General features: G+C 71.4%; 51 protein-coding genes (2 of these 51 only partly in view). 21 read left to right on the forward strand and 30 right to left on the reverse strand.

Going from position 1 to position 56,672, the window contains the following annotated elements; all coding sequences use genetic code 11:
• The 5 genes in view from NLX83_RS27165 to NLX83_RS27185 are tightly spaced (at most 40 nt apart) and all read left to right on the forward strand, a layout consistent with a single transcriptional unit that may run on beyond the window.
• Window positions 1–79: the 3' portion of a VOC family protein gene (locus NLX83_RS27165; protein ID WP_254238014.1), read on the forward strand. The gene continues 341 nt to the left of window position 1, outside the view; the window shows 79 of its 420 coding nt (coding positions 342–420); the start codon falls outside the window, past its left edge; it ends in the stop codon at window positions 77–79.
• Window positions 80–98: 19 nt separating this feature from the next.
• The gene (gene pepN / locus NLX83_RS27170; RefSeq protein ID WP_254238015.1) at window positions 99–2,597 is read left to right on the forward strand and encodes an aminopeptidase N; all 2,499 of its coding nucleotides are present in this window, start codon (window positions 99–101) and stop codon (window positions 2,595–2,597) included.
• A gap of 20 nt (window positions 2,598–2,617) precedes the next feature.
• Entirely contained in the window at window positions 2,618–3,364 is a 747-nt protein-coding gene (locus tag NLX83_RS27175) for an NAD(P)-binding domain-containing protein (protein ID WP_254238016.1), read from the forward strand.
• Between the two features lie 14 nt (window positions 3,365–3,378).
• On the forward strand, window positions 3,379–3,993 hold the full coding sequence (locus tag NLX83_RS27180; protein ID WP_254238017.1) for a maleylpyruvate isomerase N-terminal domain-containing protein: 615 nt from the start codon (window positions 3,379–3,381) through the stop codon (window positions 3,991–3,993).
• A gap of 40 nt (window positions 3,994–4,033) precedes the next feature.
• Entirely contained in the window at window positions 4,034–4,891 is an 858-nt protein-coding gene (locus tag NLX83_RS27185) for an NmrA family NAD(P)-binding protein (protein ID WP_254238018.1), read from the forward strand.
• Window positions 4,892–4,903: 12 nt separating this feature from the next.
• Here NLX83_RS27185 and NLX83_RS27190 read toward each other — a convergent pair whose 3' ends face one another.
• The 3 genes from NLX83_RS27190 to NLX83_RS27200 all read right to left on the reverse strand — a co-directional run bounded on the left by NLX83_RS27190 (window position 4,904) and on the right by NLX83_RS27200 (window position 9,563).
• On the reverse strand, window positions 4,904–6,136 hold the full coding sequence (locus tag NLX83_RS27190) for an SWIM zinc finger family protein (protein WP_254238019.1): 1,233 nt from the start codon (window positions 6,134–6,136) through the stop codon (window positions 4,904–4,906).
• On the reverse strand, window positions 6,133–8,682 hold the full coding sequence (locus tag NLX83_RS27195) for a DEAD/DEAH box helicase (RefSeq protein ID WP_254238151.1): 2,550 nt from the start codon (window positions 8,680–8,682) through the stop codon (window positions 6,133–6,135). Before NLX83_RS27195 ends, NLX83_RS27190 begins: the two co-directional genes overlap by 4 nt.
• 269 nt (window positions 8,683–8,951) lie before the next feature.
• Complete coding sequence (locus NLX83_RS27200) at window positions 8,952–9,563, reverse strand: TetR/AcrR family transcriptional regulator C-terminal domain-containing protein (protein WP_254238020.1); 612 nt, start codon at window positions 9,561–9,563, stop codon at window positions 8,952–8,954.
• Between the two features lie 88 nt (window positions 9,564–9,651).
• Between NLX83_RS27200 and NLX83_RS27205 the strand changes: the two genes are divergently transcribed.
• On the forward strand, window positions 9,652–10,968 hold the full coding sequence (locus tag NLX83_RS27205; RefSeq protein WP_254238021.1) for an FAD-dependent monooxygenase: 1,317 nt from the start codon (window positions 9,652–9,654) through the stop codon (window positions 10,966–10,968).
• On the opposite strand, the gene NLX83_RS27210 is transcribed toward NLX83_RS27205, so the two are convergent.
• Window positions 10,958–11,434 carry a hypothetical protein gene (locus NLX83_RS27210; RefSeq protein WP_254238022.1) on the reverse strand — a complete coding sequence of 159 codons (477 nt, stop codon included), beginning with the start codon at window positions 11,432–11,434 and terminating at the stop codon, window positions 10,958–10,960. The two genes, NLX83_RS27205 and NLX83_RS27210, sit on opposite strands and share 11 nt — an antisense overlap.
• Before the next feature lie 197 nt (window positions 11,435–11,631).
• Between NLX83_RS27210 and NLX83_RS27215 the strand changes: the two genes are divergently transcribed.
• Complete coding sequence (locus tag NLX83_RS27215) at window positions 11,632–12,159, forward strand: hypothetical protein (RefSeq protein WP_254238023.1); 528 nt, start codon at window positions 11,632–11,634, stop codon at window positions 12,157–12,159.
• On the opposite strand, the gene NLX83_RS27220 is transcribed toward NLX83_RS27215, so the two are convergent.
• Genes NLX83_RS27220 through NLX83_RS27235 form a run of 4 tightly spaced genes read right to left on the reverse strand, consistent with a single transcriptional unit; the run spans window position 12,143 to window position 17,319 of the window.
• Window positions 12,143–13,282, reverse strand: coding sequence for a Glu/Leu/Phe/Val family dehydrogenase (locus tag NLX83_RS27220; protein ID WP_254238024.1), 1,140 nt, complete (start codon window positions 13,280–13,282; stop codon window positions 12,143–12,145). The two genes, NLX83_RS27215 and NLX83_RS27220, sit on opposite strands and share 17 nt — an antisense overlap.
• A gap of 3 nt (window positions 13,283–13,285) precedes the next feature.
• Window positions 13,286–14,617 carry a hypothetical protein gene (locus NLX83_RS27225; protein ID WP_254238025.1) on the reverse strand — a complete coding sequence of 444 codons (1,332 nt, stop codon included), beginning with the start codon at window positions 14,615–14,617 and terminating at the stop codon, window positions 13,286–13,288.
• Between the two features lie 8 nt (window positions 14,618–14,625).
• Window positions 14,626–15,774, reverse strand: coding sequence for an NAD(P)/FAD-dependent oxidoreductase (locus tag NLX83_RS27230; RefSeq protein WP_254238026.1), 1,149 nt, complete (start codon window positions 15,772–15,774; stop codon window positions 14,626–14,628).
• Window positions 15,775–17,319, reverse strand: coding sequence for an aldehyde dehydrogenase family protein (locus NLX83_RS27235; protein ID WP_254238027.1), 1,545 nt, complete (start codon window positions 17,317–17,319; stop codon window positions 15,775–15,777).
• A 102-nt stretch (window positions 17,320–17,421) separates the two neighbouring features.
• Here NLX83_RS27235 and NLX83_RS27240 point away from each other — a divergent pair, with 102 nt between their 5' ends.
• Entirely contained in the window at window positions 17,422–18,360 is a 939-nt protein-coding gene (locus NLX83_RS27240) for a LysR family transcriptional regulator (RefSeq protein ID WP_254238028.1), read from the forward strand.
• Window positions 18,361–18,458: 98 nt separating this feature from the next.
• Here the strand turns inward: NLX83_RS27240 and NLX83_RS27245 are convergent, their stop codons facing one another.
• Window positions 18,459–18,617, reverse strand: coding sequence for a hypothetical protein (locus tag NLX83_RS27245; protein ID WP_254238029.1), 159 nt, complete (start codon window positions 18,615–18,617; stop codon window positions 18,459–18,461).
• A 341-nt stretch (window positions 18,618–18,958) separates the two neighbouring features.
• The gene (locus tag NLX83_RS27250) at window positions 18,959–19,432 is read right to left on the reverse strand and encodes an Lrp/AsnC family transcriptional regulator (RefSeq protein WP_254238030.1); all 474 of its coding nucleotides are present in this window, start codon (window positions 19,430–19,432) and stop codon (window positions 18,959–18,961) included.
• Window positions 19,433–19,503: 71 nt separating this feature from the next.
• Here NLX83_RS27250 and NLX83_RS27255 point away from each other — a divergent pair, with 71 nt between their 5' ends.
• Window positions 19,504–20,457: a threonine ammonia-lyase gene (locus NLX83_RS27255; RefSeq protein ID WP_254238031.1), complete on the forward strand. Its 954-nt coding sequence runs from the start codon at window positions 19,504–19,506 to the stop codon at window positions 20,455–20,457.
• Between the two features lie 608 nt (window positions 20,458–21,065).
• On the opposite strand, the gene NLX83_RS27260 is transcribed toward NLX83_RS27255, so the two are convergent.
• Both NLX83_RS27260 and NLX83_RS27265 read right to left on the reverse strand, forming a co-directional pair.
• Window positions 21,066–21,824, reverse strand: a complete 759-nt coding sequence (locus NLX83_RS27260) for a hypothetical protein (protein ID WP_254238032.1) — start codon at window positions 21,822–21,824, stop codon at window positions 21,066–21,068.
• Window positions 21,825–21,959: 135 nt separating this feature from the next.
• Window positions 21,960–25,007 carry a UvrD-helicase domain-containing protein gene (locus NLX83_RS27265; RefSeq protein WP_254238033.1) on the reverse strand — a complete coding sequence of 1,016 codons (3,048 nt, stop codon included), beginning with the start codon at window positions 25,005–25,007 and terminating at the stop codon, window positions 21,960–21,962.
• Window positions 25,008–25,064: 57 nt separating this feature from the next.
• On the opposite strand from NLX83_RS27265, the gene NLX83_RS27270 reads away from it, so the two are divergent.
• Complete coding sequence (locus NLX83_RS27270; RefSeq protein ID WP_254238034.1) at window positions 25,065–25,763, forward strand: hypothetical protein; 699 nt, start codon at window positions 25,065–25,067, stop codon at window positions 25,761–25,763.
• A gap of 17 nt (window positions 25,764–25,780) precedes the next feature.
• On the opposite strand, the gene NLX83_RS27275 is transcribed toward NLX83_RS27270, so the two are convergent.
• From NLX83_RS27275 to NLX83_RS27285, 3 genes are all read right to left on the reverse strand, one after another.
• Window positions 25,781–26,392, reverse strand: a complete 612-nt coding sequence (locus NLX83_RS27275) for a TetR/AcrR family transcriptional regulator (RefSeq protein WP_254238035.1) — start codon at window positions 26,390–26,392, stop codon at window positions 25,781–25,783.
• On the reverse strand, window positions 26,389–27,864 hold the full coding sequence (locus NLX83_RS27280) for an FAD-dependent monooxygenase (RefSeq protein WP_254238036.1): 1,476 nt from the start codon (window positions 27,862–27,864) through the stop codon (window positions 26,389–26,391). Before NLX83_RS27280 ends, NLX83_RS27275 begins: the two co-directional genes overlap by 4 nt.
• A 62-nt stretch (window positions 27,865–27,926) precedes the next feature.
• Entirely contained in the window at window positions 27,927–30,227 is a 2,301-nt protein-coding gene (locus NLX83_RS27285) for a PEP/pyruvate-binding domain-containing protein (RefSeq protein WP_254238037.1), read from the reverse strand.
• 140 nt (window positions 30,228–30,367) lie between these two features.
• Here NLX83_RS27285 and NLX83_RS27290 point away from each other — a divergent pair, with 140 nt between their 5' ends.
• The 6 genes from NLX83_RS27290 to NLX83_RS27315 are packed head-to-tail and all read left to right on the forward strand — an operon-like array spanning window position 30,368 to window position 36,212.
• The gene (locus tag NLX83_RS27290) at window positions 30,368–30,919 is read left to right on the forward strand and encodes an RNA polymerase sigma factor (RefSeq protein ID WP_254238038.1); all 552 of its coding nucleotides are present in this window, start codon (window positions 30,368–30,370) and stop codon (window positions 30,917–30,919) included.
• Window positions 30,916–31,761 (forward strand): zf-HC2 domain-containing protein, encoded by an 846-nt coding sequence (locus tag NLX83_RS27295; RefSeq protein ID WP_254238039.1) that lies wholly within the window; start codon window positions 30,916–30,918, stop codon window positions 31,759–31,761. Before NLX83_RS27290 ends, NLX83_RS27295 begins: the two co-directional genes overlap by 4 nt.
• Before the next feature lie 7 nt (window positions 31,762–31,768).
• Window positions 31,769–32,521, forward strand: coding sequence for an ABC transporter ATP-binding protein (locus NLX83_RS27300; protein ID WP_254238040.1), 753 nt, complete (start codon window positions 31,769–31,771; stop codon window positions 32,519–32,521).
• Window positions 32,522–33,739 carry a hypothetical protein gene (locus NLX83_RS27305; protein WP_254238041.1) on the forward strand — a complete coding sequence of 406 codons (1,218 nt, stop codon included), beginning with the start codon at window positions 32,522–32,524 and terminating at the stop codon, window positions 33,737–33,739. It abuts the gene before it with no gap.
• Window positions 33,736–34,962 carry a hypothetical protein gene (locus NLX83_RS27310; RefSeq protein ID WP_254238042.1) on the forward strand — a complete coding sequence of 409 codons (1,227 nt, stop codon included), beginning with the start codon at window positions 33,736–33,738 and terminating at the stop codon, window positions 34,960–34,962. The genes NLX83_RS27305 and NLX83_RS27310 overlap by 4 nt, the downstream gene beginning before the upstream one ends.
• Entirely contained in the window at window positions 34,959–36,212 is a 1,254-nt protein-coding gene (locus tag NLX83_RS27315; protein WP_254238043.1) for an ABC transporter permease, read from the forward strand. Before NLX83_RS27310 ends, NLX83_RS27315 begins: the two co-directional genes overlap by 4 nt.
• A 1-nt stretch (window position 36,213) precedes the next feature.
• Here NLX83_RS27315 and NLX83_RS42000 read toward each other — a convergent pair whose 3' ends face one another.
• The 5 genes from NLX83_RS42000 to NLX83_RS27340 all read right to left on the reverse strand — a co-directional run bounded on the left by NLX83_RS42000 (window position 36,214) and on the right by NLX83_RS27340 (window position 43,018).
• Complete coding sequence (locus NLX83_RS42000) at window positions 36,214–38,958, reverse strand: ATP-binding protein (protein WP_254238044.1); 2,745 nt, start codon at window positions 38,956–38,958, stop codon at window positions 36,214–36,216.
• Window positions 38,955–41,549, reverse strand: a complete 2,595-nt coding sequence (locus NLX83_RS42005; protein WP_254238045.1) for a helix-turn-helix transcriptional regulator — start codon at window positions 41,547–41,549, stop codon at window positions 38,955–38,957. The genes NLX83_RS42000 and NLX83_RS42005 overlap by 4 nt, the downstream gene beginning before the upstream one ends.
• Before the next feature lie 213 nt (window positions 41,550–41,762).
• Window positions 41,763–42,089, reverse strand: coding sequence for a hypothetical protein (locus NLX83_RS27330; protein ID WP_254238046.1), 327 nt, complete (start codon window positions 42,087–42,089; stop codon window positions 41,763–41,765).
• Between the two features lie 117 nt (window positions 42,090–42,206).
• Window positions 42,207–42,716 (reverse strand): DinB family protein, encoded by a 510-nt coding sequence (locus tag NLX83_RS27335; protein ID WP_254238047.1) that lies wholly within the window; start codon window positions 42,714–42,716, stop codon window positions 42,207–42,209.
• 128 nt (window positions 42,717–42,844) lie between these two features.
• Window positions 42,845–43,018, reverse strand: a complete 174-nt coding sequence (locus NLX83_RS27340; RefSeq protein WP_043813024.1) for a CsbD family protein — start codon at window positions 43,016–43,018, stop codon at window positions 42,845–42,847.
• 151 nt (window positions 43,019–43,169) lie between these two features.
• Between NLX83_RS27340 and NLX83_RS27345 the strand changes: the two genes are divergently transcribed.
• A complete protein-coding gene (locus NLX83_RS27345; protein ID WP_254238048.1) occupies window positions 43,170–44,390 on the forward strand; it encodes an exonuclease domain-containing protein in 1,221 nt (406 codons plus the stop codon).
• On the opposite strand, the gene NLX83_RS27350 is transcribed toward NLX83_RS27345, so the two are convergent.
• The 4 genes from NLX83_RS27350 to NLX83_RS27365 form a co-directional block, all read right to left on the reverse strand.
• Entirely contained in the window at window positions 44,381–45,772 is a 1,392-nt protein-coding gene (locus NLX83_RS27350) for an ATP-binding protein (protein WP_254238049.1), read from the reverse strand. The two genes, NLX83_RS27345 and NLX83_RS27350, sit on opposite strands and share 10 nt — an antisense overlap.
• A gap of 108 nt (window positions 45,773–45,880) precedes the next feature.
• Window positions 45,881–46,162 carry a metal-sensitive transcriptional regulator gene (locus tag NLX83_RS27355; RefSeq protein WP_254238050.1) on the reverse strand — a complete coding sequence of 94 codons (282 nt, stop codon included), beginning with the start codon at window positions 46,160–46,162 and terminating at the stop codon, window positions 45,881–45,883.
• Window positions 46,163–46,166: 4 nt separating this feature from the next.
• Window positions 46,167–47,336, reverse strand: a complete 1,170-nt coding sequence (locus tag NLX83_RS27360) for an alpha/beta hydrolase family protein (protein ID WP_254238051.1) — start codon at window positions 47,334–47,336, stop codon at window positions 46,167–46,169.
• A 56-nt stretch (window positions 47,337–47,392) separates the two neighbouring features.
• Window positions 47,393–48,460, reverse strand: a complete 1,068-nt coding sequence (locus tag NLX83_RS27365; RefSeq protein ID WP_254238052.1) for an alkene reductase — start codon at window positions 48,458–48,460, stop codon at window positions 47,393–47,395.
• A 122-nt stretch (window positions 48,461–48,582) separates the two neighbouring features.
• On the opposite strand from NLX83_RS27365, the gene NLX83_RS27370 reads away from it, so the two are divergent.
• The 3 genes from NLX83_RS27370 to NLX83_RS27380 are packed head-to-tail and all read left to right on the forward strand — an operon-like array spanning window position 48,583 to window position 50,870.
• Window positions 48,583–49,032 carry a MarR family winged helix-turn-helix transcriptional regulator gene (locus NLX83_RS27370; RefSeq protein WP_254238053.1) on the forward strand — a complete coding sequence of 150 codons (450 nt, stop codon included), beginning with the start codon at window positions 48,583–48,585 and terminating at the stop codon, window positions 49,030–49,032.
• Between the two features lie 32 nt (window positions 49,033–49,064).
• Window positions 49,065–49,643, forward strand: a complete 579-nt coding sequence (locus tag NLX83_RS27375; RefSeq protein WP_254238054.1) for a TetR/AcrR family transcriptional regulator — start codon at window positions 49,065–49,067, stop codon at window positions 49,641–49,643.
• Window positions 49,644–49,673: 30 nt separating this feature from the next.
• Window positions 49,674–50,870, forward strand: a complete 1,197-nt coding sequence (locus tag NLX83_RS27380; RefSeq protein WP_254238055.1) for an MFS transporter — start codon at window positions 49,674–49,676, stop codon at window positions 50,868–50,870.
• On the opposite strand, the gene NLX83_RS27385 is transcribed toward NLX83_RS27380, so the two are convergent.
• From NLX83_RS27385 to NLX83_RS27410, 6 genes are all read right to left on the reverse strand, one after another.
• Window positions 50,805–52,118, reverse strand: a complete 1,314-nt coding sequence (locus NLX83_RS27385) for a carboxyl transferase domain-containing protein (RefSeq protein ID WP_254238056.1) — start codon at window positions 52,116–52,118, stop codon at window positions 50,805–50,807. The two genes, NLX83_RS27380 and NLX83_RS27385, sit on opposite strands and share 66 nt — an antisense overlap.
• Window positions 52,119–53,558: an acyl-CoA synthetase gene (locus NLX83_RS27390; RefSeq protein ID WP_254238057.1), complete on the reverse strand. Its 1,440-nt coding sequence runs from the start codon at window positions 53,556–53,558 to the stop codon at window positions 52,119–52,121.
• An 11-nt stretch (window positions 53,559–53,569) separates the two neighbouring features.
• Window positions 53,570–54,805 (reverse strand): SLC13 family permease, encoded by a 1,236-nt coding sequence (locus NLX83_RS27395; protein ID WP_254238058.1) that lies wholly within the window; start codon window positions 54,803–54,805, stop codon window positions 53,570–53,572.
• An 89-nt stretch (window positions 54,806–54,894) separates the two neighbouring features.
• Window positions 54,895–55,173, reverse strand: a complete 279-nt coding sequence (locus NLX83_RS27400) for a hypothetical protein (protein WP_254238059.1) — start codon at window positions 55,171–55,173, stop codon at window positions 54,895–54,897.
• Window positions 55,174–55,200: 27 nt separating this feature from the next.
• A complete protein-coding gene (locus NLX83_RS27405) occupies window positions 55,201–55,488 on the reverse strand; it encodes a hypothetical protein (protein ID WP_254238060.1) in 288 nt (95 codons plus the stop codon).
• 137 nt (window positions 55,489–55,625) lie between these two features.
• Window positions 55,626–55,910, reverse strand: a complete 285-nt coding sequence (locus tag NLX83_RS27410; RefSeq protein ID WP_254238061.1) for a hypothetical protein — start codon at window positions 55,908–55,910, stop codon at window positions 55,626–55,628.
• Window positions 55,911–56,063: 153 nt separating this feature from the next.
• Between NLX83_RS27410 and NLX83_RS27415 the strand changes: the two genes are divergently transcribed.
• Window positions 56,064–56,672: the 5' portion of a FadR/GntR family transcriptional regulator gene (locus tag NLX83_RS27415; protein WP_254238062.1), read on the forward strand. It continues 93 nt past the right edge of the window; 609 of the gene's 702 nt are visible here — the first part of the coding sequence; its start codon is at window positions 56,064–56,066; its stop codon lies beyond the right edge, outside the window.

Raw genomic sequence — 56,672 nt, forward strand, 5'->3', positions numbered from 1 at the left:
GCTGGTCGACGTGATCACCCCGATCCCGCCGACCGGTGAGTTCGTCGAGCAGTACACCGAGGAGGCTCTCCCCCGCTGAGGAGATCTAGGGTGCGGGAATGGCTGGAAACCTGACGCGGGACGAAGCGCTGGAGCGCTCCCGCCTGCTCACCGTCGACTCCTACGCGGTCGAGCTGGACCTCACGACCGGTCCGGACCGCTTCACGTCCACGACGGTGGCGCGCTTCCACAGCTCCCAAACCAGCACCGAGGTGTTCGTAGACCTCGCGGACGCGGTCGTGCGCGAGGTGACGCTCAACGGTTCCCCCGTCGACCCGGCGCTCTACGACGCGGCGAAGGGGCGCATCCCGCTGGCGGGACTGGCCGGGGACAACGAGCTGCGGGTGGTGGCGGACTGCGCGTACTCGCGCTCCGGGCAGGGGCTGCACCGCTTCACCGATCCGGCCGATGACCAGGTCTACCTCTACAGCCAGTTCGCCACCGCCGACGCGCATCGGGTGTTCGCCTGCTTCGACCAGCCGGACTTGAAGGCTGCGTTCGCGTTCACCGTCACGGCGCCCGCGCACTGGCAGGTCGTGTGCAACACCGCCGAGACGGCGTGCACGGAGGTCGGTGAGGTGAAGCGGTGGAGCTTCCCCGCCTCGGAGCGGATCTCCACCTACCTCGCCGCCGTGTGCGCCGGGCCCTATCACGTGGTGGCTGACGACTACGAGGGGCGCATTCCGTTGCGGCTGCTGTGCCGGGCGTCGCTGGCCGAGCACCTGGACGCCGAGGCGATCTTCGATGTGACGCGGCGCGGGTTCGGCTTCTACGAGCGCGCGTTCGACATGCGTTACCCCTTCGGCAAGTACGACCAGGTGTTCGTGCCGGAGTTCAACTTCGGGGCGATGGAGAACCCGGGCTGTGTGACCTTCCGGGAGCAGTACGTCTTCCGCTCGAAGGTCACCGACGCCGACTACGAGCGGCGGGCGACGACGATCCTGCACGAGATGGCGCACATGTGGTTCGGCGACCTCGTGACCATGCGGTGGTGGGACGACCTGTGGCTCAACGAGTCCTTCGCGACGTACGCGGCGTCGCTGGCGCTGGTGTCGGCGACGCGGTGGAGCGGTGGGTGGGCCAGTTTCGCCGACCGCTACAAGGGTTATGCGTATCAGGCCGACCAGTTCCCGTCGACGCACCCGATCGTCGCCGACATCGTGGACATCACCTCGATGGAGGTGAACTTCGACGCGATCACCTATCACAAGGGCGCGTCGGTGCTGAAGCAGTTGATCGCCTCGATCGGGCTGGAGGACTTCCTGGCGGGTCTGCGCCTGTACTTCCAGCGGCACGCGTGGGGCAACACGACGTTGGCGGACCTGTTGCGGGCCGTGGAGGAGAAGTCGGGGCGCGACCTGGCGGAGTGGTCGGACCTGTGGCTGCGCACCGCGGGGCCGAACACGCTGCGCCCGGAGTTCACTGTGGACAGCGCGGGCCGGTTCAGCTTCTTCGCCGTGACGCAGTCGGCGCCGTCGGACTATCCGACGTTGCGGCCGCACCGCATCGCGATCGGCTTGTACGACAAGGGGAATCGGCGTCAGCGGGTGGAGCTGGAGGTCACCGGCGCGCGCACCGAGGTGGCTGAGCTGGTCGGTGTGGCACGTCCGGACCTCGTGTTGCTCAACGACGACGACCTGACCTACGCGAAGATCCGGCTGGATCCGGAGTCGCTGGCCGCGATGCTCGCCGGGATCGGTGACTTCACCGATCCGCTGCCGCAGGCCGTGTGCTGGACGATCGCGTGGGACATGACTCGTGACGCGGAGCTGCCCGCGCGGGACTACGTGTCGCTGGTGCTCGCCGGTGTGCCTTCGGTGGACGTGACTATCGCGCGGACCCTGTTGCATCAGGCGCGCGTCGCTGCGGAGCAGTACACGGCTCTTTCGGTGCGCGGGGAGGTCGTGGGCGCGTTGGCGGACGGAGTGCTGCACCTGGCTCGTTCGGCCGAAGCCGGTGGTGAGGAACAGTTGGTGTACATGCAGTCCTTCGCGGCCGTGGCGTGCACTACGCCGCAGTTGGACGTCGTGGCCGGTCTGCTCGACGGGTCGACCGCGCTGCCCGGGTTGGACGTGGACGCCGATCTGCGGTGGTCGCTGTTGTTGCGGCTCGTAGTGCACGGTCGAGCCGGTGTCGCGGAGATCGAGGCCGAGTTGCGGCGTGACGCGACGGCCAGTGGTGAGCGCAGTGCCGCCGCGTGTCGTGCTGCGCTGAGTACGGCGAAGGCGCAGGCGTGGGAGCGCATCGTGTCTGGGGAGTTGTCCAACGAGATCTTGCGGTCGACGCTGGCCGGTTTCCAGGATGTCGCCGATGTGGAGCTGTTGGCGCCCTACGCCGAGAAGTACTTCGCCGCGTTGCACGCGGTCTCCGAGGTGTGGCCGACCGAGTTGACGCGCGTGCTGGCGAAGGACGGATACCCGTCTTCGGCGGTGTCGGAGGAGACGCTGGCCCTCACCGACGCGTATCTGGCCGAGGCGCAGCCGCCGTGGTGGCTGCGACGGCTCGTGCTGGAAAGCGGTGACGAGCTCAAGCGCACACTGCGCGCGCAGAACGCCTAGGAGGAGCGTTGTACGGGTTCGTGGGAGCAGGTGAGCTCACGGCGGCCATCGTGGAGGGGCTCAGCACGGACGTCGCTGAGCCTCCCGCGGTGTTCCTCTCGCCGCGCAGCCACAGTGTCGGGCAGGAGCTGGCGAGCCGGTTTCCGAACGTGCGCGTGTGCCAGAGCAACCAGGACGTGCTCGACAACGCGTTGACGATCGTGCTCGCGGTGCGCCCGCCGATCGTTCAGGAAGTGTTGAAGGACCTGGTGTTTCGGCCGGAGCATGTGGTGCTCAGCGCGCCGTCCGGTGTGCGGCTGGAGCAGCTGTCCGAGTGGGTCGCGCCAGCCGGACAGGTCGTGCGCGTCATTCCGTTGCCTCAAGCGGCGCGGAAGCAGAGCCTGACGGTGACCTACCCGGACAACGCGGTCGCGCGTGAGCTGTTCGACCGCGTGGGTGGTGTCCTGGTGCCGAGCGACGAATCGACGTTGGAGGTGTTCAGCGCGGCCACGGCCACCTTCGCCGCGCATCTGGACTACCTCACGACGATCGCGGACTGGTTGGCCGAACACGGTGTGGCAGCGGAGGCCGCGACCGCCTACATGACGCACGTCTTCGGTCAGCTGGGGCAGTCCTTGGCACAGCACACGGGTCCGCTCGCGGAGCTGACCGGCAAGCACATGACGCCGGGTGGGCTCAACGAGCAGTTCATGACCGATCTGCGGCGCGACGGCGTGCCGGACCTGGTGCGCCGTGCCCTGGACCGAGTGCTGGCGAGGCTGCGTTGATCAGGGAGAACTTCGTGGCCGCTGCGCGCTCGGCGGCGGATCTTCTGCGTGAGCCCGCGGTGGCCGCGGCGTGGGCTCGGCCGAGCGCGTTGCCGGAGTTCAGCGTCGGCGGTCTCGCCGGGCACCTCGCGTTCCAGGTGCTGGCCATCCCCGCGATCCTGGCCGCGCCGATCCCCGATGAGCCCGTGGTGCCGTTGCTGGAGCACTACGCGCGGGTGCGGTGGATCGGCGCCGACTTGGATGACCAGATCAGCGTCCGCATCCGCGACGGAGGCGATCAGGAAGCGGCCGAAGGACACGCGGCTCTGTCCGAGCGTTTGGACGCGGTGATCGCCGAGCTGCCGGACAGCCTCGCGGCGGCGGCGAACCGGCCGGTGCGGATCTCCCTGTGGGGCCCGTGGTCGCTGCTACTCGACGACATGCTGATCACGCGCATGATGGAGCTCGCCGTGCACTCCGATGATCTCGCCGTGAGCGTGGGGCTCCCGACGCCGGAACTCCCCCACGGTGTCATCGAGCCGGTGACCGATCTGCTCACGCGATTGGCCGTGCGCCGCCACGGGCAGACGGCCGTGCTGCGGGCGTTGAGCCGTTCCGAGCGTGCGCCGGGGAACATCGCCGCGTTCTGAGCTTGACCTCAACCTGAGTTGAGTTTCTAGCGTGGTCGGCATGAGCGAACACGACAGCGTGCTGGTGATCGGATCGACCGGGAACGTCGGCGGGAACGTGGTGGCCGAGCTGCTGCGACGAGGGGTGAACGTGCGCGCGTTCGTCCGAGACTCCGGCGCCGCCGACGTGCCGGACGGGGTCGAACTCGCGGTCGGGGACCTCCACGACGTCGCCAGCCTGACCGAGGCCGTCGCCGGGACCAGCGCGGTGTTCCTGATGTGGCCGTTCCTGTCCACCGACGGCATCGAGGACGTCGTCGCGGCGGTCGGGGCGCGGCGGCTGGTCTACCTCTCCTCCTACGGCGTGGACGAAACCGTTGAGCGGCAAGGAGATCCGATCCACCAGATGCACGCCGACATCGAGCGCGCGATCACCGCGTCGACGGCGGAGTGGACGATGCTGCGCGCGGGCACCTTCGCCGCGAACGCGCTCGGCTGGGCCGCGGAGATCCGGGCGGGCGACACGGTCAGCGAGGCGTTCGGGTCGGCGGCGCGCGCGGTGGTGCATGAGCGCGACCTCGCCGCGGTCGCCGCGAAGGTCCTCACCGAGGACGGGCACGCCGGCGCGCGGTACGTGCTGACCGGGCCGGAGCCGGTGACCCACGTCGAGCAGGTGCGGATCATCGGCGAGGTGCTCGGCCGCGACGTGCGTTTCCGCGAACTGACGCCGGAGGCCGCGCGGCAGCGGATGCTCGACCACGGCTGGCCGGTGGAGTTCGCTGACGGGCTGCTGGGCGCCTGGGACGGCTTCGAGCGGCAGCCGGTGCGCATCTCCCCCACGGTCACCGAGCTGACCGGCAGCGCGCCGAGGTCCTTCCGCGACTGGGTGCGCGACCACGCCGCCGACTTCGCCGCCTGAGCAGCTCCTGAGCTAGCAGTCGGGGACGCGCTTGCGGGGGCGCTTGATCTTCAGGGGCGGGGGCACGGCGAAGGCCATGGCCGGGTCGCGATCGGGCGGCCCGGCCGCGACCCAGTCCCCCTTGCCCATGGTGAACGGGTACCACCGGCCGTCGCGGCCCAGGCGCAGCTGGATGCGGGGCTCGGTGAAGGTGAACCAGTTCGTCGGCCCCTCGCGGTCGGTCTCGGCGGTGAACTCCCCCAGCTCGGCCGCCTCCAGCGCGATCCGCGCCCTGGCCAGCTCCAGCTCCGACGGCGCCCACTTGTCGTGCGCGATCGCGTAGCCCTCCCGGCCGCCGTAGAACCACGCCATCGCGGCGTCGCGCAGCGGCGGGATCTTGCGCGCGATCTCCACGTTGAAGTTCTGCGCGATGACCCGGGCCAGGTCCTCGTTCATGTCCAGCCGCGGCTCCGGCTCGGCGTTGGCGCTGTCGGCGAGCAGGTGCCGTGCGTGCCACACCGCGTTGGCGTAGAGCTGCGGGAGCAGCTCCGGCGGCAGGCCCGGCGGCGACGAGACGTCCAGCCTGGGCGCGGGCTCCCGCGGCACCTCGACCGGGATGTCCGGCAGCGGACCGGGGGTTCGGGCGTAGGCGTCGGCGATCGAACTGCCCCTGGCGGCCGGGCGGCGCACGTGGGCGACGGTGCGGAACTGCAGCTCCAGCAGCAGCTCCTCCTCGTCCTTGCCCAGCAGCAGGAACAGCAGGAACGGGTCGGCGTCCAGCAGCCACGCCGCCTGGTAGACCAGCGCCGCCGCGTGCCTGCACCCCAGCGAGTGCCAGTCGTCGCAGTCGCACTCGGTGTCCACGCCACCGGTGGTCGGGAACAGCGGCACCCCGATCCCCGCGGCGGAGGTGGCCAGGTCCTGCGGCATCTCGTGGTCCAGCAGCGCGGCGAGGTACCCGGAGCGGTTGGCGAACTCCTCCAGCAGCCAGCCCCACTCGCGGTCCTCGAACGGCGTGATCGCGACGTAGGTCTCGTAGAAGTCGTGGCCCTCGCGCACCTCGGCGCTGATCCGCCCCGGGCTGAGCGTGATCGGGCCGACCGTGCCGGTGTAGGCGATCTTGCGACCGGCTTTGAGCTGCTCGGCGTCCAGCCCGGACTTCTCCTCCAGCACCCGCGTCCACTCGCGGCCCCACCAGGTCTGCGCGACCGGGCCCAGGCGCCGCTGCATCCGGCCGAAGGCGGGGAACCCGCGTGCCCGCCTCACCGCGGGCTCCTCAGCTCGACCAGGTTCGCCAGCTCCGCGTCGCCCAGCTCGGTCAGCCCGGCCTCGCCGCCGCCCAGCACCTTGTCGGCCAGCACCTTGTCGGCCAGGTCGCGCTTGTCGCGCAGCATCTCGGCGATGCGGTCCTCGATGGTGCCCTCGGTGACGAAGCGGTGCACCTGCACCGGCCGGGTCTGGCCGATCCGGTAGGCGCGGTCGGTCGCCTGCTCCTCCACCGCCGGGTTCCACCACCGGTCGTAGTGCACGACGTGGTCGGCGCGGGTCAGGTTGAGCCCGGTGCCCGCGGCCTTGAGTGACAGCAGGAACACCGGCGACTTTCCCTCCTGGAAACGCTGGACCAGCTCTTCGCGGGCGGCCACCGGAGTGCCGCCGTGCAGCAGCTGCGCGGACACCCCGCGCGCGCCGAGGTGGGCCTGGAGCAACCGCGCCATCGCCACGTACTGGGTGAACACCAGCACCGCCCCGTCCTCGGCGAGGATCGTCTCCAGCAGCTCGTCGAGCAGTTCGAGCTTGCCCGAGCGCCCCGGCAGCCGGGAGCCGTCCTCGGCAAGGAAGTGCGCCGGGTGGTTGCAGATCTGCTTCAGCGAGGTCAGCAGCTTGATGATCAGCCCGCGCCGGGTCATCCCGTCCGTGGCGGCGATCTCCGCCATGGTCTCGCGCACCACCGCCTCGTAGAGCGCGGCCTGCTCGGTGGTCAGCGACACCGGGTGATCGGTCTCGGTCTTCGGCGGCAGTTCCGGCGCGATGCCCGGATCGGACTTGCGGCGCCGCAACAGGAACGGCCGGATCAGCTGGGCGAAGCGATCGGCGGTCGCCTGGTCCCGCTCGGCCTCGATCGGCTTGGCCCACCGGCTCCGGAACGCCGTCAGTCCGCCCAGCAGGCCAGGGGTCGTCCAGTCCAGCACCGACCACAGCTCGGCCAGGTTGTTCTCCACCGGCGTGCCGGTCAACGCCACCCGCGCGGCGGCCGGGATGGACCGCAACGCCTTCGCCGTGCCGGAGTTGTGGTTCTTCACGTGCTGCGCCTCATCGGCCACCAGCAGATCCCACGAGTGCTCGGCGAGCAGCTCCGCGTCCAGCCGCATCGTCCCGTAGGTGGTGAGCACGAAACCGCTGTCCGCGCCGTCGAGGGTGCGGTTGCCGCCGTGGAAGCGCCGCACCGGGGTGCCCGGGGCGAAGCGCTCGATCTCGCGTTCCCAGTTGCCCAGCAACGACGCCGGGCACACCACCAACGTCGGCGCCCCCGCCTTGCGGTGCAGGTGCAACGCGATGACCGTGATCGTCTTGCCCAGGCCCATGTCGTCGGCCAGGCAGCCGCCGAGGCCCAGCGAGGTCATCCTGGCCAGCCACCGCAGGCCCCGCAGCTGGTAGTCGCGCAGCGTCGCGGCCAGCTCCGGCGGCTGCTCGCACAGCTCCTCGCCCGGCTGGGCGATCCGGTCCCGCAGCTCCTCCAGCCACCCGGAGGCGGCGACCTGCACCACCTCGCCGTCGACCTCGGCCGTCCCGGTCAGCGCAGCGCTGAGCGCGTCCATGGGCTTGAGCGACTTCAGCGCGCGGTCGCGGGCCTTCGCGGCGAGTGCGGGATCGACCAGCACCCACTGGTCCCGCAACCGCACCACCGGGCGGTGGGACTCGGCGAGCCGGTCCATCTCCTCGCTGGTCAACGGGGTGCCCCCGAGCGCGAGCCGCCAGTTGAACTTCAGCGACCTCCCGCGCGCGAAGAACCCGGCCACGTCCGAGGGCTGCCGCTTGGCCTCACCGACCACGGCGTGCGCGGTGAGATCGCGGACGAAGTCCTTCGGCCAGTGCACATCCACACCCGCCGCGGACAGCCGCGTCGCCCCGGACCCGAGCAGGTCCACGACCTCGTCATCGCCGAGCGCCAGCTCGTCCGGGACCGCGGCGTTGAGCAGGGACTCCAGCGGCGACCACGCCCGCGCCGCCCGGCGTACCGCGAGCATCACGTCGATGTGCGCGCGCGAGCCGAACGGGTGATCGGGATCGGCCCACACCCGCGCGGCGTCGGCGACCAGGGCCGAGTCGCCCAGGCTGTGCACCTGCACCACCACCTGGAAACGCCCCCGGTCGAGGTCGCCGCCGGTGACCTCCACGCGCAACGAGATCCGCAGCCCGGCGTCCAGCCCCGCCGCGTTCTCCTCCGCCCACGGCTTCAACCGCGCGAGCTTGCGCGGCGGGAGCCCCACGCCGCCGGAGAACTCGGGCCTGCCGATGGCGAATCCGGCCGCCTCGGTGCGGGGAAGACCGTCGGCGACCGCGTCCAGGAAACCGCGCAGCAGCGGTTCCGGCGAGGGCAGGTCACCGGAGTCGTTGGGCGTGGCGCGCGCCTCGGCGGGCATCGCGTCGGTCAGCTGGCGCAGCCGCGTGAAGTCGTCCTGGGAGAGCTGGCCGATCCGCCAGGCGTCGTTGTCCTCCTCGGTCACCCACGGCAGCACCCGGCCGCGCGCCACGAGCTGCAACGCCAGCACCGTCGCGGTCCCCCAGAACCGGGTGGCCGCGTGCGCCGACATCGCCGAGCGGGCCCGGGTGAGCGCGGGAACGGCCTCGCCGACGTGGAGCCAGGTGGCCGGGACGGTGTCGATGTCGCCGGTGGGAAGCCCCACGGTGAGCGTGCAGCGCTCGCCGATCTCCGGTGGCTCCGCGCCGTCCGGGCACCAGAACACCATCCGGCTCATCCGCGGCGGGTCGACCGGCTGGAACACGACCGCGCACCGGCTCAGCTCGCCGACCTGCGCGGCCGTCAGGTTCACCCACTTGTGGCTGGCTGTCCGGGACACCGTCACGCGTTCGCCTTCCGCATTCCGTTCACGATGAGCCGCAGGCCCCGCTCGAAGCGCTCGTCCGCGTCACCGAAGAGCCCCTCACCGGCCGCGTGGGCCAGCGGCAGTTCGTCCGCGTCGATGCGCTCCGCCCGTGCTTGCGGCCGGTAGCGCGGATCGCCCGCCGTTGCCTGTTCCTCCACCGCGTGACCGGTGGCGTAGCAGTGCACGGTCATCAACCCGGCAACGCCCTCGGCGAGGCTGAAGCCCGCGTCGGTGAGCAGTCGCAGGGCCCTGTCCTGTCCCTTGTAGACATCGTCACGGGTGAGGTAGGTGCCGCTGAAGACCTTCGCCCCGTCACGATGGCTCAACAGCGCCCCGCGCAGCGCGCGACCGTAGTTGACCAGCAGGTCGGTCCAGTCCTGACCGTACTCCGCCGACCCGAGCGCCTCCGCCAGCACCGTGCTGGCCATCTCGTCGACCAGTTCCTGCTTGTTCTTGAAGTGCCAGTACAGGGCGGGCGCCTGGACGTTGAGCTCGGTGGCGATGCGGCGCAGCGTCAGGTTGTCGACGCCCACCTCGTTGAGCACCCGCAGCGCAGTGCGCACGACGGTGTCGCGATCCAGGGCCATCGGTGTCCTCGCAGGTCGGGGCTTGACAGCTTAACAGCATTCAGGTAGTCCTTAACGGCGTTAGATTTAACGACGTTAAGGAGTGTTCGTGATCCTGATCGCCGGAGCCGGGCCCACCGGCCTCACCCTCGCCGTCGACCTGGCCCGCCGCGGTGTCCCCGTGCGCGTCGTCGACAAGGCCGACCGGCACTTCGTGGGTTCCCGGGGCAAGGGGCTGCAACCCCGCACGCTGGAAGTCCTCGCCGATCTCGGCGTGCTCGACGCGGTCCGCGCCGCGGGCGCGCCCTACCCGCTGCTGCGCATGCACGGCCCGAACGGCCACGACGACCGCCCGATGTTCGAGCCCGGTGAAGCCGAACCGTGGATGCTCGGCCAGGGCGAGTTCGAGGCGATCCTGCGCGCGAAGCTCGCCGAGCACGGCGTGCGGGTCGAACTCGGCGCGGAGCTGACGGAGTTCACCCAGGACGGCGACGGCGTCACCGCCGTGGTCGGCGGAACGGAGATCCGCGCGGACTACCTGATCGGCGCGGACGGCGGCCGCAGCTTCGTGCGCAAGCGGCTCGGCGTCGCCTTCGTCGGCCACCCCGTCGACCAGCTCACGATGGTCATCGCCGACGTCACCTCACGCGGCCTGGACCGCGACCGCTGGCACCTCTGGCCCCAGGCCCGGCCGACCATGATCGGCATGTGCCCGCTGCCCGGCGGCACCGACCGCTTCCAGCTGATGATGGGCATCACCGCCGAACCCTCGGAAACCAGCTCGGAAATCAGCGAGGACTACCTGCGCGCGGCCCTGCACGAACGCACCGGCCGCACCGACGTCACCCTCACCGACCCGACGTGGACGTCGATCTACCGCTCCAACGCGCGCATGGTCGACCGCTACCGGATCGGCCGGGTCCTGCTCGCGGGCGACGCCGCGCACGTCCACCCGCCCACCGGCGGCCAGGGCCTCAACACCGGAGTGCAGGACGCCTACAACCTCGGCTGGAAGCTCGCCGCGGTCCTCAACGGAGCACCGGGGGCGCTGCTGGACACCTACGAGGAGGAACGCCTGCCGATCGCCGCTGACGTGCTCGGGCTCAGCACCGAACTGCTCGGCAAGAACATCCGGCGGGAGGACGGGGGCTTCAAGCGCGGCAAGGAAACCCAGCAACTGCACCTGACCTACCGAGGCAGTTCCCTTGCCCGGGGCGAGCACGGCGGCGACCGGGTCCCGGGAGTCTTCGGCCCCGGCTTCACCCTGCTCGCCCTGGGTTCGCAGTGCCCGGCGGACGCGGTGGCCGCACCGGAGCTGCGCGAGCACTACGGCTGCGACTTCGTCCTGGTCCGCCCGGACGGCCACGTCGGGGTGAGCACCGACGACCTCGCCGACGTCCAGAACTACCTGGCTATTACGTCTTGATCGTCTTGGTGGTCCCGTCGCACCGGACGTCCGCCACGCCCCGGTCGTCGAAGACGAACTCGAACTTCACGTGCAGCGTCCTGCCGCTCGGCATCTTCTGCTTGTCCTCGGCGGGGTAGTGGAACCACTCCCCGCGGCCCGTCTCACCGTTCTCGTACTTCAGGACCGTGTTCCCGCTCGCGTCCTTCACCGAGAACCTGACGTCGCTCTTGTTGCCGACCGTGTTGGACAGCGTCCACTTGACCCGGCGAAGGTGGACCGAGCCCTTGGCGCCCCGCTCGAAGGCCGCCTCGATCGCGCCCGTGTGCTTCTTGTCCGGCTTGGTCTCGGTCTGCGTCTTGGAGCAGCTCCCCTTCAGCACGACGGAAGATCCGGCGCTGGCGGGAAGTGCGGTGGTCGCCGTCAGCGCGACGGCGCCGACCACGACGGCGAGTACGTGCGAACGACGATCGGTGCGGTGTGACACCGTGACTCCCTTTGTGAATGGTGCCCGGCTCTTTACCGGTCAACCGCGCGCAGGTTAATACGGGAAATCCCAGACGAGAAAAGCGCTTCGCCCCCGATCGAACATTCATCATTTTCAGCTAATCGTCGAAGGGGCGGGCACGTAAGGCTGCCCTTTCGCACATTGGCAGCACCATGCGACCAGGACAGCCTGAACGCATGAAGATCAAGGCACTCGCCCTCGCCGCCACGATGCTGTTGCTGGCCGGAACGGCACACGCCGGAGTACGGCAGTACCAGGACGGCTTCGAGAACTCCCCCGCCACGAAATGGCGCACGGTCGGCCATGCCGGGTACGACATCAACACCGGCAACGCCAGGACCGGCCAGAACAACGCGTGGCTGCACGTCGGCGGCGGTGCGGGCGCCCGAGCCCATCTCTACACCGAGGTGCAGACCGGCGTCGACGGGCCGAGCACGTGCACCGTGCAGATCTACGCGCACCCGCTCAACGACCGCAGCAAGGAGGTCGACGAGATCGCCATCTACGACAACACCAACACGGTCAGCCGCCGGGTCCAGCCCTCCCTGCGCCCCGGCAGCGGCTACGAGCCGATCACCATCGGCGGAATCCAGATCACCGGCCCTCGGACGCTGAAGATCTTCGTCATCCTGCAGGACGACGGCCGGGGCCACGACGGCGAATGGGTCCGCCTGGACGACTTCTCCGTCAGCTGCCAGTACTGAGCCTGCCCCGCAACGCCATGGCGGCGCGCACCCGGTCCTGGGCCAGCTCGCGCGCCGCCTCGTGCGTCGTGCGCTCCCGGCGCGCGGCCTCGGCCAGGACCAGTTCGGTGTTGCCGCGCAGCTTCGCCGCGATCGTCGCGAAGATCTCCGCCGGATCGGGCCGGAACGCCGAATAGCGCGCGTCCATCGCGAACGCGGCCGCCACCACACCGCCGGCGTTGGCCACGAAGTCCGGGACCACCGTGATCCCGCGCTCCGCCAGCACCTTCTGCGCGGCCGGAGTGGTCGGCAGGTTCGCCCCCTCCACCACGAGCCGCGCCTTCACCCGCGCCGCCAGCTCCTCGGAGATCACGTCCTGCACCGCGGCGGGCACCAGGATCTCCGCGTCCAGCAGCAGCTCCTCGCCGGGCCGGAGCCGCGAACCGCCGTACTCGCGCACCACCGCGTCCCCGTGCACGGCGCGCAGCTCCAGCAACCGGGCGACGTCCAAACCGGACGGATCGTGCAGCGCTCCGTCCACTGTGGACACCGCGACGACCGTGGCGCCCAGCTCCGCGAAGCGCTTCGCCGCCGCCCAGCCGACCGCGCCGAAGCCCTGGATCGACACCCGCGCCCCCGCCAGCGGCACGCCGATCACCGCTGAGGCCGCGGACGCCGTCTCCGCCACGCCGAAACCGGTCACGCCCAGCTCGTCGTAAGGCACTCCGCCCAGCTCCGCCGGAGTGCCGACCGCCGCGCCACGATCACCCAGCTCGTCCTGCACGATTGCCGCGTCGCGCTCGGTCAGCCCCATGTCCAGGCCGAGCACGTACTCGCGCGGCACCTCGTTCGACAAGCGCCGCACGAACGCCCTCAGCGCCGCCTCCTTGTCCGGCGACGCCGGATCGAAGCGGATGCCCGCCTTCGCGCCGCCGTAGAACAGGTCGACACCCGCCCACTTCCACGTCATCACCCGTGCGAGCCGCGCCACCTCGGCCACCGACAGCGTCGGGCTCATCCGCGTGCCGCCCTTGCCGACGCCGCGCGCGGTGTTGTCGATGACCAGCACCCCGCGCATGCCCGTGCGCGAGTCGGAGACGACGACGACCTTCTCCGGGCCCCACTCGTCGATCAGCTCGAACACGGCTCACTCACCCGCGTTCACGGGCCGGTAGATCCTCGGATCGGTGGCGCGCATCGTGGTCGAGACGTTGTGCTGGTTGAAGCCCTTGAAGCCGCCGCGCCGGGCCAGGTTCTCCAGGTGCGAGCCCGCGGCGCCGAGCCTGCCGAACTCCTCCGCGGTCTCCTCGCCGATCTGCCCCGCCGCGACCAGCTCGGCCAGCCGCAGCTGGCGCACCGGCCACCGCTCCGCCTCGGTGAACGCCTGCCGCAGGTGCGGGAAGTCGGAGAACGGCTTCATGTGCCCGACGCCGAGCACGCCGAGGTCGTCGCGGAGCCGGTCGAAGTCGAACTGCCCCTCCAGGTGGTGCATGCCCGCCGCGAGGATCGACTCCCCGTGCAGCGCGCACCACAGGCCCACCGTGCCGAGCTTGCCGCCCTCGGCCAGCTGCACGTGGGCGAAGTCCAGGTCGACGTCCTCCGGGTTCAGGTCCACGTCGGCGAAGATCACTCCACCACAGCCGGGGTGCTCCAGGACCTGCGCGCCCCACCCGGCCTCCGCACCCGCGTAGAACCGCTCCCGCACCCCGAACCCCAAGGTCGTGAGCAGGGTGATCACCTGGTCGAAGCACGCCCGGCCGGACCGGAACGTGTGGTGGTCGTTGTTGCCCCAGCCCAGGCCGAGCCGGTCCTGCCGCGAGTGCTGGAGCACCGCGGCGGTGTTGCGCCGCTGCCAGTACTGCCGCTCCAGCTCCAGGAAGTAGCTCGCCGCCAGGTCCGACCCGACCAGCTTCACCACCTGGGCCATCAGCTCGGTCGCCGCGACCACCTCGTCGCGGCCGCCGAACCCACGCGGGCGTTCCGCCAGCAACCGCCACGCCTGCGCGGCGCGCAGCACCTCGCCCGGGTCGAACTCCTGCGGTGTGACACCACAGGCCCACGACCGGCGCTCCACCCCGGCGATCACCACCGCGTCGGTGCCGGAGACCACCGCGCTGCGGAAACCCGACCGCGGGCTGCCCTGCACACCGGCGGCGGAGCCCTGCGCGACCGCGAACACGCCAGCGTCGTCCACCCGCAACGCGACCGCGCGGCGGTCACTGGGCACGATCGCGGGCAGCTGCGCGCCGGGGTGCCGCCACAGGTCGGGCAGCACCTCGACGTAGCCGACCTCGATCAGCTGCTCGTCGGAGACCGGCCCGCCGATGTGGTCGAGCCAGTCCTGCAACCGCGTCGACGTCCGCGCCCCGAGGCTGCGCGCGAGCGCCGAGAGCCGCGGGCTGTTGAGCACCGCCGCGTCCACGAGCTCGTCGACCAGGGCCTCCGCCCGCGGTTGCAGCTCCCACGTGAACTCCGCCATCACCACTCCTACACGCAGTTGAGTTCGGGCCGGTGCGCCGTGTCTGATTCCGAACCGAAGCGCTGGGCGCTCAGGCTCGTCACGTCGATCACCGGGGTTCGCTGGAGGTAGAGATCGCGCACCACCTCGCCGACCGCGGGCCCCTGGAGGAACCCGTGACCGGAGAAGCCGGTGGCGTACAGGAATCGGCCGACCGAGGCGTCCTCGCCGATCAGCGCGTTGTGGTCCGGGGTGACCTCGTAGAGCCCGGCCCACCCCGACGCGACGCCCACATCGAGCAGCCGTGGCGCGCGGCGGCCGATCGCCTCGCTCAGCCCCGGCAGCCACGCGTCGTCGCGGTGCAGGTGGAAGCCGGGCTCCTGGTCGGGGTCGGACATGCCCATCAGCAGGCCGGGGCCCTCGCGGTGGAAGTAGAAGGTGCTCGCGAAGTCGATGGTGAACGCCAGCTCCGGCAGGCCGGGGATCGGCTCGGTGACCAGGATCTGCCGCCGCAGCGGCGTCACCGGCAGGTCCACCCCGGCCATCTCGCCCACCTGCCGCGACCAGGCGCCCGCCGCGCAGATCACCGTGTCCGTGGCGATCGGGCCCTGATCGGTGTGCACCGCGCGCACCTCACCACCGGCGGTGTCGATGCCCGTGACCGCGACGTGCGTGCGCAACCGCGCCCCGAGCCGCCGCGCGGCCGTGGCGTAGCCGAGCACGACCGACTCCGGCGTGCAGTGCCCGTCCTCCGGGGAGAACGCCGCCGCCAGCAGGTCGTCCTGCTCGATCAGCGGGGACAGCCGCCTGGCCTCGGCGACGTCGATCATCCGGCTGGGCACGCCGAGCGCGTTCTGCAAGGCCACGTTGCGCTCGAAGGCGGCCACGTCCTCCGTGCGGGACAACAGGAAGAGGTAGCCCGAGCGGTGCAGGTCGATCTCCTGCCCCGGGCGCCGCGCGAAGCGGGCGAACGCGGCGAGGCTGCGCGCGCCCAGCTCGATGTTGATCTCATCGGAGAACTGGGCGCGGACCCCACCGGCCGCCTTGCAGGTCGAGCCCGACCCCAGCTCGCCGCGCTCCAGCAGCAGGACGTCGCGCACCCCGGCCTCGGCGAGGTGGAAGGCGATGCTCGTGCCCACCACTCCGCCGCCGATGATCACCACACCCGCGGAGTCCACTTAGGACAACCGGAAGTCCAGGTCAGCGGTCACTTCGAGCACGTCCATCTGCGCCTTCTGCAACCGGCCCGAGTAGTCCCAGTTCATCGACTGCCAGCGGGTGAACTGGTCCAGCACCCACACGCCGGACTGGCGCGAGCCGTTGCCGGAGCGCCCGTTGCCGCCGAAGGGCAGGTGCGCCTCGGCGCCGGAGGTGGAGTTGTTGACGCTGACCATGCCCGCGCCGATGCCCTGGCGGAACCGGAACGCCTTCGCCGGGTCGGTGGTGTAGATCGAGCAGGACAGGCCGTAGCCGGGCAGGTTGCCCAGCTCGATCGCCTCGTCCAGCTCGCGGTAGGTCATCACGCCGACCAGCGGGCCGAAGGTCTCCTCCAGGAAGATCCGGTCGTCGGAGCGCACCCCGTCCACGATCACCGGGTGGTAGAACAGCCCAGCCTCGGGATCGCCGACGAAGTCCTTGCGCGGGTTGGCCGAGGTGATCCGGCCCGTGCCGGTGGAGCCCAGCACGCGGTGGTGCTCGCCGATCCACTCCAGGTGCCGCTCGTGGTTGTCGGCGAAGCGCTGGTTGAGCATCGGCCCGAAGAGCACGCCCTGCGCCGGGTCGCCCACGCGCGCCGCCTCGGTCGCCGCGACCAGGCGGTCCAGGAACTCCGCGTGCACCGACTCGTGCACGATCGCCGTGCCCAGCGACGTGCAGCGCTGCCCGGCGGTGCCGAACCCGGAGAACAACGCGCCCTCCACGGCCAGGTCCAGGTCCGCGTCCCCGGTGACCACCATCGGGTTCTTGCCGCCCAGTTCCAGGCACGGGGTCTGGAGGTGGCGGCCGCACAGCTCACCGATGCGCGAGCCGACCTCGCTCGACCCGGTGAACCCGACCTTGTGCACCAGCCCCATCTCCAGCGACCGCTCCAGGCCGCTGAAGGTCTCCGCCCCCTCGGCGAAGACCAGGTTCAGCACACCCTCGGGCAGGCCGCCCCTGGTGAACAGGTCGAACACCGCCTTCGCGCTGGCGGAGGCGTACTCGGCGGGCTTCCACACGACCGCGTTGCCGCACAGCAGCGCGGGCACCAGGTACCAGGAGGGCACCGCGACCGGGAAGTTCCCCGCGGTGATCACCGCCGCCACGCCGACCGGGGCGCGGAAGGTGAACAGCTGCTTGTCCGGCATCTCCGACGGCACGGTCTGCCCGTACAGGCGGCGGCCCTCGCCGAGGAAGAAGTCGCAGGTGTCGACGATCTCCTGCACCTCACCGCGCGCCTCGGCGAGCGGCTTGCCGATCTCGCGGGTCACCAGGCGGGCAAGCGCGTCGGCGTTCGCCGAGACCAGGCGGCCGATGTTGGCGATCACCTGACCACGCACCGGAGCCGGGACCCGTGCCCACTCGCGCTGCGCCGCCTTCGCCGCCTCCGCGGCCCGGACGAAGGTGCCCGAGTCGCTCAGGGAGACCTCGGCGACCAGGTCAGCGGTGTTCGCGGGGCTGGTCGAGCGGTAGACGGTGGTCCCGGTGACGGGGGTGCCCGCGACAACGGAGGCAAGACGAGACACGGATAGTCCTTCCTGGGGGCTCACCCCACCTTGGCGGTGGAGGCTGACGCGGCCAAGAGGGAGCAGACCGCGAGCTGGTGGCCTTGAGCGTAAGTTGTGCTGATGCTCAACCCGTTGCACCTGCGCACGCTGTCCGCCGTGGTCCGCACCGGGTCCTTCGCCGAGGCCGCCCGCGAGCTCGGATACACCCCATCGGCCGTCTCCCAGCAGGTCTCCGCACTCGAACGCGCGATCGGCATCCCGTTGTTCGAGCGCGCCGCGCACAGCGTCCGCACCGCCGACGCCGCCCGGTTCATCGCCGAACGCGGCGCCGAACTGCTGGCCGCGCTGGAGGGGCTGGAGGAGGAGATCGGCGCGTTCACCTCCGGGCGGCTCGGGCGGCTGCGGCTGGGCACCTTCCCGACCGCCGGTGCGCGCGTCGTGCCGCACGCCATCGCCAGCCTGACCCGCGAGCGGCCGGACGCCGAGATCCTGCTCGATGAGAACGAGCCCGACGACTGCCTGCCCGCCGTGCTGCGCGGCGACCTCGACATCGCGCTGGTCTACGCCTACGACCTGGTGCCCCGCACGTGGCCGGACGAGCTGACGGTCACGCCGCTGCTGGAGGAGACCCTGGTCGTCCTGCTGCCCACCGACCACGGCGCGGCCCGTGGCGACCGCGTGCGCCTGGAGTCCTTGCGTGAGGCCACGTGGATCGCCAGCCGCGATGGCTCAGCGGGCTCGACGTGCCTGTTGCGGTTGTGCGCCGCCCACGACTTCGTGCCGCGCATCGCCTACCGCAGCAACGACTACGACGTGGTGCAGGGCTTGGTGTCCGCGGGCGTCGGAGTCGCGTTGGTTCCCGCGTTGGGCCACCAACCGGCCAGCGACCTGCGCGCGCTCCGCCCCACCGGCGACGCCGTCCGGCGCGGCGTCCTCGCACTGCACCGCACGGCGAACACCAACCCCCTGCTGGCTCCCGCGCTCGCCGCCCTGACGGCGGCTTGTGGCGCGGTGGCCGGGGAGTTCCTCACCCCAGTGGGAGCTCAGCCCCAGGAATAGATCGACGACGCCTCGGTCGCCACGCCAGGCGATGGCATGAAAAATGGCCGCTGGGGGCCGATCCTCCCCAGCGGCCGGGTGGTGCGCGGTCGGGCGCGCTAGGTTGCCTTCCCCCGCACCCACCAACGCTTTTTCGCGGTGACGCGGACGCGGCGGCCGGCGCGCAGGGCGCGCTCGCGGCGGTAGGCGACCTCGGCCTTGACCTGTTCCTGGCTCCACATGTCCACTTCGGACCCCTTCGCTCTCGGTGTGCTCACGAGAGTCGCCGTAAGGCATGGGGCCGGACATCGGATGATCACGTGCATCGGGCCTTACGACCCCTTACATACGACCGTTCGGGCCCCCTTACCCGACACGTGAAGGGGGCCCGAACGGTCATGTTGGTGTCACGATCACGCCCCACCAATGGCGCAACGCCAGGAGGGCGCCCCTGCCGCACCCTGCTGCCGTCATCGTGACAACCGGACCGGGAAGTCCACAGTGGACTTTCCGGAACGCTTGTTGTTGAACGTGAAAGCAGCATGCGCCCGGGGCGCCGGGTTACCGAAGCGGAAACACCTGTTCGTTAGCGATTCGTGGCTGGATCACATCTCCGCGATCAGCTCCACCGCGTCGGCACGTCCAACCCGCGCTTGACCACGTCGAAGACCGGCATCGTGTCGTAGCGGCGGACGTTGTCGTCACTGAGGAACAACCGCGCGGCGACCTCCCGGCAGTGCGCGATCCCCGACGCGACGAGCACCAGCGCGTAGTCCCATTTCCCGGCGAGGGAGTAGCACTGCTGCACCTCCGGCAGCCCCCGCACCCGCTCGGTGAACCGCCGGTGGTGCTCGACGGACTCCCGCTCCAGCGCCACCAGCACCAGCGCGAACATCGTCTGCCCCAGCACGTCCGGGTCCAGCACCGCGATCTGCCGCCGCAGCAGCCCGCTCTCCCGGTACCGGGTCAGCCTGCGCTGCACCGCGCTCGGCGACAGTCCGACCGCCTCGCCCAGCTCGTGCAGCGTCCGCGACGCGTCCTCCTGGACCAGGCCGAGGAGCAGGTGGTCGATGTCGTCCAGTTGCGCCCGCACGCAAAAATTGTGCGTGGCAGCGGGCGAACTTTCAATCGCGCCCCGCCCCACCTCGATTAGCGTCCTCGATCATGAGCACCCCGGCGCTGGACCTCGCAGGCATCGAACGCGCGAGCAAGGAGATCGACCCGGTCTTCCGGGACAGCCCCCAGTTCGTCGAGGAGAGCCTCAGCGCGCGGCTCGGCCGCCAGGTGCTGGTCAAGCTGGAGACCGCCAACCCGCTGCGCTGCTTCAAAGGCCGCGGCGCCGACACCTTCGCCGCCCGCGTCTCCCCCGACGTCGAACTGGTCTGCGGCTCCGCGGGCAACTTCGGCCAGGCCCTCGGCTACGTCGGCCGGGCCAGGGGCATCCCGGTGCGCGTGCACGTCGGCGAGGACATCAACCCCGACAAGCTCGCCAGGATGCGGGCCCTCGGCGCGAACGTCGTCGTGTCCGGGCCCGACTGCGACGGCGCCAAGGACCACGCCCGCGCCTACGCCGCCGAGGCGCCCGGCAGGCTCTTCGTCGAGGAGGGCGCCGAGAGCGCGATCGCCGAGGGCAACGGCAGCATCGGCGTGGAACTGCTCGCCGCTGGCGGCTTCGACACCGTCGTGGTGCCCGTCGGCGACGGCGCGTTGATCACCGGCGTCGCGACCTGGATCAAGCACCACTCCCCGCGGACCCGCGTCGTCGGCGTGTGCGCGGCGGGCGCCCCCGCACCCGAGCGCAGCTGGCGCGCCGGTGCCGCCGTCGCGACCGACTCCGTCGACACCATCGCGGACGGCATCGCGCTGCGGCGCCCCGTGATGGACGCCGTCAACCGCATGCGCACGCTCGTCGACGACATGGTCCTGGTGAGCGAGTCGGCCCTGCTCAACGCCATGGGCCTGGCCGCGCACACCGTGGGCGTGCTCCTCGAACCCGCGGGCGCCGCGCCCCTCGCCGCGCTGACCGAGCACGAGATCCCCGGCGACCGCGTCGCGATCATCCTCACCGGCGCCAACCCCCGCCCCGAGCACGTCCGCGCCGCTCTCCTCACCACCTAGCCCGCCCCGTCGTCCCACACCCACCGCCCCCTTCCCAGGGCCCCGTCCCCCTGACACATCCCCGGCCCATCCCCAACACCCCGCTCTCCGCGCACTCCATCGCCCGCTCTCCGCCCGGCACATCTCCCCGTTCTCCGCCCACCCCAACGACCCCCTCCATCGCAGGCGTCACGAACCGGGGTTCTGCGGTCTTCAAGTCCCCCCAACCCCCGCCTGGCAGGTCGCAAACCGCAGCAAACCCAGCTCTCCCCCTGGGGTTTGCTGCGGTTTGCGACATCTGGGACCGGGGTTGGGGGTACTTGAAGACCGGCCAACCTCGCGTCATCGCCTCGAACGTCCGAGTCCGCTCCATCGCCGGATCGCCCGACGGGGGCGCGAGCGGAAGGTGCGATTCCCCGAGCAACCGGCCGAGCTCCGGCAAACCGTCGACGAGCCGTGCCCGTCGGTGATCAGGCAACCCGGACAGGTACAGGCGGACCGCGGTCACGATCGGCGCGGTGGCCAGCTCGGCGTCCCGCCCGACCAGTCGATGACCACCCACGTCTACAGCAAAGTGCCGGTTGCAGCACAGCAGCCAGGGACGCCCGAATCCTTGCCTAAAGTGCAGTTCACCGCATGGCGGTCAGGAGGGCGCGGCGGATGCGGGTGGAGCGGACGGCCTCAGGGGTGGTGCCCGCGGTGGCCGGGGGCAGGGCCGCCGCACACACGCGGGCGGCCTCGTCGGGGACGGCGGCGGCGAACAGGAGCGCGTGCTCGTGCGGAGGCAGCTCGGCGCGCGAGAGGGCCCAGCGGTAGAGCGGCAGCCAGGGCCAGTCGGGGCCGTGGCGCTCGTGCTCGCGGATGCGGATCGTGGCGAGCAGGCAGCGCCACCATTCGAGCCGGTCCTCGCTCGCGGGCAAGCGCTTGGCCAGCCAGGACTCGCGCTCGGCGGGCGTCGCGGAGCGCAGGTGGGTGACGGCCTGCTTGTTCAGGCTCGGGAACTCCTTGGCCGGACGGGGCTGGTGCGGGGCCCAGACGCGGTGGACGCGGTCGTCCTCGACGCGGATCAGGGCAGCTGACTCGGGCTGCCACCACGAGTCGCTGTCCAAGCGCCGCAACGAAAAGCCCCGGACCTCCACGGCCGCGCGCACGGGGCCGAACGGCGGCGGATCAGGTGGCGAGACGCCGAACCACGTCCCGGACCACCGATCCTGCGAGGTCCGGCGCGTCCAGTAGAAGTCCACCGACCCGTACTCGTAGGACAGCGAATTCCGGCCCCGGTTCACCACGAAACCGGAGCCCAGGATCGACTCGACCTCCTCGGGCGTGCAGTAGGCGTCAGCGCCACGCACAGTGCCCGAGATGATCACATCGACCAGGAAGTCCACCAGACCCCGTCCCGCGCTGAGGCCGCCAAGATCTAGGTTGAGGCCGCCCTGCGTTGGGTGTGGGGGCGGTTGGGGTGCATAGGTCCAGTTTACGTGGTGTGTGCGGGGGATGTGGAGGGTTTGCGGGGGGATGGGCTAGAGCAGGCGGAGCTGGGTGGGCTTGCGGCGCGGTGGATTCGCCTCGCCGAATCGCTCCAGTACTGCGGAGTTCAGGTCGGCCAGGAACGGTGACGGCGGCATGGGGCGGGAGGTGCCCTGGCGGACGCGTTGCGCGGCGTGGCTGAGGTAGAGGTGCCGCTGCGCGCGGGTCATGCCGACGAAGAACAGCCGCCGCTCCTCGTTCTCCTCCTCCGGGTCCGGTTCGGCGCCCGGCCACCGCATCGGCAGCAGGCCGTCCTCGCAGCCGACCACGAACACCACCGGGAACTCCAGGCCCTTCGCGGCGTGCAGGGTCAGCAGCGCCACCAGGTCGGCCTTCGGGTCCCACGTGTCGACCTCGGCGCCCAGGGCGATCTCGGTGCGGAAGCGCTCCAGGTCGTCACCGCAGCGCCGCGCCAACGGGGCGAGCAGGTCGATCGCGGCGTGCGTCTCCGGCGTCGCGGCTTGGTGAATCCGCTCAAGAACGCTGCCGGAGGTGCCCTCGAAGTGCAGTTCGCGGACGATCTCGCGGACCCCGGGCCGGTCGGCGAGGCGGTCGTGGGAGCGCTTCTGGAACGGCACGCCCGCCCTGGTCAGCGCCTCCATGATCGCTTTGGCCTGGGCGTCGGTGCGGTAGAGCACGGCGAAGTCGGCGAAGCCCAGGCCCTGGGTGCCGTCGCCGGTGACGCGGCCGCTGTCGAGGGAGTGGAACGACGAGCCGCCGAGCAGCTGGTCGATCGTGCGCGCCACGAACGCGGCCTCGCCGTGCTCGTCGGTCGCGTGGTGCAGGCCGATCAGCGCGGGCTCCGGGTGGTGGCCCGACGCCGTCAGCTCGCGGCCGGGCACGAGCGTGGTCGGGGTGATGGCCTGCACCGCCCCGGCCAGGATGTGCGGGCCGGAGCGGTAGTTGCGGGTCAGCCGCACGGTGCGCGCGCCGGGGTAGTCCTCCTGGAACCGCAGGAAGAACCCGACGTCGGCGCCGCGGAAGCGGTAGATCGCCTGGTCCGGGTCGCCGATCGCGGTCAGGTTGCCGTTCTCCGGGGCGAGCAGCCGCAGCAGCCGGTACTGGGTCTCGTCCACGTCCTGGTACTCGTCGACGGAGATCCACTGGAAGCGCTCGCGGTAGTGCGCGGCAACCTCTGGCGAAGACTCCAGCAGCCGCACCGGCACCGTGATCAGGTCGTCGAAGTCCACCAGGTCCTTCGCGCGCAACGCCTCGGTGTAGCGATCGGAGAGCTCCGCGTCCGACGACAACGACGACAAAGCGCGCTTCGCCGACTCCTCGCCCACCAGTTCGGCCAGCACGGTCAGCTGCGCGGCCTCGTCGGCGATGCCGAAGCGCGAGGTCAGGCCGACGCGAGCGTGCTGCTCGCGCAGAATCCGCACGCCGAGGGCGTGGAAGGTCGCGATCGTCAGCTTCGGCGCGTGCTCCGGGACGAGCGCGGCGAGGCGTTCGGCCATCTCCTCGGCGGCGCGGCGGGTGAACGTGATCGCCAGGCACCGCTGCGCCGGAACGCCGCACGCCGTCACGAGATGGGCGATCTTGTGGGTCAGCGTGCGGGTCTTGCCCGTGCCCGGACCGGCGATGATCAGCGACGGCCCCTCGGTCAGCTCCGCGGCCGCGTGCTGGTCCGGGTCGAGCCCGCCCAGCAGCGTGCCGTCGACCGGAGCCGGACGCGCGGGCTCCTCGACAAGAGGACCCGGGGCGGGCGCCGCGTACACCTTCGGCGCGGGAGCGGGCTCGGGGGCGATGTCCACGTCGAACAGGCTCAACGTGGCCTTGGACTTGGCGCGGTGCAGCTCCCCCGGCTCGAACAGCTTGATCACGCCGTACTCGCCGTCGTAGCCGGAGTCGCGGATCACCTCGCCGCGGCGCAGCCTGCCGATCGCCTCGCCGACCAGGGTCGAGGACGCGGCCAGGTCGTCGAGCGGCACATCGTCCAAAATGGACAGTTCGGGCCCGTGCGCCGCGGTCAGCGCCGCGACCTCGGCCTGCACCTTCTTGCTCTTGGGCCCCACGCCGAGGATCTCGCCCATGATCTCCGGCAGCGGGATCAGGTTGCGGAAGCCCGCCGCGCCCTCGGGACGCGTGCCGTAGGGCCGGTCGGCCAGCTCGGAGATCCGGTTGAGCACGCCCACGGTCAGCGGCTTGCGGCACTCCGGGCAGATCGCGTTGTGCTCTCGGGTCTGTTCCGGCTCCATCCGCACGTCGCACTTGCGGTGCCCGTCGAGGTGGTACTTGCCCTCCTCGGGGAAGAACTCCACGGTGCCGCCGAAGCCGTCGCCGGTCTCCAGGGCGCGGCGGATCGCGAAGTAGTCCATGCCGGTCTCGAAGACCGTGGCCTCGCGGCCGAGCATCGGCGGGGAGTGCGCGTCGGAGTTGCTGACCAGCCGGTACCGGTCGAGCCCGGAGACCTGCCAGTTCATCGCCGGATCGCTGGAGAGGCCGGTCTCCACGGCGAAGATGTGGTCGGCCAGGTCCGCGTAGCAGTCGGCGATCGCGTCGAACCCGGACTTCGAGCCGAGTGCGGCGAACCACGGCGTCCAGATGTGCGCGGGCACCAGGTACCCGCCGGAACCGCTGGAGAGCGTGATCTCCAGCAGGTCGCGGGAGTCCAGGCCGAGGATGGGCCGCCCGTCCGAGCCGAGGTTGCCGATCCGGCCCAGCCGCGCGTTGAACTCCGCGGCCGACTCGAAGTCCGGCATGTAGATGAGGTGGTGCACCTTGCGGGTGCGGTCGCCGCGCTTGTAGATCGTGGAGATCTCCACCGAGAGCATGTAGCGGACCTCGCCGCCGGTGCAGCTCGGCGGCACGGTGCGGCGGATGTCGCGGTCCATCTCCTCGCGCATCCGGAACAGCCCCGGCTCGGCGGGCACCAGGCACTCGCGCAGGTGCTCGAACCACGCGGGATGGGTGAAGTCACCCGTCCCGACGAGGGAGATCCCCTTGAGGCGGGCGTACTTGGTCAGGTGGTGCAGGTCGCAGTTGCGGCTGCACGCCCTGGAGTACTTGGAATGGATGTGCAGATCGGCGTAGAAGCGCACGGGGCGTGATCTTTGCACGGCCCCCTGACAGCCTCGCGCACTGGCAGGATCTGGCCCATGACACAGGAATCCCGGTCCCTGGTCGGCCCGGTGCTGATCAGCTCCCGCACCTTTGGCAACTACCTGGACCAGTTCGCCGTCACCGAGGCGGAGCTGCTGGCCGGGCTGGTGCTGGACTGCCCGGGTGGCGCCAGCGAGTTCGCCGCCGAGCTGCGGGCGCGCGGCGGCCGGGCCGTCAGCGTGGACCCGTCCTACGAGCTCCCCGTCGACACCCTCGCCGAGCGGATCGACGCGGGCCGGACGCAGGCCACCGAGTGGGCCAGGACGCAGCCTGACCGGTTCTTCTTCGACGAGAACGGTGTCTGGGAGCACTCGCCGGTGTGGGAGCGGTCGGCCCGGACGTTCCTCGCCGACTTCGCCCGGGACAAGGCCGAAGGCACCGGCCACTACCGCGCGGCGCTGCTGCCCGAGCTTCCCTTCGCCGACGACAGCTTCGCGCTGGCGGTCTCGGGGTTCCTGCTGTTCACCTACGCCGACCAGTTCGACTACGCGTTCCACCTCGCGGCGGTCCGGGAGCTGCTGCGGGTGGCCACCGAGGTCCGGCTGCACCCGCTCAACGACTCCTCCGGCGCGCCCTACGAGGACCTGGAGCGGTTGCTGGCCGACCTCGACGGCGTCTCCGCGCGGGTGCTCACGGTCCCGGGCACGACCGACCCGGGCGAGAACCAGACCCTGGTGCTAGCACCACAGCTGTAGCGGAGCAGGTGTGGTGCTCACACCGGGAAACCTGCCTGACGGAGGAGTCTGCGCAGGTAATCGGTGATGTCGGCGGGCTTGGGCGGGCCCGGCTCCAGAAGCAGGTACTGGATCACGGCGCCCGACATCATGTCGAGCAGCACGTCGACATCGGTCTCCGGCGGGAGCAGACCGGCGGTCTGGGATTGCAGCAGAGCGGCGCGGGCCCGCAGGCGACGCGGCAGGACGTGGTGGTTCCAGTAGGCCGCCAGCAGCCCGGGGTGATCGGGGCCCGCGCCCAGCAGCCGCGCCGACAGAGCCCGGTACTTCGGGTCGGCCAGCACCTCCCCCCACTGCGGCAGCAGCGTTTCGAGCACGTCCGGCAACGCCTCGGCCGAAGGAGCCGCGGAGGCGTCGGGGATGTCTTCCCGAGCGGCTTCGATCGCCTGTGCGAGCAGGTCTTCCTTGGACTTCCACCGCCGGTAGACGGTCACCTTGGCCACGCCCGCGCGCTTGGCGATCCCTTCCATGCTCGTCTGGTCGACACCGCGTTCGACGAGCATGTCGACGGCGGCGCGCAGGATCGCCGCGTCGGCCTGGGGGTCACGCGGCCGTCCAGGTCCCTCGCGACGTGGTTTCTCCGTGGTCACGCGCCCATCCTGGCGTGCAGCGTGTCGGCGAACCATCGGCGCAGTTCCATCGGGTCGTCGCCGCGCCACGCGAGGTGCCCGTCAGGCCGGATGAGCAGCGGCGATCCGGACAGGTCGTCGGCGAACAAGACGGTGACGTGCTCGCGAGCGGCACCCAGGAGCGCGTCGGCGTCGGTGCCGGGCCGGGCGAGGAGCGCCCACGCCGGGAGCAGTTCGTCGTGCAACCGGGTCGGACTGCCATCAGCGCGGGTGCAGTCGCGGTCGGGGACGCGGTCGCCGGGCCGGGGCGAGCCGCCACGGCCGCCGAGCGGCCCCTTCCGGTAGCTCACCCAGAGCTGCGAGGCGGTGCGGCTGGCTTTCGCCTGCACCGCTGATGAGTTGAGCAGCGGGATGAAGATCCGATCGCGCACGAACCGCGCCGCCGCGCTGTCCCCGACGAGGATCTTGGTGTTGTTCGTGGTGGTGCGCAGCACCTCGGTGGCCAGGGGGCGGCGCTCCGCGGTGTAGGTGTCGAGCAGCTCCTCGTTCGCCAGGCCGCGCACCACCAGCGCGAGCTTCCACGCGAGGTTCTCGGCGTCACCGATGCCGGTGTTCATGCCTTGGCCGCCGATCGGGCTGTGGATGTGCGCGGCGTCCCCGGCGAGCAGGACCCGCCCGCGGCGGTAGTCCGTCGCGAGCCTGCGGTGGATGCGGAACACCGAGGTCCACACCGCCTCACGGATGCGCACGCCGGTCTCCCCGGCACGCTCGGGCAGCAGGCGCTCGAAGTGCGCCACGATGTCGGCGGGGCTCAGGCGCTGGTCAGCCACGGGCACGTCGGCCATGAGGCGCCACAGGTTCTCGCCGCGCATGGGAATCGCCAGCAGCAACCCGTCGCGGTGGTAGAACCCCGCCGACATGGTGCGGTCCCGATCCCAGTCGGCGAGGACGTCGGCCAGGAGGAACTGCTCGACCACCGAAGCGCCGGGGAACTCGATCCCGGCCAGCTCGCGCACCCTGCTGCGGGCGCCGTCGCAGCCCACGAGCCAGCCGACCCGGGCCGGTGTCGCCTCCGCGAACTCGACCGTCACGCCGTCGTCGTCCTGGCTCGCGGCGGTCACCTCCGTGCCCCACTCGACCTCGACTCCAAGCTCACTCAGCCGACGCCGCAGCTGCTCCTCGATCTGGGCCTGGGAGACGAACAGCGCCTGCACGGACTCCGTGGTGTCCGGGGCGAAGCGCATGGTCGCGATCGGCCGTGACCGCACGTGCATCCGCATTCCGACCGGTGCCAGCGACCGTTCCCGGAGATCACCGAGCGCGCCCACGCGTCGGAGCACTTCCACGCCGCGCGCGTGCAGGATGTTCGCCCGAGACGTCACTGCCGGTCCGGCGGCGCGATCGACCACTCGCACCGCCACCCCGTGCGCGGCCAACCCGCACGCCAGCGTCAGCCCCGTCGGTCCCGCGCCCACGACCAGCACCTGCTCCATCGCGTCTCCTCGATTTGAATACGTAACCGTCTACGTATTCAAATCAGGGTCGCCGCGCTGAGTCAAGCAGCGGTGACGGTGCCGGTGGTGCCGTCGACGGTCACCAGGTCACCGTCGTTGAGCACCGACGTGCCGACGCCGGTGCCGAGAACGGCCGGGACGCGGTACTCGCGGGCGATGATCGCGCCGTGCGCCAGCATGCCGCCGACGTCGGTGACCAGGGCGCCGATGCTGGGGAACACCACCGACCACACCGGCGCGGTCACCGGGCAGACCAGCACGTCACCGGGCTGGATGCGGCCGAGCTCTCCTTCGTCCATGATCACGCGCACGCGTCCGGTGTAGCTGCCGGGCGAGCCCGCGACGCCGGAGAGCGGCAGGCCGTCACCACTGCGGGGGCTGCCCTGGGCGGCCCGCTCGGACAGCCACAGCAGCATCTCGCTGACCTGCCGCGCGGCGGGCGGGAGCGCGGCCATCGACGGCGGCGGGCCGGGGTCCTTGCCGTAGCTGTCCGGGCCGGGGTGGGCCAGCATCCACGCGCGCTCCCCCTGACGGCGCCGGACCAGCTCGGACCGGTCCGAGCCGTCGCGCAGCGCCGCGCGGACCTCGGCGGGGAAGAGGTGGAAGACCTCGTCACGGGTCCCGATCTGACCGCGCCCCGCCAGCCGCCGCCCGGCTTCGAGGGCGGCGTAGCGCAGGGCGGCGATCGGGCAGCTGACCGTCCAGAACTCGTTGTCCTCGCGGACCGGGTAGGCCGCCCGCGCCCGTTCCAGCAACCGCAGGAACTCCGCGTGCTCGCCCGAGGGCAACTCCGCCAGCGCCTGCCGCTCGGTCGCCGCCCGTTGATCGTCCACTTCGGACAGCCGTGCCGGGTCGAACTCGTGCTCGACCTGGTCGGCGAGCAGGCGCGTCAGCAGCTCCGGTTCCTCGGCGAGGGTGGGCTCGGAGATCTCGTAGCGCAGCGCGCGCCGCCCGAACCGGTGCCGGTACTCCTCCAGTCGCGCACTGGTGTCGATCCCCTCCCGCGCCAGGGAGGCGATCGCGGCCAGCTCGCGCGCGGGCTCGGTCGAACGCTCCGAGAGACCGCCGAGCAGGTCGTAGACGCGGGCCTCCGGCCACTCCAGCTCGCGTTCGCAGAACCCGACGAGCTCGAACAACGCCATGCCCACCGCGCCGTGCAGGATGAAGTGCGCGTAGGAGCTGTCGTGCATCAACCGCTCGGCGCGGTCGACGTGCGCGATGAAGTCCGCATCGGACAGTCCACTGAGGTCGGTGTCCAGCAGTTCGCCGCAGCGCCCGGAGAACTCCTCCAGCCACTGCTCCCGCCAGCGCGTCACCAGCCGTCCTGGCAGGTCGGTGCCCAGCACGCGCTCGGCCGCCTTCGTCCGCCGCCGCGCCGCCGGGACCAGGCGGACGAGCAGCCACATCAGCCACTTCGGCGGCGGTGGCCCCTGTCTGCCGCCCGCTGGCCTGATCGACATGTAGCTCCAGCCGCCGATGTCGGCGAAGGCGAAGTCCAGCAGCAGGCCCAGTTCGGCGGTCAGGCGCTCGAACGCGGCGTTGCGGGCCTCGGCGACGGTGATGTTGAGCGGCATCGACGGCAGTGGCGCGTGCAGCGACGCCCGGGTCCAGAAGCCCGGCGGGACCTCCACGGGGACCGGCACCGGCGGCGGGGACGGCTCGGGCAGGGAGGTGATCGGCCGGGCCTGGAGCAGCCACACCGTGTCCCCTTCAAGCGCCCACTCCAGGTCCTGAGGCCCCTCCAGCTCGGCGCTCACGCGGCGCGCGAGGTCGGCGACCATGCGCACCTGGCGGGCGGAGAGCACCCCTCGCGGCTCCCCGACCGGGTCCTGCCCGCCGATCACCCACTGCTCGGGCTGCGCGACACCGTCGACGAGCCGGTCCCCGAGGCCGCGCACGGCGTTGACCACGATCTCGTCGCGGGCACCGGTGACCGGGTTCGCGGTGAAGGCCACCCCGGCGGCGTCGGCGGGCACCTGGCGCTGGACGAGCACGGCGATCGCGGCGTCCTCCGGCAGGCCGCGCTCGGCGCGGTAGCGGCGGACCCGCGGGGTGTACGCGGACGCCCGGCACTCCTTGATCGCCGCCTCCAGCTCCGCCGCGCCCGTCACGCCGAGCACCGTGCGGTACTGGCCCGCGTGCGAGCCGTCCGCGCCGTCCTCCTCGACCCCGGAGGAGCGCACGGCGAGCGGGCCCGCGCCGAGCACCGCGATGATCTCCTCGGCCAGCTCAGCGGACGCTTCACCGCCCACTGGGAGCACGACGCCGTCCGGGACGGGCAGGCCCGCTGCGCGCAGCACGGCCAGCGTCCCCGCTTTTCCTCCCACCCGATCGCGGGACATGGCGGGGCAATCGGCGAGCGGAGTGGGACCTTCTTCAACCATGAGCACCACGATCTCCGGTCGGGCCAGGTCACGCCCATCGGTCGGAGTACGTAACCCGCGGAAATCCCGAGCCGCCGTTACGTACGTCCACACCTGACGTGAGGGATCGACACGACGTCACCAAGGCCGACGACGCGGGGTTGCTGCGCCGGATCGTCCGAGGTGACCGCCTGGCGTTCGACGAGCTCTACCGCCGTCACGCCACCTGGATCACGCTCCGGCTGCGCAGGCGCGCCCGGGACGAGGACCTGGTCACCGAGACGTTGCAGGACACCTTCCTCACCGTGTGGCGTTCGGCGGGCTCCTATGCTGGGCGCGGCGAGGTCGCCGGGTGGCTGTGGACGATCGCGAGCAGCAGGCTGATCGACGGAGTGCGCAGGCGCTCCCGCAGCGTGGAGTCGGTCGGCGAGCCCGACGAGTACCTGCTCACCACCCCCTCCGCCGAGGACGAGGCGATGGTGCCGCTCTACGACGCGCGGCTGGCCGCGGCGCTCAAGGGGCTCGCCCCGGAGTTGCGGGACGTGCTCCAGGCGACGGTGCTCGACGGGCTGACCTCCAGGGAGGCCGCCGTGCTGCTGGGCATCCCGGAGGGAACGGTCAAGACCCGGGTCCGCCGGGCACGGGGAACGCTGAGGGAGGCAATGTCATGAGTCGGCAGTGGCACGTTCCCGCGCCGACACTGGTCGCCTACGCCGTCGAGGACCTCTCCGATGTGGACAGCTGGTCCGTCGAGGCGCACCTGGTGGCCTGCGCCGATTGCCGCGCCGCGCTGACCAGGGCGAGCGCGGGCACCCCCGCCGCCGCGACGGTCGGGCTGGTGCACGAGCGGATGGCGCTGGACCTGCCCGCGCAGCGTGCCCCGGCGAGCCGGCTCCGGCAGTTCTTCCTGCTGCTGCGCGGAGCCCCCGGGGCGCGGGCGAGCTGGTTGCTGGCGTTGGGCCTGGTGCTGGTCGCGGCGACGGCGCTGGACGCGACGATCGCGACGGCGGGCCTGGCGGACCGGGGCACGTGGTGGTTCGACCACGGCTCCTACGTCGTGCTGGTGGCGCCGCTGTTGCAGATCGCCGGGGTCGCGCTGTCCTACGGGCCGTGGATCGACCCCTGCCACGAGATGACGGGCAGTTCCCCGCTCGGCGGACTGCGGTTGTTGCTCATCCGGACCGCGTTGGTGCTGGCCGCGGTCGTGCCCGCGACGCTGCTGCTCGGCATGGTCACGGGGCGCGGCACACCGGTTCTGACGCTGCTGCCCGGCCTCGGGCTCACCACGCTCACCCTGGCCCTCGGTTCCGTGGTCCAGCTGCGGCACGCCGCGCTGGCCGTCGGCGGCGCGTGGCTGGCGGTCTCGGTGGCGCCGCTGCTCGTGGACTCGGTGCCGTACCTGTTGGCCTCGCCGCGCCCCGCGGTGTGGGTCCCGGTGATCGTGCTGTCCTCGGCGACGGTGCTGCTGCGCCGCCGCTCGTTCACCTACGCGCCGCAACTGGTCAGGAGCTGAGGTCGACATGCCGCAGGTAGACATGCAGGGCCTGACCTTCGGTTACCGCGGGCGGCCGGTGATCGAGGGGCTGACGCTGAGCTTCGGCACCGGCGTGCACGGGCTGCTCGGGCCGAACGGGGCCGGGAAGACCACGCTGATGCGCATGCTGGCCACGGTGAACCGGCCCAGCTCGGGCACGCTCACCGTGCTCGGCGACCCGCTGCGCAGCGAGCACGGGCTGCGCTCGGTGCGCAGGCGCCTGGGCTACCTGCCGCAGACCTTCGGGTTCTACCCCCGCTTCACCGTGCGCGAGTTCGTCGAGTACTTCGCGTGGCTCAAGGAGGTGCCGCGCGAGCTGGTCAACTCCGACGTGGACCGCGCGATCGAGCGGGTCGGGCTCGGCGACCGCGCGGACGACCGGCTCAAGACGCTCTCCGGCGGCATGCTCCGGCGCGTCGGCATCGCCCAGGCGATCGTCAACGACCCGGAGGTGCTGCTGCTGGACGAGCCGACCGCGGGGCTCGATCCCGAGCAGCGGATGGACTTCCGCGTCCTGCTGCGCGATCTCGGCCAGGACAACTGCGTCATCGTCAGCACCCACCTCATCGAGGACGTGGCCGCCGCGTGCACCGCGGTCACGCTGATCGACCGCGGGCGGCGCGTGTTCCAGGGGACTCCGGACCAGCTCATCGCCGCCGGGGACACCGACGTGGGCGGCGACACGCCGGTCGAGCGCGGCTACACGACCGTCCTGCGCGCCTACCGCGCGACCACCTGAATGCTGCTGACCGAGTACCGCCGGGGAGTCGGCGTGCTGCTCACCCCCGTCATCGCGCTGGTCGTCTGGCTGGGCGTGTTCGGCGCAGGCACACCGTGGCCGGGACCGTGGCTCAAGCTGGCCGAGACCGTTCACCAGGTGAGCGTCGAACCGTTCGTGATCGCCGCCGCCGTGTGGCAGGCCGGCCGCGAACGCCGACGCGGAACGCGGGATCTGCTCAGCGTGACGCCGCGCGCACGGTGGCAGCGGCTGAGCTTGTCCTGGGCCTCGATCGTCCTGGGCGGCGCGCTCGGCGTGCTCCTGCCGTTGCTGGTGGGAACGGTGCTGGTGGCGCTGCACGACGGCTACATGGCGCCCGGTTGGTGGTGGCTGATCGTCAACACCTTCCTCGGCATCGGGTTCCACGCGGCCGTGGGCACGGTCGTCGGCGTGCTCGTGCCCTCGCCCCTGTTGGGATTGGTCGGCGCTGTCGCGGCCTACGTCGCGCTTTTCGGCACGTCACTGCGGGGTGTCCTGCTCCTGGGGCAGACACCGATCGCGGGATGGCCGCCTCCGCCGGACTTCAGGGTGCCCAACAGCGGTCCTCAGGTGCTGATGGCGCTGTGGCTCGTCATGAGCACCGCCGCCCTCATCGCAGTGGTTTCCCAGCACCGCGCTGCCTTCGTGGTGATCCCGGTCGCGTTGGCGCTCGCGGTGGTCCTCCATGCGCGCGCGGAGAACGTGGGCTGGTTCTGGAGGGTCGATCAGCACGCCGACGAGTTGATCTGCCGGGACAACGTGTGCGTGCTCCGGGAAGACCTGCACCAGCTCGATCTCGTGTTCGCGGCGGCGAAACCGGTGCTGGACAAGGTGTCCGGCATTCCCGGCGCCCCGACCACCGCGGTTCCGGGAGAAGGCGCCACGCACCTGTGGGTCGCCAGAAGGGACCTCGACTGGAGCGGCAAGTCGGTCCGCGATCCAGGTGACACCTACTTCAGGCGCACCCTGGTCTGGTCCGTCGTCCACCATCCGGAATCCTGCTCCGCCGCTGCGGACCTGTCACGGGTCGCGGGCGCGTGGTGGTTGGCCGACCCGGGCATGCTTGAGGCCAGCACGGACAGCGCCGCGCTCCTGGACCGGCTGAACCGGCTCGATGTCGTGGCACAACGCAAGTGGTTCGGGGACTTCCTGGCCGCTGTGCGCCGATGTGACGAGCCTGCCCTGATGGCGCTGCGATGATCAGGCCACTGTGGACGGAGTACCGCCGTGGGGCGGGCATCGTGCTCACCCCTGTCGTGGCTGTCCTCTCGTGGGCAGCTCTGTTTCGCACGCGCATGGAGTGGCCCGGCCCGTGGACCACGCTGGCCGAACGCGTCCACGGGACACTGTTCTTCCTCGCCCCGCTCGTTGTGGCCGTCGCGGCGTGGCAGGCGAGCCGCGAACGCCGCCGCGGCACGCGCGAACTGCTGGGCACCACCACCCGTGTCCCGTGGCGGCGGTTGGGCTTGACGTGGGCGTCGATCACGCTGGGGGCGACGGCGGGCCTACTCGTGCCCCTGGTGGTCGGCGGGGTCCTGGTGGTGTGGCACGGCGGTTACGGCGGCGGGAACTGGTGGTGGTCGCTGCTCAACTCCTTGCTCGCCATCGGGTTCTTCGCCGCCTTCGGGATGGCGTTCGGGGCGGCTGTGCCGAGCCCGCTGCTCGGGGTGACCGCCGGTGTGACGGTCTACTTCCTGGTCGCGACGGCGGAGACCCTGGTTGTCGGCTTCGCCACGCTCTTCCCGTTCTTGCCCGCCGACGTGATGTTGCAGTTCCCGGAGTTCCGCGCGGGCCCTCAGGCGTTGCTGGCCACCTGGTTCGTGTCGGCCACCGTGGCGTTGCTGGCGCTGGTGTCCGTGCGCCCGAAACGGCGGGCCGCGGTCCCGGTCGGCGTGGCCGCGGTCGTCGCCGCGATTCCCCTCGGGGACTTCGAGGTCATCGACGAGCGCGCCGACGACCTCGTCTGCCAGGACCGGGTGTGCACGGTGCGCGCGCACGCGCACCTGCTCGACAAGGCAGTTGCGGAGGCGAAACCTTTGCTGGACAAGGTATCCGGTATCCCCGGCGCGCCGACCTCGGCGATGCCGGACTACGCGTGGCAGCACCTGCGCGTGTACGACATGGTCCTCGACTGGTACGGGGAGCGCGTGCGCGGCGAGTACCCGTACCACCGGCTCATGGTCGACTCCGTCGTCAGCGGGCTGGAGTGCGACGGGGACGTCCAGAGGGAGTTCGGCGTGCCGCGGATGGCGGCGGTGGTGTGGTGGACCGGGGATCGCGCGGCGCTCGACGAGGAGCCGCGGGCGGCGGGCCTGGTGGACCGGCTGCTCCGGCTCGACGTCGCGGCGCAGCGCGAGTGGTTCGCCCGGTACCTCAGCGCGATCCGCCGATGCGACCGCTCGGCCGTGCCGGAGATCCCGTGATCAGGCCGCCGTGGACTCGGCTGCTGTGGGTCGAGTACCGGTGCGGGGCGGGGATCGTGCTGACCCCGGTCGCGGCCGTCATCAGCTGGCTGGACATTTTCGGCGCCGACGCGGAGTGGCCGGGCCCGTGGTTGACCCTGGCCGAGCGCACCCGCGGAACGCTCGTCTTCCTCGCCCCGCTCGTGGCGGCGGTCGCCGCGTGGCAGGCGAGCCGGGAGCGCCGACGCGACGTGCGCGGTCTGCTCGCCTCCACGCCCCGCGACCGCCTGCACCGAACGGGGTTGTCGTGGGCGTCGATCGCACTCGCCAGCGCGCTGGGCCTGCTTGTGCCGTTGCTGGCCGGAGCGGTTCTGGTGGCGTGGCACGGCGGTTACGGCGGCAGCGGCTGGTGGTGGCTGATCCTGAACACGTTCCTCGCGCTCGGGCTCGTCGCCGCGTTCGGGACGGTGGTCGGGACACTGGTGCCGCGTCCCGTGCTCGCCGTGGCCACGGGTGCGGTGGCCTATTTCCTGTGGGCGGTCCTGGTCGAGACCGGCGTTCCGCAGCTGTCGCTGCTCCTGCCGTACGTGCCGCCGCGCCTGCCCTGGGAACCCGTCGACGTGCGCGGAGGCCCTCAGGTACTGGCGGCGTTGTGGTTCATCGCGGTCACCGTCGCTTTGCTGGCGCTGGTCTCCGTGCGGCCGAAACGGTGGGCGGCGGTCCCAGCCGCCGGGGCGGTCGCCATCGCCGTGGTCTTCTGCGGGTTCGCCTCCGCTGACTTCTGGGCACCGGACCAGCGCGCTCTCGAACTGGTCTGCCGGGACCGGGTGTGCACGACCCGCGATGACGCGCACCTGCTCGACAAGATCAACGCAATGGCGAAACCGTTGCTGGACAAGGTTTCCGGCATCCCGGGCGCGCCCACTTCGGCCATGCCGGAAGACTCGGGCCGGTACCTCCGCGTGTACGGGATGGTCATCAGCTGGCGTGGTGAACCCATGCGCGGCGCGCTCCACTACCGCGATCACATGGTCGCCCCCGTGCTCAGCGGGCAGTGCGCCGAGGCGGTCACGCGAGCATTGAGAGTGCAGCGGGTGGCCGCGTTGATGTGGTGGACCGGTGATCACTCCACGCTCGACTGGGAGCCGCGGGCCGCGGACCTGGTGGAGCGGCTGAACCGGCTCGACGTCGCGGCGCAGCGCCGGTGGTTCGCGCAGTACCTCGACGCAGTGCGGCGTTGTGACAGCTCGGCGGTGGCGGCGATCCCGTGATCTACAGCGAATCGAGCAGGCCGTTCTCCATCACGTAGTGGGTCAGCGCGGCGCGTGAGGACACGCCGAGCCGCGCATAGGCGTGCTGGAGGTGGGTGGTCACGGTGCGACGGCTCAGGAACAGCCGCTCGGCGATCTCGGAGTTCGACAGCCCCTCAGCCACGAGCCGGGCCACCTCCACCTCGCGCCGGGTCAGCGTCCCGCTCGGCCGTTCACGCCCGGTTGGAGTGCGGATTCCCTTGGCGCGCAACGCTTTCCGAGCGCGATCAGCGAGCGGGCCGACGTCCTCGGCCTCCGCCAGCTCCAGCACGGACCGCAGTTGTTCCGCCGATTCCGCCAGGTCGAGCCGCACGTGCGCGGACTCGATCCGCATCCCGGCCTCGTCGAAGCACGCGACTGCCTCGGCCAGGTCGCCGTGCAGCCGGGCCGCGTAGGCGGTGAGGAACGGCGACCCCGGGGCCAGCCGCAGCAGCCGCTCCGCCACGGCCAGCGCGCCCTGCTCATCGCCCGCGTCGCGAAGTGCGTCACCCAGCAGGACCAGGCCATATGGCGGGAACGTGGTGGCTTCCGGGGCGGCGAGCTCCTCCGCCATGGAAATGGCCGCGGCGTGGTCGCCGGCCTGCCGCGCCAGCAACACCCGCACGCAGCCGACCAGCTGCCGCACCCGCGCGTCCGCCCGCTCGCCCGCGGTGTACCCGGCGCTCGCCTCCTTGAGCAGCGCGGTGGCCTCCGTGCGGCGGCCCGCGCCCGCGGCGATCAGCGCCCGGCAGGCCAGGCCGACCGTGATCATCCGAGGCTGGTCGACGCGGTGCCCGAAGGCGACCAGCTCGACGGCGGCGGCCCGCGCGCGGCGCCAGTGCCCGCCGAAGTAGTCGGAGATGATCAAGGCGAACCGCGAGGAGCTCTCCAGCGCGGGCACCCCGGAGTCCTGGGCGGCGCGCAGTCCCCGCCCGGCGGCGGCACGGGCGGCGTCGACACCGAAGACCAGCAGGTCGATCAGCACGATCGGCCGCGCGACGAACTCCAGCAGCAGCGGGTCCCCCGCCTCGCCCGCGCGCTCGATCGCCCTGGTGGCGGCGGCGTGCGCGCCCCGGTAGTCGGCCTCGGCGAGCAGCGTGACGGTGTCGATCATCTCCGTCAGCGCCCTCGCGCGGGCGCCGGGCAGCGTGGCCAGCTCCGGCCGGGACTTGATCATCTCGGTGACCAGGCTCGCCCGGGACTGGAGGCCGATCCGCGTCTCGTGCAGCCGCAGCCGGTCCTCGGGCGCGGCGTCCGGCGGCAGCGCCCGGGCCGCGGAGTCCAAAGTGGACATCGCGGCGGCGAAGTCCCCGTTGTCCCACGCCAGCAGGGCGACCCGGCGCAGGCAGTGGCTCCGCCGGGCACCGTCGGTCGCTCGCGCCGCGGCCCGCCACGCGTCCGCCGCCTCCACCGACCGCCCGGCCAGGTCGTAGGCCAACGCCAACCGCTCCCGCAGGTCGGGCAGGAGATCGGCGCGGTCGAGGCGGTTGGCCAGGCCGAGCGCGGCCACCAGGTGCTGCACGGCCGCGTCACCCGCTCGCAGCTCCAACGCGTGCTCACCGGCCGCCCGGCACACCTCCAGCGCACGGTGCTGATCGGCGAGCGCGCCCGCGCCGCGCAGGTGCTTGGCGAGCAGTTCGACGTCGTTGTCCCCCAACGCTTCCGCGACTCCGAGGTGCAGCTGTTGGCGGCGCACGGCGGCGAGTTCGGCGTAGGCGACCTCGCCGTACATCGGGTGCGACGGCCGGTAGCGGACCTCCCCGGCGAGCACGTCCTCGGCGATCAACCCGCGATCGCGCCCGGTCAGCACGGTGGCGATGACCGCGTCCTCGTCGAGCCCGGAGACGGCGCGGACCACGGGGTGCGTGGCCGCCTCGCCCGCGACGGAGATGACTTCGAGCAGCGCGCGCTCGTGGCGGTCGAGCGTGCCGAGGCGGGCCGCCACGACATCGCGGACCTGGTGGGGCGTGGCCGGTTCCGATGTCGGCTTGAGCACCCAACCGCCGCCGCTGCGCGTCAGGGAGCCGTCCGCGCGGAGCTGGCCGACCAGCTCGACCAGGTACAACGGCAAACCACCTGCTCGGGCTCGCGCCAGCTCCACGAGCGCGGGCGGAGGATCACCGCCGTCGAGGAGCTCGCGCAGCAGCGCCGTGCTCCCGTCGCCGTCCAAGGTGTCAACTTCCAGGCTGGGGAACCGCGTCGCCAGCTCGTCCGCGCGGTGTGCGGCTATGAGCAGCACGCGGTTCCGGGCGGTGCCGCGGGCGAGGTAGTCGAAGAGCTCGACGCTGGTGTCGTCGGCCCACTGGAGGTCGTCGATGAAGATCGCGATCGGCTCCAGCAGCACCAGCAGCCGCGACACGGCCTCGAACAGCCGTGACCGCTCCAGCGCCGGATCGGCCAGCGGCTCCGGGCGCGGCAGGTCCAGCCCGCCGAACAACCTGCCCAGCTCGGGCAGCTCCACCAGCCGCGCGCGCAGGCCCGGCGGAAGCTCCCGCAGGTGCGGGCCCAGTGCCTCCAGCCAGGGCGCGTAGGCGAGGCCGCGGCCGAGTGGGCGACCGCTGCCGGTGAACGTGCGGAACCCGGCGGACTCCGCGCGGCTCAACGCCTCCAGCCCGAGGCGGGTCTTGCCGACGCCCGCCGGACCGCGCAGGACGAGCACTCCGCTGCCCGCGCTCACGGTCTTCGCGATCGTGGCGGCCTCGTCGGCGCGCCCGACGAGCCCGCTCACCGCACACCGTTGACGAGGTCACGCAGTTGCGAGCGGGCGGTGATGCCGAGCTTGGGGAAGCTCCGGTAGAGGTGCGAGCTGACCGTGCGCGGGGACAGGAACAGGCGTTCGCCGATCTCCTTGTTGGTCAGCCCCCGCGCGGCCATCCGCACGATCGTCTGCTGCTGCGGGGAAAGCTCCGACAACGCGCTCGGCTGGGCGTTGCCCTCGACGCCCGCGGCGCGGAGCTCACCTTGGGCGCGCTCGATCCACGGCCGTGCCCCCAGCCGCTGGAAGATCTCCATCGCCGCGGTCAGCTTCGGCCGGGCTTCGGTGATCCTTCGCCTGCGCCGCGACCATTCCGCGTAGTCCAGCAGGATCTGGGCGCGTTCGAACGGCCACTGCTCCCCCGCCGGATCGGCCAGCGCCGCCTCGAAGTGCTGCCCCGCTTCGCCCGGCTCAGCCAGCAGCGCCCGCGCCCGGTTGACCAGGGCGTTCGTCCGGGGCGAGAACCGGCCGTCGAGTCGCTTCGCCGCGCGCTCGACGATCTCGGCCGCCTCCTGCCGCCGCCCCACGCGCACCGCGGTGGCGGCCAGCTCGCCGATGCCCGGGTAGGAGCAGTGGTAGTGCACGGGATCGCCCTCGGCGGTGAACAGCTGCCGGAACTGCTCGTAGGCCGCTTCGTGATCGCCGTCGACCACGGCGGCCATGCCCAGCGCCCACCGCGCCCGCGTGGCGATCGCCCTGTTGTCATCCGGGTCCACTATGGACAGTGCGCGGAGCGCGAGTTCCCTTGCCTCGACGGCGTTTCCCGCGAGTGCGCCTGCTACGGCCTCCAGGGTGTAGGTGCCCGCGACGAGGTGCGGCATATCGGCTTCATCCACTGTGGACACTGAGCTGGTCGCGGTCTGCCGCGCCTGCGCCCAACGGCCTCCGTCGAGGTAGGCCCAGCTCGCCGAGCACCCGAGGCCGTCCGGCAGGTCGCCCGCCGCGCGCAGCCGGTGCAGCGCGTCGTCGTAGATCCGCATCGCGGTGGCGTTCTCGTCGAGCATCCACGCCATCACGCCGAGCGTGTTCAGCGCGCGGGGATTCCCGTTGGCCGCGCTGACCAGCTCCGGCAGTGCCGCGACCAGCTCGGCGCGGTTCCCGTGCGGATCGGTCACCGCGGAGATCAACGGATCGTCGGCGGCGGCGTGCTCGCGCACCTGCTTCCGCCACTGCTCGGAGCCCGCGTAGAAGACGACCGACGCCGCCGACGCCAGCGCCTGCTTCGCCAGGGCCGGGGAAGCGTCCTTCGCGGTCCGCATCAGCAGCTCGTAGGCGGAGGGAAGGCGCACTGTCATCGTCAGCACCTGGCCGAGCCGCAGTGCCGCCCGCGCGCGCAGGTCCGGGTCGTCGGTCAACGAGCCGACCCGCGTCGCGAGCTGCTCCACCCATCGCGCGTGGCCGGTCAGCGCCGCCATGTCCGTCGCTTTGACCAGCCTCCTGGCCCGCGCGCGGTCCTCCGGGCTCAGCTCGGCCGCGCGCTCCAAAGCCGTTGCGGCTGCGGCATATCCGCCGCGTTGGCGGGCTCGTCGCGCCGTGGTCTCCAGCGCTTCGGCCACGTCTTCGTCCGGCCCGGTGCTGGCGGCGGCGAGGTGCCAGGCGCGGCGGTCGGGCTCCTCGCGCAGCAGCTCGGCGAGCGTGCGGTGGGCGCGGATGCGGTGCTCCATCGGCGCGGCGTGCTGGATCGCCGAGCGCACGAGGGGATGCCGGAACCGCACCCGCCCTTGGGTGATCTTGATGAGTCCGGCCAGCTCCGCGGGTGCGAGGTCGGTGGCGTAGCGGGCGCCGAGCAGGTCCGCGGTGTCGACGGCCGCCAGCAGCAACGCTTCGCGGGTGGGCTCGGGCAGCTCGTCCAGGTGCGCGGCGAAGATCCGTTCGAGCCGGTCGGTCAGCGGCAGCACGTCCTGGCCGACGGTGTCGGTGTTGTCGGTGCGGGCCAGCTCCACCAGCGCGAGGGGGTTTCCCGCCGCCTGGTCGAGGACGCGCGCCCGCTCCCGCCCCTGGGGCCGTCGAGGTTGCGCGTCGAGCAGCCGGTTCGCCGTGTTCCGGTCCAGCGGCCCGAGTTCGAGGTGGTGGAACCCGGCGAAGACGGTGTCGTCCCGCGTGCCGACGAGCACCGCCAACGGCTCGTCCTCGATGCGCCGCGCCAGGAACGTCAACGCGTCCAGCGAACCGCCGTCGAGCCACTGCGCGTCGTCGACCACGACCAGCACCGGCTCGTGTTCGGCGTGCCCGGAGAGCAGCGTCAGCACCGCCACGTTGATCAGCAGCCGGTCGGGGGCCTCCTCGTCGCCGATCCCGAACGCTCCGAGCAGCGCGGCGCGCTGGCGTGGCGGCAGCTCCCCGGCCTCGCCGAGCAACGGCCGGACGAGCTGGTGGAGGGCGGCGAAAGGCAGAGCCGTCTCGCTCTCGCCGCCCACCACTCGCAGCACGCGGCCGGGGTGCGCCGCGGCGGCCAGGTCGAGCAGCGTGCTCTTGCCCGCACCGGGTTCGCCGGACACGACGAGCGTCCCACTCGTCAGGCCGAGTACTTCGGCGATCTCGTTCTCCCGGCCGACAACGCTCACGTCTCGACCCTATCCGTCGTGGTCAGGCCCGCGCTGGTGGCCTGACCACGGCTACACTCATCCCCATGCGCCCCTCCGCCCCGGCCACCCTCCACCTCGGCCACCCTCCACCTCGGCCAGGCTGGCTAGAGACCTCCCGTTTCGTACTCATAACGGGATTTGGGAGCGCTCTTCTTCCGGCTATGAGTACGAAACGGGCACAACGGGGCTGGGTCAGGCGGCCTTGGCCTTGGTCCAGTTCCGGACTTCCTGGCCGGTGCGCGGGCAGGCGACCCTCGTGGAGCCGTTGTAGATCGCGAGTCTGTGGCCGCTCTTCGCCCAGCAGCCGATGATCGCCCCCGAGCCGGACTTGCCGCGCTGACCGCCCGCGCCGAGGCAGATCGGGTAGGTGCCCCGTTCGTCCTTGACCCAGACTCCGGCGACGCCGTTCGAGACACCGGTGCACGGGTGGCGCGGGTCGGCGGACGCGAGGGTGGCGCCGGTGGTGACGAGTCCGGCCGCGATGACGGTCGCGGCGGCGAACGCGGAGAGCTTGCGCATGCTGAGAACACCCTTTCCCAAGCGGAAACCTGCGTTCGCAGGTTGACACGCCGCCGAGCGGGTGACCAAGTCACATCGGATTCTCGCGTTCTTGTTTCGTTCGGTGCCGAATGGGGCTCAGTAATAGCCCGTCTCGCCGTCGAGCAGTTCCCGAATGGCGTCCATGTGCCCGGCGTGCCGCGCGGTCTCCTCGATCATGTGCAGCAGGATCCAGCGCACCGATGCCTGCCCGACCGCCCAGTCCCGGTTCTTGCCGGTGTCGTCGAGAGAATGCCGCGCGACGATCTCGTTCGACTTCCGCCACTGCGTTTCGTACTCCGCGAGCAGCTGCGCGAGGGGAATGCCGTCCACCCTCATGTCGGCGTCCTCGACGGCGGAGTCGAACTGCGGGCCGACCGCGGGGGCGTCGAGCAGCATGACCTCGAACCAGGTCTGCTCGACCCAGCGCAGGTGCGCGACGAGCCCGGCCATGGTCATGTTCGGCGAGGCGGGCAGGACCGCGCGGTGGGCGTCGGCCTCGGAGACACCGGCGCATTTCCACTGGACGATCTCGCGTTGCAGGTCCAGCCAGCCGATGAGCTGGGTCCGCTCGTCCGCGGTGAAGGCGGGGCGTTTCCGTGGGGCCATGCGCGTGGACGCTACGTCATCGCCCGCATGGGGCCCAGCGATTTCCGGGCAGGAGAATGGCCCGGCGCCCCTGCAACGCCGGGCCATTCTCATTTCGTCACGGGGACGGGGAGCGGAGGGTCATCCCATCACCCGCGGAAGGCGTCCTTCACCTTTTCGCCTGCCTGCTTCAGGTTCGCCTTGACCTGCTCACCCTTGCCTTCGGCCTGCCACTGCTCGTTGTCGGTCGCGTCACCGACCTTCTCCTTGGCCTTGCCCTTGAGCTCTTCGGCCTTGTTCTCGACCTTGTCCGAGTCGCTCATCTCGCCTCCGTTTGGTCTTGGTGTCGAGCATCGGGTTCCCGGTCGCGACACCGCCAAACGCGGTACTCCGAAAAAATCTTGCCCCAGGTAGTTGCCTGAAGCACTTCTTGTTGTGACGGAACGGAAAGCTTCCCCGGGTACACAGGAAATCATGAACGGTTACGCCGTCGTCGACGTCGAGACCACCGGACTGCTCCCCGGCATGCACCACCGTGTCGTCGAGGTCGCGGTGGTGCACCTCGACGCGGACGGCGCGGTGACCGGCGAGTGGTGCAGCCTGCTCAACCCGCTGCGCGACCTCGGCCCGCAGCGGATCCACCGGATCACCGCCGCGGAGGTCCGCAGGGCGCCGACCTTCGACCAGGTCGCGGGCGCGCTCGCCGACCAGTTGGCCGGTCGGGTCGTCGTCGCCCACAACCTGGCCTTCGACCTGGGCTTCCTCACCGCGGAGTTCGACCGCGTCGGCGGCGGCGCACCGCTGGAGCTGGACGGCGGGCTGTGCACGATGGCGCTGGCCGAGACCTACCTGGACTCGCCGTCGCGGTCACTGGCCACCTGCTGCCGCGTCGCGGGGGTGACGCTGGACCACGCGCACTCCGCGCTGCACGACGCGCACGCCGCGGCCGGGCTGCTCGCCGTGTACCTGTCCCGGTGCGGGCGCCCGGAGCCCTGGGTCGATCTGCTCACCGGTGCCGCGGGCCGGCCGTGGCCGCCGTTCGACGGGCCGGGGCTGCCGCCCGTGCGCCGCGCGGTCGCGGGTGCCGAGACCGAGCACTTCCTCGCGCGGCTGGTCGACGAGCTGCCGCGGGTGCGCGAGCCCGAGGGCGCCGAGCCGTACCTCGCCGTGCTCGACAAGGCGATGCTGGACCGCTACGTGTCGCTGAGCGAGCAGGACGAGCTGATCGAGGTCGCAGCCTCGCTCGGCCTGGACCGCCCGACCGTGGAGCGGCTGCACCTGGGGTACCTGGAGGCCCTCGCCGCGGCGGCCCGGCGCGACGGCTGGGTCGGCGAGTCCGAACGCGCCGAGCTGCGTGACGTGGCGGGGATACTGGGCCTGCCCGACGACGCGGTGACCCAGGCGTTGAGCGCCCCGAAATCGCCTAGCCGCAAGGGTTTCCGGCTCCAGCGCGGTGATCGGGTGGTGTTCACCGGCGACACGATGCTGCCCCGTGAGGAGTGGGAGGAGCGCGCGGTCCGGGCCGGGCTCGTGGTGCGGCCGGACCACGTCAGCGGCAGGACGCGCCTGGTGGTCGCGGCCGACGCCGACACGCTCTCCGTCAAGGCCCGGCAGGCTCGGGAGCGCGGGGTCCCGGTGATCACCGAGGCCGCGTTCCACCGGCTGCTCGCCGCGCTCGACCGCGATCAGGTGTAGGTGGTCCGGCCGTCCGCGGACCGCTTGCCCAGCCGCTTCGTCAAGTACAGCAGCTCCAACGCGAACTCCACGGCACCCGCGACTCGGCCCACCGGATCGTTTGGCTCCACACCAAGGCGTTTGGCGACCTCGACGAGCACGGGCAGCTCGGGCAGCGCCTTGAGCACATCGGTCGCGGGCACGCGCTCGCCCGTGGTGACGGGCTGTCCGGCGGACACCGCCTCGGCGAGCGGCGCGAGGTCCACCCCGGCCAGCAGCGACCGCCCGGTGTCGGCGACCGCGCGCCGCAGCAGGTGGGTCAGCAGCTCCACGCTCTCCGGGCCCTCGACCCCGGCCTCGAACTCCAGCTTCCCGCGGAGCACGGGCACCACGGCCTCCAGGTCCACCGTCCGCGCGACGGCGGGCCACTCCTCGGTCAGCGCCGCGCGCCGCAAAGCCGCCGCGGCAACGGTTTCCGCCGCCGCGATGGCGAACCGCGCGGACACCCCGGAGCGCTGGTCGACGCCGTTGGACTCGCGCAGGTGCCGCACGAAACGGGCGACGACCTCCACCAGGTGGTCCCCGACCTCGGCCGCGAGCCCGGCCTCCTGCCGCACCATGGCGACCTCGTCGGCGATCTCCAGCGGGTAGTGGGTGCGGATCTCCGCGCCGAAGCGGTCCTTCAGCGGGGTGATGATCCGTCCCCGGTTCGTGTAGTCCTCGGGGTTCGCCGTGGCCACCAGCAGCACGTCCAGCGGCAACCGCAGCGTGTACCCGCGCACCTGGATGTCGCGCTCCTCCATCACGTTGAGCAGCGCCACCTGGATGCGCTCGGCCAGGTCGGGCAGCTCGTTGAGCGCGATGATGCCGCGGTGGGCGCGCGGCACGAGCCCGAAGTGGATGGTCTCGGGATCGCCGAGGCCGCGGCCCTGCGCGACCTTCACCGGGTCCACGTCGCCGACCAGGTCACCGACGCTGGTGTCCGGCGTGGCCAGCTTCTCCGCGTAGCGCTGGTCGCGGTGCACCCACGCGATCGGCAGCTGGTCCCCGAGCTCGGCCGCCCGGCGCCGCGAGGCGGGGGTGATCGGGGCGAGCGGGTCCTCCGGCAGCTCGGCGCCGTCGATCACCGGCATCCACTCGTCGAGCAACGCCACCAGGGAGCGCAGCAGCCGCGTCTTGCCCTGCCCGCGCTCGCCGAGCAGCACCACGTCGTGCCCGGCCAGCAACGCGCGTTCGAGCTGCGGCAGCACCGAGTGGTCGAACCCGACGATCCCGTCCCACCCGCGTTCCCCGCTGCGGAGCGCGGCGAGCAGGTTGTGCCGGATCTCGGTCTTGACGTCGCGAGACTGGTAGCCGGAGCTCTTCAGCTCGCCCAGGGTCCGCGCGGTGGGCTGACTCGTCACCCCCGCGACGCTACCCCCTCCGCAGGGTCTCCCGTTTCGTACTCATAACGGGGATTGGGAGCGCTCTTTTCCCGGCTAAGAGTACGAAACGGGCACAACGGGGCTGGGTCAGGAGCGGACGAGGCGGGCGATGGCCTCGCTGGCCTCGCGGATCTTGTCCTCGGCTCCGTCGCCGCCTTCGGCGATCGCCTGGCTCACGCAGTGCTTGAGGTGCTCGTCGAGCAGGCCGAGGGAGACCGCTTGCAGAGCCTTGGTGGCGGCGGAGATCTGGGTGAGGACGTCGATGCAGTACTCGTCGTTGTCGACCATCCGCTGCAGACCACGGATCTGGCCCTCGATCCGGCGCAGCCGTTTGAGGTAGCCGTCCTTGCCCTCGGTGTATCCCCGCATACCCCTAGGTTACCGAGTCGAACGCCCGGAGCACCTGCGGCAGGGCACGCGTCGCGGCCGTGTTGTGGTCGACCTGACCGACGTCCACGACGGGCACCCGCCCACCGAGCTGGCGCGCGCAGTGCGCGGCGTTGAACGGCAGGACGTCGCCGTCACCGGAGGCCATGTACAGCGTGGTCGGCACCGCGGGCCGCCAGTCGCACACGCGGTCGGCCTTGTCCAGTGCGCGGCGCAGCGCTCCGGAGGGGTTGCTCAGCTTCCGGTGGAACTCGGGTGTGAGGAGTTTGTGCACCTTGTCCGGCAGTCCCCGGAAAACCTGCTCCGACGTGTGGTGGCCGTCGAAGAGCTGCTCGACCGAAGGCTTCTGGAACGCCTCGGCGGGATCGGAGTAGAGCCCGTGCAGCCGGTTCCACGAGGTCGTCAGGTAGCCGACGTACGGTGACGCGAAGTTGACCTTGTCGGCCAGCGCCTCGCGCAGGGACGCGCTCATCGCGTACGGGCCCGCGATCGGGGCCAGCGCGCCCAGCCGCATCCGGTGGTCGGCCCCGCGCTGCAGTTCGCGGCCCACCGCCATCGTGGACTGGCCGCCCTGCGAGTGACCGGTGAGGAACACGCGCTCCGCGAAGCGGACCCCGCGCCGCTCCGTGAGAGTCCTGCCCGCCCGCAGTGCGTCGATCGAGGCGGTGGCGGCGGAGTCGGGGTCGACGTAGGGATGCGCGCCGGGCCCCTCCCCGAGCCCGAGGTAGTCCGGTGCGACGACCGCGTACCCCGCCGAGGCCAGCATCACCGCGATGGCCCGGTCCGTGCCCTTCGCGTTCACCGACGCGACGTCGCCCCGGTAGACGGTCGTCCCGTGCAGCCATGCCACCGGCTTCAGCGTCCGCGCCCGGCTCACCGGCAGCACGACCAGTCCGGACGCGGTAGTTGGTCGGCCATCTGGATCGACGGTGCGATAGGTGATCTTGTAGGGCCGCACGCCGTGGCTCACCCGCGCGGTGTCCAGCCCCTTCGCTGCCAGCAGCTCGGTGACCGAGGCCGTGGCGAGGCCGTCGAGTTCGGTCACGCCGACCAGCTGACCGCGCCGGGGTTGCCCCGCGACGGCCGCGCCGGTGCTCGCCAGCAGCAAGGCGGCGCTGAGCACGGCGGCGGCCGTCTTCGTTCTCGTCGAGATCATGGCTCAACGATCGCGAAAGCGGCCACCGCGCACACTGGGGCGGGCCCCCGGGCGGATCAGGGGGTGAGCACCGGGTAGTCGGTGTAGCCCTTGCTGTCGCCGCCGTAGAAGGACGCCGGGTCCGGCGTGTTGTACGGACCCGCGGAGGCGAGCCGGACCGGCAGGTCGGGGTTGGCCAGGAACTGCGCGCCGAAGGCGAGCACGTCCGCGACACCGCTCTCGACCAGGTGCAGTTCGGAGTGGTCGGTCGGGCGGCCCTCGGTGAACGGGTTGAGCACGAGCACGCCGCTGAAGCGCTCACGGATCTTCAGCGTCAGGTCGCGGTCGGCGCCCTCGGCGATGTGCAGGTAGGACAGCCCGAACGGCTCGATCGCGTCGACCAGCGCGGTGTAGACCTCGCGGTGGGAGTCCTCGACGATGTCGTTGAAGGTGCCCGCCGGGGAGATCCGCATCGCGGTGCGGTCCGCGCCGATGGCCGCGACGACGGCCTTCACCACCTCGACCGCGAAACGGATGCGCCCCTCGACCGTGGTGCCCCAGCCGTCGGTGCGGATGTTGGCGTTGCTGGAGAGGAACTGCTGGATCAGGTATCCGTTGGCGCCGTGCAGTTCCACGCCGTCGAACCCGGCCGCGATCGCGTTGCGCGCGGCGTCGGCGAAGTCGGCGACGGTCTGGTGGATCTCGGCCTCGGTCAGCTCCTTCGGCGTCACGAAGTCGTGCATGCCGGTGCCGGTGAACACCTGTCCCTGCGCGGCGACGGCGGACGGGCCGGTCGGGACGAGCTCGCCGGGCAGCAGGCTGGGGTGGCCGATGCGGCCGGAGTGCATGAGCTGCGCGTAGATCCGCGCGCCCTCGGCGTGCACCGCGTCGGTGACGAGGCGCCAGCCCTCGACCTGCTCGTCGCTGTGCAGGCCCGGCGTGTCGGGATATCCCTGGCCGACCACGGACGGCTGGGTGCCCTCGGTGATGATCAGCCCCGCGGCCGCGCGCTGGGCGTAGTAGGTGGCCATCGTCTGCGTGGGCACCCCGCCCCGGCCCGCGCGGCTCCTGGTCATCGGCGCCATGGCGATGCGGTTGGCCAGCTTCGTGCCCGCCAGGTCGATCGGATCGAATGCCGTGGTCATGACTCGCTCCCAAGTCCGTAGTTACTTGTCCGACCAACTAACGGCGGGGAGCGAACATTCCAACCCTGACTGTGACCTGGGTCACCCGTATTATTGTGGTCGACCATGAAAAGGGGCGCCCCGTGACCAGTCCGATCAGCAACCTGCTCGTCCGCGCCGGACGGTTGCACCGCACGGTGGCCGGTCAGCTGCTGCGCGACGCGGGACTGCACCCGGGGCAGGAACTGCTGATGATGCGCCTGTGGGACCACGGTTCCCAGCGCCAGGGCGCGCTCTCCGAAGCCCTCGACGTGGACGCCTCGACCCTGACCAGGATGGTGCAGCGCCTGGAGCACGGTGGTTTCGTGCGGCGCAGCCGGTGCCATCGCGACGGGCGGGCCTGGTACGTGGAGTCGACCCAGGCGGGACTCGCGCTGCGGGACCGCGTGCTCGCCGCGTGGGACGAACTGGAGAAGATCACCCTCAACGGCCTCAGCGAGGACGAGGTCGCCGCGCTGACCTCCGCACTGGAGCGCGTCGAGGGCAACCTCTGCGAGGCGGCCAGGGGCCCCGACTGCCCCGACGCTTGTTGACCGAGCGTTACAGAATCGCCTAGCCTTGCGTCGTGGGCAGGCCCAGGGAGTTCGACGACACCGCCGCGGTGGACGCGGCGATGGAGCTGTTCTGGCGCAAGGGCTACGAGGCGACCACGACCCAGGACCTCTGCGACAGCACCGGTCTCGGGCGCGGCAGCCTCTACAACGCCTTCGGCAGCAAGCGCCAGCTCTACGAGGCGGCCCTGCGCCGCTACTCCCTCATGGCACCGCAGGGGCAGTTGGAGATCCTGGAGCGGCCGGGCCCGGTGAAGGACCGCTTGCGCGCGCTGATGCTGTGGTGCGTCGATGTGGACATGGCTGACCCGGAACGCAAGGGCTGCCTGGCGATCAACGCCGCCGTGGACGCGGGCGGCCGCACCTCGGAGATCGCCGAGCTGGCGCACAGGCAGTTCGTGCGCCTGGAACAGACGATCTGCCACCTGATGGCCGTCGGGCAGAGCACCGGCGAGCTGTCGACCGAACGATCCCCGCTCCAGGCCGCGCGGTTCTTCCAGAGCGCTTACTACGGTCTGCGCGTCCTGGGCAAGGTCACCGACGACCGCGCCGCGCTGCTCGACGTCGTCGAGGGCACCCTGTCCGCCCTCTAGTCCTTCTTTCCTGCCCGACTTTTGTACCGTATGTTCCAGAACTGGGGTCTCGTCATGCCGTTAGCCGTCTACGTCCTGGGTCTCGGGATCTTCGCGATGACCACGAGCGAGTTCATGGTGTCCGGGCTGATGCCCTCGCTGGCGGCGGAGTTCGACGTGTCGGTGGCCGCGATCGGCTACCTGATCTCGGCGTTCGCCGCCGCGATGGTCGTCGGCGGGCCGGTGCTCACGGTCGGCCTGCTGCGGGTGCCGCGCAAGCACGCGCTGCTGGCGCTCATCGGGGTGTTCCTGGTCGGCCAAGCACTCGGAGCCGTGGCCACGGGCTACGGCGTGATGCTGCTGTCACGGGTGATCACCGGCGTGGCGTCGTCGGCGTTCTTCGGCGTGGCGATCGCCGTCGCGGTCGACCTGGTCGGCCCGGAGCGCCGGGGGCGGGCGTCCGCCGTCGTCCTGGGCGGAGTGATGTTCGGGACGGTGCTCGGCCTGCCCGCGACGACCCTGGTCGACCAGGTCTACGGCTGGCGCGCGAGCTTCTGGGCGGTCGTGCTGGCGACCCTGCTGGCCGGGCTCGTGGTGCTGCGCGTCGTGCCCTCCGGTGCGCGGCCCGAAGGCATCAGCCTGCGCGAGGAGGTCGTTGCGCTGCGCAACAGCAGGCTCTGGGCCGCGTACGTGACCAGCGGGCTGCTCGTCGGCGCGGTGTTCGCCGCGTTCAGCTACTTCTCGCCGATCTTCATCGAGGTCGGCGGGTTCTCCCCCGCCGTCGTGCCCGTCCTGCTCACCGCGTACGGCGCCGCGACGGTCGTGGGCAACACGGTGGTCGGCCGTTTCGCCGACCGGTACACGATGCCGGTCCTGACCTTCGGCCTGGGCGCGCTCACGGTGACGCTGGCCGGGTTCGCACTGGTCGCGGGGAACCGGGCGCTGACCGTGGTCGCCGTGGTCGTGCTCGGGCTCGTCGGGGTGTCGATGGTCCCGGCGCTCGGGGCCAGGGTCATGCGCGTCGCCGATGGCCGCCCGCTGGTGAACACCGTGCACACCGCGGTGATCTCCCTCGGCATCGGGCTCGGGTCCTGGGCGGGCGGCCTCGGCATCAGCGCGGGGTTGAGCCTGACCTCGCCGCTGTGGGTGGGCGTGGTGTTCGCGGTCCTCGGCCTGCTCAGCCTACGCGCGGCCGCGCCGGGCGATGCCGTGCGCGACGCCGAGGTCGAGGAGGTCCTGCGGGCGTAGTTTGAGTTGATCTATGGTCGCGCCGAGCTCTTCCGGGGCGCGTTTGAGGATCGCGTTGGCCGATTCCGGTGCGATGACGGAGAAGTAGGCGTCCGGGGTGATCCACACGTCGGTGTGCGAGGTCAGCGCGAGCGCGCCGCCGGAGCCGCCCTCGCCGACGACGAGGGTCGTGATCGGAACGCTCGCGTCGGCGACGGCGGTGAACAGTTCGGCGATGGCGGGGCCGATCCCGTCCCGTTCGGCCCGCGCGTCGTGGGCGGCTCCGGGCGTGTCGACCAGGGTCAGGACCGGCAGCCGGAGCCGGTCGGCCAGCCGCACGTGGCGCGCGGCGGCGCGGAACCCGGCCGGACTGTTCGCGGTTCCGGTCTGCGCGACGTAGGCGATCGCGTTTCCACGGCGGCTGCCGAAGCCGCGGAGCATCCCGGGATCGGCGCCGCTCAACGGGAAGCGGTTGTCGAAGTAGTCGTCCAGGTAGGCATCGGCGCGGGGGCGCTCGGCGGCTCGCGCGCGCCGCACGGCCTCGGCTCCGGTGGACGGGAGATCGGTGTGGCCGAGCGCGTTCGGGACGTCCGGCGCGTCGGTGGAGGTCGGCTTCAGCAGGGGCAGCAGGGATGCGAGCGCGGCGCCGACCTCGTCCAGTTCCAGCAATCGGTGCACCTGCCCTTGAGCGAGCTTTCCGTTGCTGGTGAACGCTTCCGTGTCGTCGGAGTCACCGCGCACCCGTGTTCCGGCGAAGCAGACCGTGGCGTCGGGCAGCGCGAGCACCACGTCGGCGCTGCTGGCCAGCGACGCCCACGCGCCGCCCGCGACGGGATCACGCAGCACGGTGACGTGCGGCAACCCGGCGGCCCTGAGCCGGGCCGCCGCGCCCGCGATGCGCTGCATCTGCACGAGGGCGAGCATGCCCTCCTGCATCCTGCTTCCCCCGGAGGCCACGAGCGTCACCATCGGCAGACCGCGCCGCACCGCTTCGTCGAACGCCCCCACCAGGCGATCTCCGGTGCGGGAGCCGAGGGAGCCGCCGAAGTACCGGAAGTCGAAGGAGACCATCGCGCACTCGATGCCGCGAATCCGCGCCTGCCCGCACATGACGGATTCGCGCGGGCCGTGGTCAGCGCCCAGTTCGCGCTGCTTCTCCGGGTAGCCGGGCCAGCCGAACGGATCGGAGACGCTGTGGTCGACGTCGAAGAACCCGGAGAAGGCTTCGGCGACGGCGCGCAGAACGTCGCGGGCACTGCGGGAGTCCATTCAGCCTCCAAGAGCTTTCTTCATGACCTTGCCCATGTCGTTGCGCGGCAAGGCTTCCAGGAAGTGCACGACACGCGGGCGCTTGTGCGGGGTGAGCAGGCGGGCCACGTGGTCGGCCAACTCCTGAGGGCTGGGCGCCTCGCCGCTGGGCACCACCCACGCGACGATCCGCTCGCCGAGGTCGTCATCGGGTTCGCCGGTCACCGCGACCTCGGCGACGCCCGCGTGCTCCAGCAGCGCGTTCTCCACCTCGCCCGCGCCGACCTTGTAGCCGCCGGTCTTGATCAGGTCGATGGCGCGGCGGCCGACGATGCGGAGGTAGCCGTCCTTGCCGCGGGTGGCCACGTCGCCGGTGCGGAACCACCCGTCGCGGAAGGCTTCCGCGGTCGCGTCGGGCCGGTTCAGGTACTCCAGGAACAGGTTCGGGCCGCGGACCTCGATCTCGCCGACCGTCTCGTCGTCCTCGCCCTCGATCGGCGCGCCCGTCTCGTCGACGAGCCGCACGTCGACGCCGTCGACCGGCGGGCCCACGGTGCCGGGGCGGCGCTCCCCCGCCGCGCGCACCGAGCAGTTCATCAGCGTCTCCGACATGCCGTAGCGCTCGACGACGAGCTGGCCGGTGGCCTCGGAGATCCGCTGGTGCACGCTCGCGGGCAGCGGCGCGGACCCGGAGACCAGCAGGCGCGCCCGGCCGATGGCCTTGGCCAGCTCGGGGTCGGCCTCGGCGTCGGCGACCAGGCGGCTGTACATGGTGGGGACGCCGAACATCATCGTGGCCGGGCCGCCCAGTTCGGCGCCGATCCCGGCGGTGGAGAACGAGCCGAGGTGGTGCAGCGTCCCGCCGAGGCGCAGCGGCCCGAGCACGCCGACGCCCAGCCCGTGTACGTGGAACAGCGGCAGCCCGTGCACGAGCACGTCCTCGCCGGTCCATTCCCAGGCCGTCGCGAGGCTGTCGAGGTTGCTGGAGATCGAGCGCCGGGGCAGCACCACGCCCTTGGGGGCGCCGGTGGTCCCGGAGGTGTAGATGATCAGCGCGGGTGTCTCGGGGTCCGGCTCGGGCAGGCGCTCCGGCATGGTCGCGGGCACGTCCAGCTCGATCTCGACGCGCCCGAGTTCGCCGAATCCGGCGGGCAGTTCGGTGCCGGGGGCGCTGAGCACCAGGCCGGGCGCGCTGTCGCCGAGGATGTGCGCCAGTTCCCGCTCGCCGATCTTGGGGTTGATCGGGACCGCCGGAACGCCCGCGAGCAGCGCGGCGACCACGCCGACGCAGGTCTCGATGCTCGGTGTCGCCCACACCGCGACCCGGCCCGTCCCGGCGAACTCGCTCGCGAGCCGCCCGGCGACCGCGGCCAGTTCGCGGTAGCTCAGCGCGCGTTCGCCGAAGCGGATCGCCTCGCGCTCTGTCGGTTCGGACAACGCCGGGAACAGCGGGGAGTTCATCTCAAGCCCCTTCATCCAACTACCGCCAAGACAGCCCACAACGCGACCGGGGCGGCCGCGACGATGATCGCGCCGTACCGCAGAAGCTGCTTGAAGAACGCGTCGCGGTCAACATCGCGCGCGTTGGCCAGGACGATGGCGCCGTTGGTGGAGAACGGGCTGACGTCGACGACGGTGGCGGCGACCGCGAGCGCGGCGACCATGCTCACCGGGTCGATGTGACCCACCGAGAGCAGCGGAACCGCGAGCGGGATGGTCGCGCCGAGCACGCCAACCGAGGACGCCAGAGCCGACACGATCGCGCCGATCAACAGCAGCAGGAGCACGGCGAGCGTGGGCGATCCCACATCCCGCACCGCGTTGCCGACGTAGGTGACCGCGCCCATCTGCTGGAGCACCGAGACGTAGGTCAGCACGCCGCAGATCAGCAGCACGGTGGGCCAGGTGATCTGGTTGACCGCCTGCGCGTTGGTCTTCGGCGAGGCGACGCCGAGCACCACGGCGATGGTGATCGCGACCAGGCCCACGTTGAGGTCGAACACCAGTGTCAGCACCACGAGCGTGGTGAGGCCGAGCAGCGTGAGGACCTGGTGGAAGGTGATCGGTTCGCGCGGCGTCGCCTCCTCCGCGGGCTTGTCCGCACGCCCGAGCTTGAGGCCGCCGAAGACCACGAACACGATCACGGCGATCACCGCGTTCGCCACGAGGCTGGCCAGGAACAGCGCGATCTCGTTCTGCGGCAGGTGGTTGCGCTCGACGACGCCGTTGACGATCGCGCCGTAGACGCTGATCGGCGAGAATCCGCCCGCCTGGGCGCCGTGCACGACGAGCGCGCCCATCAGGAGCTGGTTGATCCCGTAGCGGTTGGCCAGGTTCAGCGCGATCGGCGCGACGATGGCGACCGCGGCCGGGCTGACCGCTCCGATGGCGGTGAGCAGCCCGGTGACGCCGAACATCACCCACGGGATGACCGCGATCCGCCCGCCGACCACGCGGACCGCGAGGTCCACCAGCCGGTCGACCGTGCCGTTGGCGCGGGCGATGCCGAAGAGGTAGGTCACCCCCACCAGGACCACGAAGATGTCGCCGGGGAAACCGCCGAGCACCTTCTCCGCGGTGAGGCCGCCGACCGTGGTGCCGACCAGGAACGCGGCGGCGAAGCCCAGGCCGCCCATGTTCACCGACAGCGTGGTGGCCAGGGCGAAGACCAGGGCCAGGACGAGGATGGAGATCAGCTCGGGTGACATCGGCGGCTCCCGGATTGGCCAATTGGCTCAGCCAATATCGGCGTGCTCCCGGACCCGTGTCAAGGTCCGGGAGCACGCCGGGGTGCCGCTCAGGCGCCGTGGGTGATCTTCACGTAGGCGGCCTCGACGTAGGTCTTGCCGCCGGTCAGGAACACGACAGACCTGCGGTCGTGCGTCTCGGCGGCGCACCTGGAGCCGCGGGTGCCGCCCTTGTTCAGCGTGCCGACCGGCTTGTCCGCCTTGTCGTAGATCTTGGTGCCGTTGTACTGCGCGACGACCGAGCACGACGCCTTGCTCTCGGCGATCGCGGTTCCGGTGGTGGCGACGGCGGCCGCGACAACGGCACCAACAATGAGAGAAACGCGCATGGCTTCCTCTCGTGGAGCGGAGGTCGCTCAGACCCGGGCGTTGATGCTGACGTCGGCGGCGCGCACCATGTCGATGTCGCCCTTGAGGTTCACGTACCCCTCCACCGCCTTGCAGGCGGAATCGCGCGACTTGCCCTTCTTCAGGGTGCCGACCTGTCCGCCGGTCAGCGTGTCGCGAATGGGGGTGTCCCGCTTGGCCACGACGAAGCAGAGGCTCTGCTTGCCCGCGGACTGGGACGACTCGGCCGCGACGGCTGCACCACCGGAGCTGAGGACGGCCGCGGCGACAGCGCAGGCGATCAGGGAAACGCGCATGACTTCCTCTCAACGAGATACCGGGACCACGACGACCCCGTAACGGCAGTATGCACAATCATTAATTGAATCGGCTTCGCTATTCGGCGAGAGCCGGAGCGTTTACCCCGATGTGGAGTCTTGAATTCAGAAGGCGGTTACCCGCGGTGATGGATGGTGACGTGGGCCTTGGAGACGAGGTGCTTCCGCCCCTTGAGGTACACCACGTTCCTGGCCATCTCGTGGTTCTCGGCCGCGCAGGCTGAGTCCCTCTCCGCCCCCTTCCTGAGCTTGTAGTCCTCCGTCAGGTCGCTGGCCTTGAAGACGGGGGTCTCCTGCTTGGTCCTGATGTAGCAGCCGCCCGCCGCGGCCGCGGAGCCGCCGATGGTCACGGTGCCCGCGACCAAGGCGCCGACAAGCAGGGAAACGCGCGTGATTCGCATGACGTCCTCTCGCGAAGATGACAGAACACGGGGGATTATGCAGATAAGGACAGGGCAGCACCCCGACTCTTCGGCGTCATCCGGAACATTTCCGTCGATATGAGGGCGTGAATTCGAGAATGCCCTGGCGCAGGGCGGTGTTAGCCTGATCATGTGCCAGAACCGTTGCGCCCGCTCGGTCGCCCCCGCCTCTACGAGCAGGTGCTGCACCGGCTGCGCGAGTACGTCACCGCCAACGGCCTCGGCAAGGGCGACAAGCTGCCCACCGAACGCGATCTCGCCGAGCGGCTCCAGGTCAGCCGGGCGTCGGTGAAGCAGGCGGTCGTGGTCCTGGAGGTGCAGGGCCTGGTGGACGTGCGCCAGGGCGGCGGGATCTTCCTGCGCGCGGACACCCTCGACGGCGAGCCGGTGACCGAGTTGGTGGAGCGCAGGCGCAGGCTGCCCGACGTGCTGGAGGCCCGGGAGGCGCTGGAGACCAAGCTCGCCGAGCTGGCCGCGGAGCGCCGCACCGAGGAGGACCTACGGCGGATCGACGCGGCGCTGGAGCTGATGGCGGAGCTGGTCGAGCACGGCGGCGAGGTGGACGAGGGTGATCGCCGGTTCCACGAGGCGATCGCGGCCGCGGCGCGCAGCGCGCTGCTGGCGGAGTTCATGGGGGCGATCTCCGGCCAGGTCGCGGAGAGCCGCCGGGAGTCGCTGCGCCAGCCCGGCCGCCCGTCGCGGTCGCTGGCCCAGCACCGCGCCATCGCCGACGCGATCCGG

It is taken from the genome of Allokutzneria sp. A3M-2-11 16 (genome assembly GCF_024213555.1).
Lineage (GTDB): Bacteria > Actinomycetota > Actinomycetes > Mycobacteriales > Pseudonocardiaceae > Allokutzneria.

Excerpts from the sequence above, each read along its gene's own strand:
- pepN (WP_254238015.1), top strand. The coding sequence starts at position 99 with ATGGCTGGAAACCTGACGCGGGACGAAGCGCTGGAGCGCTCCCGCCTG.
- NLX83_RS27185 (WP_254238018.1), top strand. The coding sequence starts at position 4,034 with ATGAGCGAACACGACAGCGTGCTGGTGATCGGATCGACCGGGAACGTC.
- NLX83_RS27195 (WP_254238151.1), bottom strand. The coding sequence starts at position 8,682 with ATGTCGGCGCACGCGGCCACCCGGTTCTGGGGGACCGCGACGGTGCTG.
- NLX83_RS27200 (WP_254238020.1), bottom strand. The coding sequence starts at position 9,563 with ATGGCCCTGGATCGCGACACCGTCGTGCGCACTGCGCTGCGGGTGCTC.
- NLX83_RS27215 (WP_254238023.1), top strand. The coding sequence starts at position 11,632 with ATGAAGATCAAGGCACTCGCCCTCGCCGCCACGATGCTGTTGCTGGCC.
- NLX83_RS27225 (WP_254238025.1), bottom strand. The coding sequence starts at position 14,617 with ATGGCGGAGTTCACGTGGGAGCTGCAACCGCGGGCGGAGGCCCTGGTC.
- NLX83_RS27240 (WP_254238028.1), top strand. The coding sequence starts at position 17,422 with ATGCTCAACCCGTTGCACCTGCGCACGCTGTCCGCCGTGGTCCGCACC.
- NLX83_RS27255 (WP_254238031.1), top strand. The coding sequence starts at position 19,504 with ATGAGCACCCCGGCGCTGGACCTCGCAGGCATCGAACGCGCGAGCAAG.
- NLX83_RS27270 (WP_254238034.1), top strand. The coding sequence starts at position 25,065 with ATGACACAGGAATCCCGGTCCCTGGTCGGCCCGGTGCTGATCAGCTCC.
- NLX83_RS27280 (WP_254238036.1), bottom strand. The coding sequence starts at position 27,864 with ATGGAGCAGGTGCTGGTCGTGGGCGCGGGACCGACGGGGCTGACGCTG.
- NLX83_RS27285 (WP_254238037.1), bottom strand. The coding sequence starts at position 30,227 with ATGTCCCGCGATCGGGTGGGAGGAAAAGCGGGGACGCTGGCCGTGCTG.
- NLX83_RS27295 (WP_254238039.1), top strand. The coding sequence starts at position 30,916 with ATGAGTCGGCAGTGGCACGTTCCCGCGCCGACACTGGTCGCCTACGCC.
- NLX83_RS27300 (WP_254238040.1), top strand. The coding sequence starts at position 31,769 with ATGCCGCAGGTAGACATGCAGGGCCTGACCTTCGGTTACCGCGGGCGG.
- NLX83_RS27305 (WP_254238041.1), top strand. The coding sequence starts at position 32,522 with ATGCTGCTGACCGAGTACCGCCGGGGAGTCGGCGTGCTGCTCACCCCC.
- NLX83_RS27310 (WP_254238042.1), top strand. The coding sequence starts at position 33,736 with ATGATCAGGCCACTGTGGACGGAGTACCGCCGTGGGGCGGGCATCGTG.
- NLX83_RS27330 (WP_254238046.1), bottom strand. The coding sequence starts at position 42,089 with ATGCGCAAGCTCTCCGCGTTCGCCGCCGCGACCGTCATCGCGGCCGGA.
- NLX83_RS27335 (WP_254238047.1), bottom strand. The coding sequence starts at position 42,716 with ATGGCCCCACGGAAACGCCCCGCCTTCACCGCGGACGAGCGGACCCAG.
- NLX83_RS27340 (WP_043813024.1), bottom strand. The coding sequence starts at position 43,018 with ATGAGCGACTCGGACAAGGTCGAGAACAAGGCCGAAGAGCTCAAGGGC.
- NLX83_RS27345 (WP_254238048.1), top strand. The coding sequence starts at position 43,170 with ATGAACGGTTACGCCGTCGTCGACGTCGAGACCACCGGACTGCTCCCC.
- NLX83_RS27355 (WP_254238050.1), bottom strand. The coding sequence starts at position 46,162 with ATGCGGGGATACACCGAGGGCAAGGACGGCTACCTCAAACGGCTGCGC.
- NLX83_RS27360 (WP_254238051.1), bottom strand. The coding sequence starts at position 47,336 with ATGATCTCGACGAGAACGAAGACGGCCGCCGCCGTGCTCAGCGCCGCC.
- NLX83_RS27365 (WP_254238052.1), bottom strand. The coding sequence starts at position 48,460 with ATGACCACGGCATTCGATCCGATCGACCTGGCGGGCACGAAGCTGGCC.
- NLX83_RS27380 (WP_254238055.1), top strand. The coding sequence starts at position 49,674 with ATGTTCCAGAACTGGGGTCTCGTCATGCCGTTAGCCGTCTACGTCCTG.
- NLX83_RS27385 (WP_254238056.1), bottom strand. The coding sequence starts at position 52,118 with ATGGACTCCCGCAGTGCCCGCGACGTTCTGCGCGCCGTCGCCGAAGCC.
- NLX83_RS27390 (WP_254238057.1), bottom strand. The coding sequence starts at position 53,558 with ATGAACTCCCCGCTGTTCCCGGCGTTGTCCGAACCGACAGAGCGCGAG.
- NLX83_RS27395 (WP_254238058.1), bottom strand. The coding sequence starts at position 54,805 with ATGTCACCCGAGCTGATCTCCATCCTCGTCCTGGCCCTGGTCTTCGCC.
- NLX83_RS27400 (WP_254238059.1), bottom strand. The coding sequence starts at position 55,173 with ATGCGCGTTTCTCTCATTGTTGGTGCCGTTGTCGCGGCCGCCGTCGCC.
- NLX83_RS27405 (WP_254238060.1), bottom strand. The coding sequence starts at position 55,488 with ATGCGCGTTTCCCTGATCGCCTGCGCTGTCGCCGCGGCCGTCCTCAGC.
- NLX83_RS27410 (WP_254238061.1), bottom strand. The coding sequence starts at position 55,910 with ATGCGAATCACGCGCGTTTCCCTGCTTGTCGGCGCCTTGGTCGCGGGC.